General features: G+C 44.1%; 40 protein-coding genes, 4 tRNA genes and 1 rRNA gene (1 of these 45 running past the window's edge). 36 read left to right on the top strand and 9 right to left on the bottom strand.

The features are described from left to right. The 14 genes from D0T20_RS00235 to D0T20_RS00170 all read left to right on the top strand — a co-directional run. On the top strand, positions 1 to 687 hold the 3' end of the coding sequence (locus tag D0T20_RS00235) for a phosphoenolpyruvate carboxylase (protein ID WP_115761425.1). 2,070 nt of this gene lie to the left of the window's left edge; only the last 687 of its 2,757 coding nucleotides appear in the window; its start codon lies beyond the left edge, outside the window; it ends in the stop codon at positions 685 to 687. Between the two features lie 188 nt (positions 688 to 875). After that, positions 876 to 1,535, top strand: a complete 660-nt coding sequence (locus D0T20_RS00230; protein WP_116438071.1) for a carbonic anhydrase — start codon at positions 876 to 878, stop codon at positions 1,533 to 1,535. Further along, positions 1,529 to 2,662, top strand: a complete 1,134-nt coding sequence (locus tag D0T20_RS00225; RefSeq protein ID WP_116438070.1) for a permease — start codon at positions 1,529 to 1,531, stop codon at positions 2,660 to 2,662. The genes D0T20_RS00230 and D0T20_RS00225 overlap by 7 nt, the downstream gene beginning before the upstream one ends. Next, positions 2,659 to 3,474, top strand: a complete 816-nt coding sequence (locus D0T20_RS00220) for a TIGR03943 family putative permease subunit (RefSeq protein ID WP_016839030.1) — start codon at positions 2,659 to 2,661, stop codon at positions 3,472 to 3,474. The genes D0T20_RS00225 and D0T20_RS00220 overlap by 4 nt, the downstream gene beginning before the upstream one ends. 104 nt (positions 3,475 to 3,578) lie before the next feature. Then, positions 3,579 to 4,910 (top strand): hemolysin family protein, encoded by a 1,332-nt coding sequence (locus D0T20_RS00215; protein WP_032812866.1) that lies wholly within the window; start codon positions 3,579 to 3,581, stop codon positions 4,908 to 4,910. Between the two features lie 27 nt (positions 4,911 to 4,937). Further along, on the top strand, positions 4,938 to 5,417 hold the full coding sequence (locus D0T20_RS00210) for a Dps family protein (RefSeq protein WP_162862640.1): 480 nt from the start codon (positions 4,938 to 4,940) through the stop codon (positions 5,415 to 5,417). 97 nt (positions 5,418 to 5,514) lie between these two features. Next, a tRNA-Ile gene (locus tag D0T20_RS00205) sits at positions 5,515 to 5,588 on the top strand. Between the two features lie 28 nt (positions 5,589 to 5,616). Beyond that, a tRNA-Ala gene (locus D0T20_RS00200) sits at positions 5,617 to 5,689 on the top strand. A 279-nt stretch (positions 5,690 to 5,968) separates the two neighbouring features. Then, entirely contained in the window at positions 5,969 to 8,365 is a 2,397-nt protein-coding gene (locus tag D0T20_RS00195) for a heavy metal translocating P-type ATPase (protein WP_116438068.1), read from the top strand. Between the two features lie 192 nt (positions 8,366 to 8,557). After that, positions 8,558 to 10,066 carry an FAD-dependent oxidoreductase gene (locus tag D0T20_RS00190; RefSeq protein ID WP_116438067.1) on the top strand — a complete coding sequence of 503 codons (1,509 nt, stop codon included), beginning with the start codon at positions 8,558 to 8,560 and terminating at the stop codon, positions 10,064 to 10,066. Positions 10,067 to 10,251: 185 nt separating this feature from the next. Further along, positions 10,252 to 11,295, top strand: coding sequence for a M48 family metalloprotease (locus tag D0T20_RS00185; RefSeq protein ID WP_116438066.1), 1,044 nt, complete (start codon positions 10,252 to 10,254; stop codon positions 11,293 to 11,295). A 99-nt stretch (positions 11,296 to 11,394) separates the two neighbouring features. Further along, positions 11,395 to 11,468 (top strand) — tRNA-Gly (locus tag D0T20_RS00180). 185 nt (positions 11,469 to 11,653) lie between these two features. After that, positions 11,654 to 11,971, top strand: a complete 318-nt coding sequence (locus D0T20_RS00175; protein WP_102704865.1) for a peptidase A8 — start codon at positions 11,654 to 11,656, stop codon at positions 11,969 to 11,971. Between the two features lie 618 nt (positions 11,972 to 12,589). Continuing rightward, on the top strand, positions 12,590 to 15,322 hold the full coding sequence (locus D0T20_RS00170) for a sialidase family protein (RefSeq protein WP_162862639.1): 2,733 nt from the start codon (positions 12,590 to 12,592) through the stop codon (positions 15,320 to 15,322). A gap of 515 nt (positions 15,323 to 15,837) precedes the next feature. On the opposite strand, the gene D0T20_RS00165 is transcribed toward D0T20_RS00170, so the two are convergent. Further along, positions 15,838 to 16,728: a Fic family protein gene (locus D0T20_RS00165; RefSeq protein ID WP_116438064.1), complete on the bottom strand. Its 891-nt coding sequence runs from the start codon at positions 16,726 to 16,728 to the stop codon at positions 15,838 to 15,840. Positions 16,729 to 17,627: 899 nt separating this feature from the next. Between D0T20_RS00165 and D0T20_RS00160 the strand changes: the two genes are divergently transcribed. Beyond that, positions 17,628 to 18,824, top strand: coding sequence for a hypothetical protein (locus D0T20_RS00160; RefSeq protein ID WP_116438063.1), 1,197 nt, complete (start codon positions 17,628 to 17,630; stop codon positions 18,822 to 18,824). 479 nt (positions 18,825 to 19,303) lie between these two features. On the opposite strand, the gene D0T20_RS00150 is transcribed toward D0T20_RS00160, so the two are convergent. Next, on the bottom strand, positions 19,304 to 22,261 hold the full coding sequence (locus D0T20_RS00150; RefSeq protein WP_116438062.1) for a Rib/alpha-like domain-containing protein: 2,958 nt from the start codon (positions 22,259 to 22,261) through the stop codon (positions 19,304 to 19,306). A gap of 279 nt (positions 22,262 to 22,540) precedes the next feature. Here D0T20_RS00150 and D0T20_RS00145 point away from each other — a divergent pair, with 279 nt between their 5' ends. From D0T20_RS00145 to nagA, 10 genes are all read left to right on the top strand, one after another. Continuing rightward, on the top strand, positions 22,541 to 23,473 hold the full coding sequence (locus tag D0T20_RS00145; RefSeq protein ID WP_101889458.1) for a DUF4862 family protein: 933 nt from the start codon (positions 22,541 to 22,543) through the stop codon (positions 23,471 to 23,473). 73 nt (positions 23,474 to 23,546) lie between these two features. Then, on the top strand, positions 23,547 to 24,563 hold the full coding sequence (locus D0T20_RS00140) for an ROK family protein (protein WP_116438061.1): 1,017 nt from the start codon (positions 23,547 to 23,549) through the stop codon (positions 24,561 to 24,563). 72 nt (positions 24,564 to 24,635) lie between these two features. Then, entirely contained in the window at positions 24,636 to 25,304 is a 669-nt protein-coding gene (locus tag D0T20_RS00135; RefSeq protein WP_004131256.1) for an N-acetylmannosamine-6-phosphate 2-epimerase, read from the top strand. Positions 25,305 to 25,626: 322 nt separating this feature from the next. Then, the gene (locus D0T20_RS00130) at positions 25,627 to 27,192 is read left to right on the top strand and encodes an ABC transporter substrate-binding protein (RefSeq protein ID WP_116438060.1); all 1,566 of its coding nucleotides are present in this window, start codon (positions 25,627 to 25,629) and stop codon (positions 27,190 to 27,192) included. A 195-nt stretch (positions 27,193 to 27,387) separates the two neighbouring features. Beyond that, complete coding sequence (locus D0T20_RS00125; protein WP_162862702.1) at positions 27,388 to 28,293, top strand: ABC transporter permease; 906 nt, start codon at positions 27,388 to 27,390, stop codon at positions 28,291 to 28,293. Between the two features lies 1 nt (position 28,294). Further along, positions 28,295 to 30,319 carry a dipeptide/oligopeptide/nickel ABC transporter permease/ATP-binding protein gene (locus D0T20_RS00120; RefSeq protein WP_004131264.1) on the top strand — a complete coding sequence of 675 codons (2,025 nt, stop codon included), beginning with the start codon at positions 28,295 to 28,297 and terminating at the stop codon, positions 30,317 to 30,319. Beyond that, on the top strand, positions 30,316 to 31,176 hold the full coding sequence (locus tag D0T20_RS00115; RefSeq protein ID WP_016635891.1) for an ABC transporter ATP-binding protein: 861 nt from the start codon (positions 30,316 to 30,318) through the stop codon (positions 31,174 to 31,176). The genes D0T20_RS00120 and D0T20_RS00115 overlap by 4 nt, the downstream gene beginning before the upstream one ends. Before the next feature lie 178 nt (positions 31,177 to 31,354). After that, positions 31,355 to 32,314, top strand: a complete 960-nt coding sequence (locus D0T20_RS00110) for a dihydrodipicolinate synthase family protein (RefSeq protein WP_016635892.1) — start codon at positions 31,355 to 31,357, stop codon at positions 32,312 to 32,314. A gap of 203 nt (positions 32,315 to 32,517) precedes the next feature. Further along, complete coding sequence (nagB, locus tag D0T20_RS00105; RefSeq protein ID WP_004132426.1) at positions 32,518 to 33,330, top strand: glucosamine-6-phosphate deaminase; 813 nt, start codon at positions 32,518 to 32,520, stop codon at positions 33,328 to 33,330. 70 nt (positions 33,331 to 33,400) lie between these two features. Beyond that, complete coding sequence (nagA, locus tag D0T20_RS00100; RefSeq protein WP_116438058.1) at positions 33,401 to 34,660, top strand: N-acetylglucosamine-6-phosphate deacetylase; 1,260 nt, start codon at positions 33,401 to 33,403, stop codon at positions 34,658 to 34,660. A 107-nt stretch (positions 34,661 to 34,767) separates the two neighbouring features. Here the strand turns inward: nagA and D0T20_RS00095 are convergent, their stop codons facing one another. The 4 genes from D0T20_RS00095 to tgt form a co-directional block, all read right to left on the bottom strand. Next, positions 34,768 to 35,559 (bottom strand): FadR/GntR family transcriptional regulator, encoded by a 792-nt coding sequence (locus tag D0T20_RS00095; protein ID WP_016636256.1) that lies wholly within the window; start codon positions 35,557 to 35,559, stop codon positions 34,768 to 34,770. After that, positions 35,543 to 38,254, bottom strand: coding sequence for a sialidase family protein (locus tag D0T20_RS00090; protein ID WP_116438057.1), 2,712 nt, complete (start codon positions 38,252 to 38,254; stop codon positions 35,543 to 35,545). The genes D0T20_RS00095 and D0T20_RS00090 overlap by 17 nt, the downstream gene beginning before the upstream one ends. 179 nt (positions 38,255 to 38,433) lie before the next feature. Beyond that, positions 38,434 to 38,516 (bottom strand) — tRNA-Leu (locus D0T20_RS00085). 510 nt (positions 38,517 to 39,026) lie between these two features. Then, positions 39,027 to 40,328: a tRNA guanosine(34) transglycosylase Tgt gene (gene tgt / locus D0T20_RS00080; RefSeq protein WP_115757135.1), complete on the bottom strand. Its 1,302-nt coding sequence runs from the start codon at positions 40,326 to 40,328 to the stop codon at positions 39,027 to 39,029. 317 nt (positions 40,329 to 40,645) lie between these two features. On the opposite strand from tgt, the gene D0T20_RS00075 reads away from it, so the two are divergent. Further along, on the top strand, positions 40,646 to 42,511 hold the full coding sequence (locus tag D0T20_RS00075; RefSeq protein WP_116438056.1) for a S1C family serine protease: 1,866 nt from the start codon (positions 40,646 to 40,648) through the stop codon (positions 42,509 to 42,511). A gap of 9 nt (positions 42,512 to 42,520) precedes the next feature. Further along, entirely contained in the window at positions 42,521 to 43,231 is a 711-nt protein-coding gene (locus tag D0T20_RS00070; RefSeq protein WP_116438055.1) for a nitroreductase family protein, read from the top strand. Positions 43,232 to 43,310: 79 nt separating this feature from the next. Here the strand turns inward: D0T20_RS00070 and D0T20_RS00065 are convergent, their stop codons facing one another. Beyond that, positions 43,311 to 45,065, bottom strand: coding sequence for an ABC transporter ATP-binding protein (locus D0T20_RS00065; protein WP_116438692.1), 1,755 nt, complete (start codon positions 45,063 to 45,065; stop codon positions 43,311 to 43,313). A 36-nt stretch (positions 45,066 to 45,101) separates the two neighbouring features. Then, entirely contained in the window at positions 45,102 to 46,097 is a 996-nt protein-coding gene (rlmB, locus tag D0T20_RS00060; RefSeq protein ID WP_004132439.1) for a 23S rRNA (guanosine(2251)-2'-O)-methyltransferase RlmB, read from the bottom strand. A gap of 223 nt (positions 46,098 to 46,320) precedes the next feature. Between rlmB and D0T20_RS00050 the strand changes: the two genes are divergently transcribed. The 8 genes from D0T20_RS00050 to D0T20_RS00015 all read left to right on the top strand — a co-directional run bounded on the left by D0T20_RS00050 (position 46,321) and on the right by D0T20_RS00015 (position 55,688). Next, complete coding sequence (locus tag D0T20_RS00050; protein ID WP_116438054.1) at positions 46,321 to 49,278, top strand: cation-translocating P-type ATPase; 2,958 nt, start codon at positions 46,321 to 46,323, stop codon at positions 49,276 to 49,278. Between the two features lie 90 nt (positions 49,279 to 49,368). Continuing rightward, positions 49,369 to 49,950, top strand: coding sequence for a dCTP deaminase (gene dcd, locus D0T20_RS00045; protein WP_016635257.1), 582 nt, complete (start codon positions 49,369 to 49,371; stop codon positions 49,948 to 49,950). Between the two features lie 313 nt (positions 49,951 to 50,263). Beyond that, the gene (locus D0T20_RS00040) at positions 50,264 to 51,133 is read left to right on the top strand and encodes an alpha/beta hydrolase (RefSeq protein WP_116438053.1); all 870 of its coding nucleotides are present in this window, start codon (positions 50,264 to 50,266) and stop codon (positions 51,131 to 51,133) included. Continuing rightward, positions 51,130 to 51,594 (top strand): nucleoside deaminase, encoded by a 465-nt coding sequence (locus tag D0T20_RS00035; protein WP_116438052.1) that lies wholly within the window; start codon positions 51,130 to 51,132, stop codon positions 51,592 to 51,594. Before D0T20_RS00040 ends, D0T20_RS00035 begins: the two co-directional genes overlap by 4 nt. A 240-nt stretch (positions 51,595 to 51,834) precedes the next feature. Continuing rightward, positions 51,835 to 52,803: a ketopantoate reductase family protein gene (locus D0T20_RS00030; protein WP_032817083.1), complete on the top strand. Its 969-nt coding sequence runs from the start codon at positions 51,835 to 51,837 to the stop codon at positions 52,801 to 52,803. Positions 52,804 to 53,005: 202 nt separating this feature from the next. Beyond that, positions 53,006 to 53,317 carry a hypothetical protein gene (locus D0T20_RS00025; protein ID WP_032813200.1) on the top strand — a complete coding sequence of 104 codons (312 nt, stop codon included), beginning with the start codon at positions 53,006 to 53,008 and terminating at the stop codon, positions 53,315 to 53,317. Then, positions 53,307 to 53,687 (top strand): type II toxin-antitoxin system YafQ family toxin, encoded by a 381-nt coding sequence (locus tag D0T20_RS00020; RefSeq protein WP_016635873.1) that lies wholly within the window; start codon positions 53,307 to 53,309, stop codon positions 53,685 to 53,687. The genes D0T20_RS00025 and D0T20_RS00020 overlap by 11 nt, the downstream gene beginning before the upstream one ends. A 48-nt stretch (positions 53,688 to 53,735) precedes the next feature. After that, entirely contained in the window at positions 53,736 to 55,688 is a 1,953-nt protein-coding gene (locus D0T20_RS00015) for an alpha-glucosidase (protein WP_116438051.1), read from the top strand. Between the two features lie 63 nt (positions 55,689 to 55,751). On the opposite strand, the gene D0T20_RS00010 is transcribed toward D0T20_RS00015, so the two are convergent. Then, the gene (locus tag D0T20_RS00010) at positions 55,752 to 56,534 is read right to left on the bottom strand and encodes an SIR2 family NAD-dependent protein deacylase (RefSeq protein ID WP_116438050.1); all 783 of its coding nucleotides are present in this window, start codon (positions 56,532 to 56,534) and stop codon (positions 55,752 to 55,754) included. Positions 56,535 to 57,091: 557 nt separating this feature from the next. Here D0T20_RS00010 and D0T20_RS00005 point away from each other — a divergent pair. Then, positions 57,092 to 57,671 (top strand): 16S ribosomal RNA (locus D0T20_RS00005); the annotation flags it as partial.

The following is a 57,671-nucleotide window of genomic DNA, read 5'->3' as shown; positions in this document are numbered from 1 at the left end:
TATGCGGATATGGCTCAAAAGCTTGATGTTGCAGCGCATAATCGTTTTATTGATTTGCTTCAAACAGATGACTTTACGCCGTGGTTCTCAACTGTTACTCCGCTTAGTGAGATTGGTTTGCTCCCAATTGGTTCTCGCCCTGCAAAGCGTGGTCTTGGTGCAAAGTCTTTGGACGATTTGCGCACAATCCCGTGGGTGTTCTCTTGGGCGCAAGCTCGAATCAACTTGGCAGCGTGGTACGGCTTGGGTACAGCTTGTGAAAAGTTTGGCGACTTGGAAACTTTGCGCAGAGCTTACGAAGAGTGGCCGCTGTTTAGTACTTTTATTGACAACATTGAGATGTCTTTGGCTAAAACGGATGAGCGAATTGCTCGCATGTATCTAAGCCTTGGAGATCGCGAAGATTTGAGTAATAAAGTGCTTTCCGAGATGCAACTTACTCGCAAGTGGGTTTTGCAAATTGTTGGAGATAAATGGCCGTTGCAGCATCGCCATGTGCTTGGCCAGGCGATTCGCGTGCGCTCGCCTTATGTGGACGCGCTTTCTGTAATTCAGTCACTTGCATTGCATAAGCTGCGCAACAAGGTAGATAAAGAAGAGCTTAGCGAAAGTCAGCAAGCAGAGTTCATCTACCTGATTCTTTGCACAGTTTCTGGTGTTGCTGCAGGCCTGCAAAACACTGGATGATTTTAATAAATTACTGAATCAAGAAGGCTCTCGTATTTGCGAATTGCAATACGGGAGCTTTTTTGATAATAGGCTTATATTCTTAAACAAAATTCTTATTTACTGCGAAAGATACAATATATTTTAAGTCAAAAATTTTACACTTTAAGCAACTGAAAATATTGCCAATGCCAGTGTAGGAGGTAATAATGCAAGAAGAAGTCAGCGAAGATTTTGCTAATGAAGATTCAGTTTTAGCTACATCGGTATTAAACGCAATGCTCGCAGGGAATCGCAAATTTGCAGACGGCAATTCAGAGCATGCAGGCGTAAATTCAGAATCGCGCATGAAACTTATTGACGGTCAGCATCCTGGAGCTGTTGTGCTTTCTTGCGCAGATTCGCGAGTTGCTCCAGAATTTATATTCGATGCTGGTTTGGGCGATATTTTTTCTGTTCGCACAGCTGGAGAAGTGTTGGATGATGCCGTAATAGCTTCGCTAGAATACGCTGTAAGTGATTTGGGAGTAAAAGTGTTGGCTGTGCTTGGGCATGAGCATTGCGGCGCCGTACAGGCTGTTTTGCCGAATGTGCAAAAGCTGGTTTCTGAATACGGCGAAGATAAAACAAACGAAATAATTGAGTCGAGCGAGTCAATATTGCTGCGTTCTTTAGGTCCTGCTGCGCTCGCAGGTGTTGAGGAAAATTTAGATACAGATGATATTGAACGTATTCACGTGTCTAATATTTTGGCTGAAATTTGCGAAAAATCACAAATAATTCGCGAAGCTGTTTTCAAAGACGCTTTGATGCTTGTTGGAGCAAGGTATCGAATGAGTGACGGCTTGGTGGAAGTGTTGTCATGCTAAAAACAGAAATCGAAGCAAAAACAACTATCCAAGTAGAAAAAGCAAGTAAAGCAAAACAAGCAAATTCTGCAAACTATCTATATTTGATTGCAGGAGTGCCTTTTGCGGCTCTTATTATTGCCATGGCCCCAGCATTGCAAGCACGCAACCCGTGGCTGCCTGTAAACACTGTTATTAGGGGTGTTTCGGGGCTACTTTTGCAAGCCGTTCCCTTTACGTTAATTGGTGTTCTTGTTTCTGCTGCTGTAGAAACATGGGTTACGGAAGATTTTATTGAAAAACACGCTCCAAAGTCTATTGCAAACGGCTTTTTGGCTGCGATTCTTGCAGGTGTGTGCGTTCCTGTTTGCGATTGTGTTGTTGTGCCAACTTTTTCTCGTCTTGTTGCTAGAAAGCTGCCTTTGCCTTGTGCTGTAACGTTTTTGTGCGCTGTGCCAGTAGTAAATCCTGTTTCTATTTGGGCCACTTGGTATGCTTTTGCAGACGTTCCAGCAGTTGCTGTAACTCGAGTGGCTTTGGGTGTTGGTGTTGCTCTTTTAGTGGGTGTTAGTTTTGTGATTCTTCCCGTAAAGTCGCAAGTTTTAAGGCAGAATGTATTGGAAAAAGTTCGCGCGGATTGTGTTGATTGTGCAGCGTGCGCAGATTTCAATAAGTTGCAAAGTGGCAATTCTTCGTATAAAAATTCTTCCAGCTTTAAGTCTGATATTAAAAATAGTTTGAAAACTTACGCACATCACATTTATTCAGATTTTATGCGACTAATGCCAATAATTTTGTTTGGAACAATAGTAGCTTCGATTATTCGAGTTTGGCTTGGTGCAGATCCTGCGTCAAAAGTTAATACAACAACTGTTTTTGTTGCGATTCCAGCAATGATGCTAATAGCGTACGCAAGTTCACTTTGCTCCAGTTCCGACGCTGTAATCGCTCGCTCTTTGGCTTCTTCTCTTCCAATGAGTTCGGTAATTGTTTTTCTACTTTTTGGGCCAATGCTAGACATAAAAAACACGCTTATGCTTGTTGAAGATTGCAAAACTGGCTTTGTTTTGCGCTTAATTGCAACGATTGTTGTGTTCTGCTTGTTTGCTGCGCTTATTGTTCATTTTGCGTGGGGAGTAATGCTGTGAGTGATGCTGTGATTATAAATTCTGCAAATTCTGCAAAATTGTCTAAAAAAATAACATTTGCAAGTATTATTCAAGCGTTGTGCTTATTTTGTTTTTCTGCAACTTTAATGCACAGTGCGCTGAGCGGCTCTTACGCAATTTTAACTACTCCGCGTGCCTTTGCTTATCTTATTTTTGCTGCGATTTTGCTTTTTGTTTTGGGGATTTGCTCACTGTTTGGACTTTTTTCTGCACGTGTTAAAGATTGCAAAAAAATAATGGTTTCAATCGTAGCGCCAATGCTTATTATTTTAATCCCATTGCAAATGTCTCAATCTGCACTGGGTGGCGGTTCTTTAAAGTCTGCAGGTTTTGACGAATATGCGTCTGGTCGCGCAATAGCAATCGCGTCTAATCGTAAAAATAATAAAAAAAATTTAAGCGGATTAGATGTAGTTAATAAAAAAATTGTTGTTTCAGACGATGATTTTGGCAATTGGTACAACGAAATTGACCATAATTTTGATAAATACAAAGATTATACGATTGTTGTAAAAGGGTTTGTAAGCAAAGAATCTACGCTTTCTAAAGATCAGGTTCGCATATCTAGGCAGTTTATGTCTTGTTGCATTTTAGATATGAGCCCATTTGGTTTTGTTGCACAAATGCCCAAAAATTTGCAGTTTTCGCAGCATCAGTGGGTTGTTGTTAAAGCCAAAATAGCTCTTGGAAAAGTTGGGCTAAAAGGTTACTCGCAAGATGGAATTGTTCTTAAAGTTGAATCCGCTAGCGTTTTGAATAAAGCGCCTTCGGGGTATTTCTATAGAACTTGATTGCGTGTATTTGTTTATTATCCGCATATTATCAACATTATTAATATTAATATTGCTTTTATATGCACTTTTTATATGCGCTAAATTCAACTAAGATAGCAAGTATGTCGTTGGGTTTTAACATTGCACTCATTGTTGTGTTCCTTTTGTTTGGTTCCATATTTGCAGCAACCGAACTTGCGCTTGTTAACTTGCGATCGTCGCAGTTGGATCGCATGGAATCGCAGGATGCGAGAGGGGCGCGCGTAGCAAAAATCGCCCGCGATCCAAACACTTTTCTTTCCACTCTTCAAATTGGAGTTACGCTTTCTGGTTTTCTTTCGGCATCTTTTGGCGAATCTGCAATAGCGCCTCATGTTGTGCCATTAGTGGAGTCTTGGGGTGTTTCAAAACATGTAGCAGGCCCGCTTACGACTATTGTTTTAACGCTTATAATATCTTATTTTTCAATCGTAATTTCTGAGCTTGTTCCAAAAAGAATCGCAATGCAGCGATCGGAGCAAATCGCAAGGGCTGTTGTTCCTGCAGTAGACGTGTTTTCTAAAATATGCAAGCCTTTAATATGGCTGATTGCTAAGAATACCAACGGTTTTGTGCGCTTGCTTGGGTTTGATCCAAACGAAAAAGAAAGTGAAGTTTCCGACGAAGAGTTGCGCGTTTTGGTTAATTCCAATAAAAAACTTAGCCAAGATGAGCGCACTATTTTAGACGATGTTTTTGACGCTTCAGAGACGATTGTTGCAGAAGTCATGCGTCCTCGTGCGGACGTTGAGTTTTTGGATGGCTCACTAAGCTTAGAAGATGCTGCTGCAAAGATTCGCGAGCTTCCGTATTCTAGGTACCCAGTAACAGGCAAGGATTTTGATGATGTTATTGGATTTGTTCACGTTCGAGATTTGCTGGACGTTAAAGATCCAAACGCAAAAACAGTAGCAGACGTAACTAGAGAGGGAATAAGTCTTCCTGGAACGTCTAAGTTGCTTCCAAGTCTTGAGCTTCTTAGAAAGCGAGGGGTTCATCTTGCGGTTGTTATTGACGAATATGGTGGAACGGATGGCATTGTAACTCTTGAAGACATGACCGAGGAGCTTGTTGGAGATATTCGAGACGAGTACGACTTGCCAGATGAGTCTGATTTAACCCGCGATAGTAAGTCTACGGCGTTTGTAAACGGAGTGGCTACTGTTGACGGCGGAATGACGATTGAAGACTTTGCAGACGTTACTGGAATCGAATTGGAAGATGGCCCTTACGAAACGGTTGCAGGGTATTTTTTGGCTCGTACAGGCTCCATGGGCAAGGTTGGTGCTGTTTTGCACGATGCAGACGGCTACGATATGACTGTTGCAGAAGTGGATGGTCGTAGAATTGCTACGATTGAAGTTAGAAAAACAGAGCAAAATAAAGATTTGAACAAAATCAATAATAAAAATTAATAAAAAATAGCAAAAATGGAGGATACTATGGCTTTAATGCATATTGTGCCAGGTTTAGACGAAGTTTCTAGCGAGAAAGCTATTGCGGTTTTGCAAAATCGCTTAAGCCACGAGCAGGAAGCTGCTTTAGTCTTAAAGCATGCGCATTGGAATGTTACGGGCTCAGACTTTATTGCAGTTCACGAAATGCTTGACCCTCAAGTTGCAGAAGTTTTGGCTCAAGCAGATGAAACAGCTGAGCGAATTGCAACGCTTGGAGGCTCGCCATTGGGTCGTGCAGACGATGTTGTAGCTTCGCGCACTTGGAAGCGTTTTGCTCTTAGTGGTAGAAAGTCTACCAAAGAGTATTTGCAAGCATTAATTGAGTATTACAACGATATGATTGCGGACGATAGGAATGCCATTGCGCAGCTTGATGATCTTGATATTGTTAGCTCAAACATTATTCAAGACCATGTTCAGCAGCTTGAAAAGTTCCAGTGGTTTATGCGTAGCCATTTAGAATAATTTTGTAGAATAATTTTGCGACACGCTTAGATTTGCTATTTGACATTTTCTGTGTCTGTGCTAATCTAACTACTTGTATGTTTTCAACATACAAGTTGGGCCCGTAGCTCAGGTGGTTAGAGCGCATCCCTGATAAGGATGAGGTCGGAGGTTCAAGTCCTCCCGGGCCCACGATAGAATGAACATCATTCTTTCGAATGGGGCTATGGCGCAGCTGGTAGCGCATCTGCTTTGCAAGCAGAGGGTCAGGAGTTCGAGTCTCCTTAGCTCCACAAATAGGGTTTCTAGCAAATCGCTAGAAGCCCTTTTTTCATGCATGGGGTCCGTATTGTGTTTTGTGCGTGCTCCTTGTGTTTGCGCGCGTCTTGTTATATGAGAACGCTTCTCATCAATGGTTGTTGTTAATATATTCATTAACAAATAAACATAAGTATCTTTACGCCGTGTATTGAGTTTGCTGTTATAAATAGCTGCTCAATGGGTTAACAAGGCGTGAAATCGTGTGTTAGCAGCGTTTAGCGCAGTTAGCCTGATCAGCGTAAGGAAAGTGTATGCGTAAACTTTTATCGTATTGCCGTCGTGCTCCTCAATTAGTAATAGTTTTAGTTTTGTTCCCGTTTATTGCGGCGTTTTATTCTAGAAATCTGACTTTTATACTCGATTTTTGCAAAGCTATAAGCAAGACGTTAAATTACCTATTTTCATTGATAAATTTTGATTTTAATGTGCAAATAAGCCTTACAATCGGGCAAAGTATAATAACATGTTTAGTTTTATACACATGTGTTAAGTCGCTTTTAAGTATGATTGATGATTTAATGCATGGCACACTTGGAATTGACTTGCTTGCGTTTGTTGCATTGCTTGCAACGCTTTGTATAGGCGAATTTTGGGCAAGTTATTTGATTGTTGTAATGGTGTTTACAGGAGAGGCAATCGAAGACTTTGCGCAAGATGCAGCGCAGAAAAATCTATCTCTTTTAGTAAATGCGTCTCCTCAAACCGCGCATTTAATGACACTTCCTGGAATAGTGTGCGGTGAATCTTGTGAGCAATGTGCTCTGCTTGATCATAGTCATTTTAGAAAAGTCAGCGATGAATCTTCGATAGTGGTGTTGCAAGAACCTAAAGATTTTACTAGTTGTGAATCGTGTAAAAAATGTAACAATAACTCTAAAGAATGCCCAATATTGCAAGATGTAAAGTCTTCTAGCCAATTGCAAAGATACAAAACAGTTCCAGTGGAAGATCTAAAAATCGGCAATGTAATAGTTGTTCTTCCAGGAGAAACAGTTCCAGTAGACGGCCAGCTTTTAAGCGGTTCTGCGGTTTTAGACACAAGCGCAATAAATGGCGAGTCGCTTCCGCGCGAAGTGTTTGCTGGCGCGCAAGTGTTGTCTGGATGCGTAAATGGCGGCGTTGTTTTGATTATGCGCGTAACTAAGTTATCGGAGAATTCGCAATATCAAAAAATCATGAAGTTGGTTGAATCTGCAAGAAGTTCCAAGGCTGCTGTGGTTCGATTTGCGGATATGCTTTCCGTTCCTTTTACGGTGATTTCTTTTGTGATTGCATTTAGCGCTTGGGCTGCATCTGGTCAGGCTTTAAGATTTGCGCAAGTGTTGGTGCTAGCTACGCCTTGCCCGCTATTAATCGCCGTGCCAGTGGCATTTATGGCAGGAACAGGAAGACTTGCAAAGCTTGGGATTGTTGTAAAAAGTCAGGATGTTTTAGAGCAATTAAGTTGTGTAAGTGATGTTTTCTTCGACAAAACAGGAACGCTTACTGTTAAGCAGCCTCAAGTTGTTAGAGTGGATTTAGCGAATCATAAAGATAGCGAAAATCAGGAAAATCAAGAAAATAGCGAGTTGCAAAATAGAATACTAATGTTTGCAGGCGTTTTGGAAACCTACTCGCAGCACATTCTTGCAGGAGGAATTGCAAAAGCTGGCGCGGATCTTTGGCAAAACACGCATCCATCCGCTGTTCCGCAACTTCCAAGCGTGCGCGAATATCCAGTTATAAGAGGTGTTAAAGAAACTGCTGGCCAAGGTATATGCGCAAGCGTGGATGGCGTAAACGTTAGAGTTGGGCGAAAAAGCTACGTTTTGAATGCGCCAGCTGGCTGCCTCGAGGAAAAGTCGCAAGCAACCGAAGATAAAGCCACACGCGCAAATGTAGAAAATATAAAAAATATAGAAAATGCAGAAGATGTAAAAAATGTAGAAAATGTATCAAAAATAGAAATCAATTTTGAAGAGCTTTCTGCCGACGAAATGGCAACATACGTTTCTTTTGATGGCAAACTTGTTGGGCGAATTGTTCTAAAAGATGTGCCTCGAGAAAATGCAAAATCAACGATCCAAAAGCTAAAGGAGCTTGGCGTTCGTTCAATAAGCATGCTCACAGGAGACGGCTTGCAGGCTGCTCAAACAATAGCAAAAAGCGTTGGTATTGAGCGAGTAAAGGCTAATTTGCTGCCACAAGATAAGCTTGAGTGCATAAAACAGCACTATAGCGGTTATAAAAGCGAAGAAGATTGCGGCAGATTTGGCAGTTTTGGCAGTTTTAGCAGCTTTATGCATAAGAAAAAAGATAAGCGCGTAACAATGATGGTTGGGGATGGCGTAAACGATGCTCCAGTTTTGGCTGCAGCAAACATTGGCGTGGCTTTAACAGATGGCACGGATACAGCGGCTTCTGAGTGCGCGCAAGTTGTTATTATGAACAACAACATTTATGCTGTAGCAAACGCTGTAAGCGTTGCAAAACACACGAAGAGAGTTATGATTCAAGCTGTTATGTTGGGAATTGGTTTGGCTGTTATAAGCATGATTGCGGCTGCTTTTGGGCTGATTCCTGCCGTTCTTGGAGCTATGATGCAAGAGATGATTGATGTTGTGTCTATTTTGTGGGCGCTAACAGCGTTGAAAGGGAAGCGCGCGTAAGTGACAATATTCACTTTGCTCTTTTCTTGAATGAACCAAGGCGCTAGTCTAAGTAGTGGAGCATAAAAGCCAGCGATTTTATTTAAATCTTCAAAAAGATTAGGCTTAAGAATGCTCGAAACACGCAAAATGTAATGTTTTAACATAACAAAAGTTGAATAACAAAATTTGAATAACAACATGGGAAAATTTATGGAAATGAATTATGATGCGGATTCGCACGAATTGCGAATCGCAGTTATTGGCGCGGGGCCTGCTGGAATCTACTCGTCAGATATTTTCCTTCGTCAGCTTAAAAAACTAGGCGAAGGAATGGGCTTGGGTACGGCAGCTAGAATCGATTTATTTGAAAAGCTGCCAGTGCCATTTGGGCTGGTTCGATATGGCGTTGCTCCAGACCATCCGAGTATAAAATTCATTGCAGATGCTTTGGCTAAAACGCTTGATAATCCGAATATTCACTTGTATGCGAATGTTGAATTTGGCAAAGATATTACACTAGAAGATTTGTTGCCGCGCTATGACGCAATTCTGTTTGCTACGGGCGCTGTAGAAGATAAGCCGCTTAACATTTCAGGCGCCTCGCTGCGTGGCGTGTATGGAGCTGCAAAGTTTGTGGAATGGTACGACGGATATCCTACCAGCGAGCGTACGTGGCCGCTTGATGCAAGCGAAGTGGCTGTTATCGGCGGCGGAAATGTTGCTATGGATGTTGCGCGCGAGCTTTTGCGAGATGCGGATTATCTTAGAGAGCACACGGATATTTCCGACGATGTTTACAATGGTTTGCTTAAAAATCAGGCTAAAACACTTCACTTGTTTATTCGACGAGGCGTTGCACAAGCTAAATTCTCTGTGCAAGAATTGCGCGAGATGGAAAAGCTTTCTGGTGTGCAAATAGTTGTAAACGAAAGCGATTTTGACCTGGACGACGAAACAATTGATGTTGCTGGAAAAGACAAATTGACTCGCCAAATGGTAGAAGAGCTTTTTGCTATACGCGATTTGAGTGAAGATATGCAAGACGGCGGAAACGTTGACTTTGAAGGCAATCCTGCAAATAAGCGCTACATTATTCACTTTAACGCAAATCCAGTTGAGATTCTAGGAGAAGATGGGCAGGTTGTTGCGATTCGTGTAGAGCGCACAGCTACAAGCGCGGATGGCAAAATGACTCGTACTGGAGAGTTTGAAGAATACCCTGTTCAAGCGGTTTATCATGCGATTGGATATAAACCTGCGCAGGTTAGTGGAGTTGCTTACGATTCTGCTCGCGCACTTCTTGCAAACAACGATGGCAGGATTTTAACTTCTGCGCAAAATGGGGTTGTTTGCCCACGCTTGTATGCAACTGGTTGGGCTAAGCGAGGGCCAGTCGGGTTGATTGGTTCTACAAAGTCGGATGCTTTGCAAGTCGTTGAAAATATGCTGGAAGACTTAGCAAAAAGTTCGACCGAAGAATGTGAAAGCGCGCTTCCTGCGCTTCCTGAGATTCCTGCGCTTCCTGGAAGATTGGCAACAGATAGAGACCCTAAGTCTATTGAAAATCTTCTTAAATCTAGAGGAGTCAAAGTGGTTGATTTTGAAGGGTGGAAGAGGATTGATGCTTTCGAGGTTGAATATGGATTAGCAGAAAATCGCGCTCGCAAAAAAGTCGTATCTAAACAAATGCTTATGGATATAGCGGAAATTAAACAATAGTTTATATTGAGTGTACGCATTGATTAGTAAACATTGATTAGTGGCCATTAAACTGTAGCCAAATTGCGCAGAAAGTGGCCACTTTTCAACATTTATTCACCTGTTTTAAGTGTGTTAAATCATAAACATTAAATACACAGTTTTCATTCAGCAAAATTACAGTTGCGATTATTAAAATCAAAATCATGTTTGGCAACATGGGTATGCGCTATTGCAACAATTTGAAAACAGTAGTGTTGTTTTCTCTAATATGGCTATTTGCTGCTTTGCTGTGGATTGTTGCTGGATTGCGTTTGTCGATGCTGGTTTGGTTTGCAATTATTGCAATAATTTTAAGCTTATGTGCTTATTGGCTTTCTGGAAAAGTTGCAACTCGCATTATGCGTGCTAGCGAAATTAGTGAGAGAGAAGAACCTGTTTTATACGGCATTGTTCGCGAGATTTCTGCGCAAATAGAAAAGCCTATGCCGCGCATTTATGTTGCTCCAACAGATAGTCCGAATATTTTTGCAATTGGTAGAAGCGAGCGTCACGCAACAATTTGCTGCACTCGTGGTCTTTTGAATATTCTAAACGAGCGCGAGTTGCGTGGCGTTGTAAGCCACGAGCTTATTCATGTTTATAATCACGATATTTTGAATTCAACGGTTGCATCTGCAATCGCAACAGTTATTACGTATTTTGGGTATGTGCTTATGTATTCGGGAAGTGAGTGTGCAAAATCTGCTAAAAGGCGTTGCCCTGTACTAAAAGTTATTGGCAAGGTTTTAAGTGCCATTTTTGTGCCGCTTGGTTCTCTATTCGTTAAGCTTGCGATTTCTAGAGCGCGCGAGCTGGATGCAGATCGAAGTGCAAGTATGCTTACTGGCGACCCTGCGGCTTTGGCATCTGCTCTAAACAAAATTTCCTACGGAGTTAAGATGCATAAGATGGATTTGCATTCGGGAGTGCAAGCTATTGCTTCACTGATGATTGTAAATCCGTTTGCAAACTATGATTCCAAGCTTTTAAAGCTGTTTTCTAGGCAGCCAGATGTTAACAAGCGAGTCGACTCTTTAATGCTTATGTCTAGTAAGATGGAAAGTCTTGTGCAAGAAGATGCGCATGGAGAAATCGATCATATTGAGCGTGATGGCGATAGCGTGTTTCGTTTTAAGAATGGCGCTAAATACAATGTTGAATACGGCAAAGGTGTTTCTGGCGGAGTTGTAGCAGTTAGCGGAGCGTGATATTCTTAGATGGTTTGCTTTTTAGATTGATTCTTGAGCGCTTATTTGCTTGTTTGTAGGCAGATTATCGGTAAGGATTAATCGCAAACAACCGAACATGCGGACATAGTTCATCGGTAGAATGGAAGCTTCCCAAGCTTCAGAGGCGGGTTCGATTCCCGTTGTCCGCTCCATGTAGAAAACGTTGATATATCAACGTTTGTGGCTTGTTCTTATGTCTTAGAAGTACGCTAAATGTGAAAATAATGTGCAAAATTCTATAATTTTTTTTTTAATATTGACACGAAAGTCTTAGTTAAATTAAAATCGTATTAAATCCGCTATGGTAGAGGATTTAATTGGGCAGGAGGTTTTTTTTATGTTAGATATGTTGTTTGCACTTGTTGCTGTTGCATCAATGTTAATAGGCTTGGTTTTGTCTGTAATGCTTTGGGTTAAAAGCAGCAAGTCAGTTAAAGAGTTGTATAAAAACGCATATGTATATGCGATTGTTGATGTTGTATTAGGCGTATTGTCTTGGGCAACTTATGCTGCGACTATCAATTCCGTAGATGTTGATGTGCGTGAATTCTACACAAATTACTTCACAGCGCCATTGATTGTTCTTGCTGTTCTTGTTGTAAGCATTGCAGCTATAACCATCTTTAAGAGTAAAAAAGATAGCTATGTAGCATAACTAGATTAAATAGTTTATTAAAAATAATAGCCTTCTGAGTTTAATTAAAATTCAGAAGGCTATGTTTGTTATATGTTGTGTTTGGTTTGATTGTGATTTGTTGATTTCAGTCTGAATTCTGTGTGTGATATTTAGACAAAAGATGTATAAATCGTAGTTTTTGTACATTGAATGTGCTGTGTATACAAGTTTTATAATCGCGCGCTTGCAGCGCATGCATTTGAATAAATATTGGATTATAGGCCAAGCAGAATCTGTGGCAAAGTCGGAGCTGCGCTAAATTTGGATATTTTTGTTTAGAATGATTTTGCAAGTAAAGAATAACACACATTTGATTGCTGCAATATGCTTGTATTGCAATAAGCTAGACATGATTTTTTACACAGTTTTGACCTATAACTTTCTTATCTGTTGGTATATTTTGTAAAAATATGCTATATTTCTATAAAAATGTGAATATTTTTGTGAAAATTTATTAAAAAAGCGTTAATATTGCGGATTAGTCCATCAGACATCATATCATCTGATGTAATGATTCCTACATTGGTGTAGGTATTGTTCATGATTTTTACAATGCTGTGGAATTCATGTAAAACAGTTACAAAAATAGGAGTGCGTATGCGTAGAAGTGTCATAGAAGATGCAAAGCGCGTTGTTGGTACTGTTGTTGGAATTACTCTTGCAATAGGCTTATGCTCTGGCGTAGCTAATGCTACTTCAGAAAAATCCAGTAAACCCAATAGTTCAGTTTTGCAAATATCACTTAAAAGAACTGATGGCCTTAAAGATAATGTCCAATTAAATAGTAGGCTAACATATACGGTTACATATACAAATAAGGGTTCACAACCAATAACTGCGTATCCGTATGAAAGTAATATTTCCGATATTAGAGTTGGGGATTCAAACAATTGCCGCTGGGCAAATCTTAAGCCAGGTGAAACTCAGCAGTGCGGCTTTGGGTACCATGTTGTAACCGAAGAGGATGCCAAAGCGGGTAAATTCACACCTAAAACAGTTTGGAAAGTTTCAAAAGATAGGGACGGTAACCAAGTAATCGAAAATAACATTGTTGTTGAAGACAAGCCTGTTACTGGTATAAAGAATACAGAATTTGACTCATCTTTGGGTCTTAAAACGGTAAAGCTTACAACTAGAACCAATAGCGTTTGCTACAGGATTCCAGCAATAACACAGACTGCAAATGGTTGGATTTTAGCAGCATACGATAAGAGGCCTGGTAATTGCTCCGATGCACCTATGCCAAACTCCATTGTTCAGCGAATTTCAAAAGATGGTGGTAAAACATTTGAAGCTGAAACTGTTGTTAAGCAAGGGCATTATGGCGATGAAAATACTAGATGGGGATATTCGGATCCGTCTTATGTGCTAGACCGTGAAACTAATGAAATTTTCCTGTTTTCTGTAAAGTCTTACAGAAACGGCTGGGGTGGGTCCAGCGCTGGAGTAGATCCAGAAAACAGGAACGTTTTACACGCTTCAGTTACTAGCTCCAAGGACAATGGTGTCACTTGGAGCACTCCAAAAATAATTACTAAAGATGTGACTGCAGATGTTGGGCATTGGAGCTCTAGGTTTGCGGCATCTGGTCACGGCATTCAGCTTCGCCATGGCAAGTATAAGGGTCGTTTGTTGCAGCAGTATACAATAAACAACTCGAGAAGGATTCAAGCAGTAACGGTTTACTCCGACGATCATGGTAAGACTTGGAAGGTTGGCAAGCCTGTTGGGTTTAGAAGTGAAAAATCACATATGGACGAAAACAAGGTTGTAGAACTTTCTGATGGACGAGTTATGTTGAATTCTAGGCCTCAGAATTTTAGGCATCGTCTTGTTGCAATATCAAATGATGGCGGCGAAACTTATGGCGAAGTAAAAGAAGAGATGCAGCTTCCAGACCCTGCAAACAATGCTCAGATAACTAGGGCATACCCAGATGCGCCTATGGGGTCTCCAGAAGCCAAGGTTCTTGTGTATTCTTCTTCTTCGGCGTATGGGCGTAGTGACGGCTTAATTCGCGTATCGTTTGATGATGGTGCAACTTGGGATACGGGCAAATTGTTTAAGTCTGGTCCTATGGCTTATTCTTGCATTGAAGTTTTGAACAAGCAGCATGGTGGCGGATTTGGACTTTTATATGAGGGCGATAATAGCAATATTATTTACACTCATATATCTGAAGATTGGCTTGGTTATACTCCTGTAACCGCAGATAATAGCGTTATTGACGTTCCGAAAAATGCCAAAAATATTGAAGTTAAGATTAAGAATCTTGGAAGCCATGATTATTCCGACTTAAAGCTTTCTATGAAGGATTTAGGTAAACAATCTGAATTAAATAAAGATTGGAAGATTCAAGATAAGACTGGTATTTCTGTAAAGCCTTTTGCTAACGCAAACATAAAGTTAGATATTGCAATGCCTAAGGATGTTAAAGAAGGAACGACCGTTTCGATTCCAGTGCGATTTGCGTCTGCAAAATATGCAGTGGGAGATTCTTTGCCAGGAATTCAGTCTGTGATTAATATTCGCGTTGTAAAGGCGGTGGAAAGCCATAGTGTTGTGCCTTCTGTTCCTTCCGTTGATGTAAAGCCTTCTGTGGATACTCCATCTGCAGAAAAGCCTTCGCAAAATCCGCCATCGGAAACAATTACACCTACCGAGCCTTCGCAAAATCCAGCGCCTGCAAGAGAACAGGCGCCACAGGTTAGCAATCAATCTAGGAATGAAGCTAATACTCAGAAAGCTGATGAGCAAAAGTCTGAGCAAAAGAAAGAGGATTCTAAAGCAAAAGACGATGTTGTTCCAGCTCCTCCAGCCAGCGTTGATCAGTTGGATAAATCCCTAAAGGGAGCTATTACTGTTGGTAATAATAATCAGATTGTTGCTGGTGAGCCTGTAAAGATTTCTGGAAAGATTTCCAACAAGGAGTTTGCGCAACAGTTGCAAAAGAATGGTTCAGCAAAGGCCTATGCGTTTATATATTCTACGCCTAAAGCCTTAAAGGACTCTGATGGCAATTCGTTTATAACGGTTCGTGGATCTGCAGACAATGCACAATTTTCTGTTGATATTCCAGACGGATATTCTGGAAAGCATACAATCGTGCTTGTAAACGAGAAGGGCGAACAGCTTGCCTGGAATGAGGTAACAGTTAGCGCAAATCCAGTTGCGGACAAGAAGGATAGTAGTAGTGAAAAATCGGATTTGAACCGTAATGCATTTAGTAAAGTTTCAACGGGAAGTTCAATGTTGATTGTTCTTGCGGTTGTAATGCTTCTTGGTACTGCTGGATTCTTTGCAAAGGCAATGCGCAATAAGATTGCATAACCAATATTGCTAACTCTAGATTTTTGTAGTTAGTTGTATACGTAAAGCGCTGATTCGTTTAGATTATTATTAACAAGTTTTGTTAAATTAGATTCTATTGAATTAGCGCTTTACTGTTTTGTTTTTTTATGTGCGGAAAACACATTCGATTGTGGCAAAACGCTTGTATTGCAATACGCTAGACATGATTTTTTGCACAGTTTTGGGCTTCGGACCCTTGGTTTCAGTCTGAAGTGTGTGTGATATTTAGACAAAAGATGTATAAATCGTAGTTTTTGTACATTGGATGTATAAAAAATTGTACATTGAATGTACAAAAAATACGTTTTTTGTGTATACAAGTTTTATAATCGCGAGCTTGCAACGCAATGCATTTGAATAAATATTGGATTATAGGCCAATCAGAATCTGTGGCCAAGTCGGAGATTTGACCACAGTGCTGTTAATAGTTCAGTCAACTATCTGAGAGAATAACAGTAAAGACGATTGCGCGTAGCTTTAATTAAAAATGACCATTACTCTAAAATAGACAAATACAAATCAAGTCTTTGATTTAAATATCTTGCAAACAAGTTTGCCATGGCAGACACGTTATGTTTTGAGTGATACTCATCAAAAGCTTCATAATATTTCAAGCGATCAGTAAATTTTATATCTATTGGTGGGTAACCTGCTTTCATCAATTCCAAATTGACCAGCAGTCTTCCTGTTCTTCCATTTCCATCAATAAAAGGATGAATGCTTTCGAATTCTATATGAAAACGAGCAAGTTTAGTAACAATATCTTCATCGCTATTTTTGTATTTTTTCAATAATTCTTCCATTTTTGAAGCGATTAAATATGGTTGTGGTGGCTCATGTGTAGATCCCATAATTCGAACGGGAACTCTTCTATAAACGCCTCTATCTTCTTTCTTATTGGCTAAAACTAAATAGTGTATGTCTTTTATAACTTTTTCATTTATTTGCTTATTTTTGCTAACAAGATGTTTTACGTAATCAAAGGCTTCTTTGTGTCCAATAACTTCTAGGTGCTCTTTTAATGATTTTTGATCAACAGTAAGCCCTCTAAGAACCATGTCTGTTTCGCGCAGTGTTAAAGTGTTTCCTTCAATTGCGTTTGAGTTATATGTATATTCTATTAGAAATTCTTCATTAAGTCTTTCTAATTCTCCTTCAGTTAGGGGTCTTCTTGTTTTAAGGGTTTCTAATTTAGTTTTTATGATTGGAATTAGCGATTCGCTAATTTTATATCTTCCGTCGGTTGGCTTTGCTGTGTCATGCGGTATTTTCCAGGATCTTCCTTCTCGATATACTCCTGGAATTTTCCCTTCGGAGCATAGAATTCTTACTCGTCTATCTGATATGCCCCATTTTTCAGCAGCTTGCTTTACTGTTATGTACATAAAATACCCTTAATCATTGTTGCATTTTATTATATTTTAACGTTTTATCGGAATAACATAAACAGTAGCGGAATAACATATTTAATTTATCGGAACAATAGTGATTGATAAAACTAGTAACGTGAATCTGTGTTAAATATTGGGATATCTTTGTTTAGAATGATTTTGCAAGTAAAGAATAGCCCAGATTCGATTGTGGCAAAACGCTTGTATTGCAATACGCTAGACATGATTTTTTGCACAGTTTTGGGCTTCGGACCCTTGGTTTCAGTCTGAAGTGTGTGTGATATTTAGACAAAAGATGTATAAATCGTAGTTTTTGTACATTGGATGTACAAAAAATACGTTTTTTGTGTATACAAGTTCTTATAAGCGCGCTGTAAGTAACGCGCGATCGATATGATCTTCTATTCCGCTTTTTGTACGTGTTTTGGGTCAAATTTGGTACAAAATGCGTCAATTGGTTCCGCTTTTTGTTGCTCAACACGCTGATTATAACTACAAAAAGCGGAAAGTTTTCCCGAGTTTGTTTCTCTACGCACTTAAATCAGCTACAAAGTGCGGAATCAAGCGGCGCGACACGCGCGAAAAGTCTTTCCTTAAAAAAACCTGGGAAAATTCTTCAAAAACCTTGAAATGCGTATTTTTACGGTTTAAGCGTTGTTTATCCACAAATTTTACGGCGAGTGTGGCTTAATTGTGGATTAGTTTGTGTATAACATCATTTTTTTCGGTTTAGCACGTATGGCTGGGGCTTGACTTTTTCAAACGGGGGGGGGGTATGTTAATAGCAAACATGGCCGCACCTAGTTTGGCCGTGTGCCGCAGTCCGCTTTTGGATTGTGGAGCAAATTTTTCTATGCGCCCCTAACGCATAGGAGAAGAAGAAAGGAAATAAAATGATGAATAAGAAGGCTATCGCCGCTTTCGCTGCTGGCGCAACTTTGCTTGCCGGCTTTGCAATGGCAACTCCAGCATTTGCTGAGACTCCAACCGCTCCTAAGATTACTAAGTCTGTGGCTGCTAAGGCTGTTAAGACTGCTAAGGACAATTTGGATAAGGCTAAGGGTGAGCTTAAGGCTTTAGAAGCAGGTAAAGAAGAGGCAAAAGCACCAGCTACCTCTGATATAGCTGCTGACGCTTTGAAGAAATGCTACAAAGAGGAAGCGAATGGTAAGCTTACTCCTGTTGATACAGAAATTGCTAAGCTCACTATGGCAGTCGGTCCTAAGGTGACTGCTTATATTAATCAATTCAATGCTCACTTGGATTACACTAAGAAGGCTGAAGAGGTTAATAATCTTGAGGCTGCTTACAACAAGGCTCTTCGTGACCAAGCTGATGCTGCTGATGATCCTGTAGAGGAGTCTGAAGAACAGCAGAAGGATAAGGCTATTGCTAAGGTTCGTTCCACTGCGGCTGATCTTCAGACTGCGATTGAGAAGAAGCAGAAGACTTATGCTGAGTATCTCAAGAAGAAGTCTGCTTACAATGAAGCTAAGGAAAAGGTTTCTGCCTGCAAGGAAGCTGTTAAGGCTGCTCAGGATGCTTTGGATAACTATTTAATGAGCGGTGATAAGGATTCTAAGCGTGAAGAACGTCTTAATAAGGTTCTTAATCGTGCTAATGCCAAGCTTACTGCTGCTAAAACCAAGAGGGATAAGGCTAAGGAAGAGTATAAGGAAGCTAAGCAGAAGGCTACGGATGCAAAGGCTGCTTGGCAGCTTGCTGTAGATGAGTATGATGCTGCTTTCGAGGATGCTAAGTCTCTTGGTATAGACCCAACTGCGCTTCCAGTTGTTTCTACTGCTGCAGATCCATTGGATAATGACTTCCTTGATCTTCCAAGCACTTCCAATGGTGCTGCTCCAGCTGGTAAGAATGGTGCTCAGCCAGGTCAGGCAGGCAAGGCTGGCCAGGCTGGCGCAAACGGTGCTGCTGGTAAGGCTGGTGCTAAGACTGAGGTTGAGAACAAGAAGGACAAGGACAAGCGCGGTAACACCCACACTGGTACTGGTGTTGGCGTAACTTTGACCGCTTTGGCTGCCACCATGCTTGCTGGCATGGGTGCTGCTGTTCGCAAGGCTCGTCACTAAGCATTGCGCGCGCACTTATGCCAAGTGTGTGAGTGCGCGCTTGAAAATTGGCTTGCGTTAGGCGGCGGCGCGTGTTTTGTGCTGCAGCTTGCACACGGGGTTTAGAGTTTGCTCGGTTTGCCGAAATTTCCTTTTCTTACCGTGTAGGTTCTTTATTCTGCTTGCAGGTGCTTAATGCTTGTTGCTAGAGATGGTTTTCCGCTAGGGACGGGATTCTGTTCTTTAGTTTTAAAGGCTTGTTAGGTTTCTAACAAGCCTTTTTCTTTTACGTGTTTTGTTGTTCAATGCGCTAAGTATTTGTATATTTTTGTTTTAGAGTGATTCTACGAATGAAGAATAATCACATTTTATATGCTATGAGTCTTGCTGCAACAAGGGCTATGAGCTGATTTGCGCACTTTTTAGCATATAGCCCACCATCTTGGTTGTTTGCAAGCTGGTGGGCTATATAGTATTTAGTATCTAGTTTTTTACATTAGCTATTTAGTTAGATGTGATTTTCTTGCAGCTGTAATGATTGCGCAAACAAACAGCATTAATGCAGTGCTAAAAACAGCTGGAATCACTTGTATTCCAGTATTAGGAAGCTTGTTGTTTACACTAGCGCTATGTGTTTGCGATGAAACAATTCCACTTGAAGAATTATTTTGCAAAGATTCGTTTTTCTTTACCAACACATTAGTCCATGCAACTTGCTTGCCATTTTCGTCGATAAGAACAATAGTGTGATTGCCGCTATATTCTTGTGGAATAATCGCATCAAATATTGCTTTGCCCTGTTTGTTGATGCGAACTGTTACATGCTTTGTTCCATTTACGCTATAAAGAAGCTTAGGGCTTGAATAAATGTATGCGTATGCTTTTACTGCTTTGTTTAGTTGCAATTTACGCATGAATTCTGCCGTTGTGTTTAGAGAAACAGTAATCTGATTGTTCTTTCCTGCATAAGCAATGTTATTGTTTCCAACAGTTAGAGTGTTGGTTAATTCTGGCAGCAAATCAGCAATGCTCTTTGGTGCTTCTGGCACTTCTGTTGATTCTGGTGCCTGCTTCTGATTTGTGAGCGATTCTGTATTGTTGTTAATTTCCACAAAGCTTTTGCTTGGTGAGTTATTGTTAGCATTAGGAGCTTGTGGACTATTAGTCTCGCTAGGCTGCTTATGAGATTCCGCATTTGGGGTTGACTGATGAGTTTGATGAGTCTGATGAGTCTGCGGTGTTGTATTGTTTGTAGGGTTTGCAGGCTCTGGATTTGGGTTCGGTGTAGGTGGAACTGGAGTCTGTGGGTGCTCTGGTTGTGGATGTGGCTGTGGTTGAGGTTGAGGCTGAGGCTGAGGTGGTGTAGGAATATTAGGCTCTGGTTGTGGTGCTGGTGTTGGTGTTGCTTTTCTTGCTGGCGTTAGTGGCGTTGCAGGAATTATTTTTACAACGTGAGCTTTAAGAGCTACTTTCCGCTTTGCTCCACTTGCAAATTTCACTTCTACAACAAGTGTAGTATCGCCAATTTTTGTAGTGTTTGGCTGCGCAATAATTTTAACGGTGCTATTTTTCGGTAAACCTTGCAAGTATGGCTTAAAGTCGAAATCTGCATTAATCGTAGTATCTTTTTTGACTTCTACTTTCTTACCTTCTACTGCTGTAACGTTTGGTATTGGTGTAATAGTTTTACCTGGAGTTACTTCTTTTGCTGGCGTTAGCTCCGCCCACGGAATGCTCTCTTGTGCTGGAGTCAAATCTGCCCAAGGCGTTGCTTCATAGATTTTTACGGGAATCTTTACCGTTCGCTTAGTGCCGTTAACAAAGCTTACTTTTACGGTAATGTCTTGTACGCCCTTAGTGTTCATATTTGGCGTATTGAGCAAAGAAACTTTAGCGTTACTAGGTACTCCATCAAGATATTTCTTAGCGTCAAAATCGTTAGGGAATGTAGAATTTAGCTCAAAACGAAGGTTGGTATCGCTTTTAACGGTGACTTCTGGCATATTTACTACGCGTATAGTAAATCCTTTTTCAATCGTTTTAGTGCCATTTATTTTTATCTTAAGCTTGCCTGTATAGTCTCCAGCTTTAGAGATGTTAATTAAATCGCGATTTGTAACATCTTCAAAAGTTGCTCCTTGGGGAAGATCCTTAGCGTTTGCTAAAGCATCCTTAAAATCGCTTGGTGAAGGCTCGTTGTTTGCAAGAAGAATTTCTTTAACTTCTGGCTTGTAAGTTTCTTCGTAAGGCTTTACTTCTGCAGGCTTTGGAGTTTCTTTAACTTTTGTAACTCCTGGGTTTACAGTTCCAGTGCCATCAATCTGTTTTCTGTTTCCAACGGTAAATCCTAGCTGATTGTCCATCTTTTTATCTAGGAAGTTGCGTGAGCTGTGACCATTGTTTCCAGTGTCTATAATTTTTGCACCATCAACATGACCAATAAAGCTTATAAGCGTATCTTTCTTTGTGGCATAATGCTCAGCGTAACCTTTTTTAGTAAGTTCGTTTAGTTCTTCGGCTCGTTTCTTCATTGATGGCCTAAAAACGCTTCCCTTAATTTTTGGAGCATTAAATGTATAAGCTTTGGTAAACCAATCGTAATTTTTCCGCTTAGCATAAACAAGCGCACGTTCTGTTAAATATCCGCCTAAAGAATGGCCAGTAACGTACAGATTGCTCACTAGATGATTATTGTTTAATTCATCCATAAGTTTTTCTGTAGTGGTTGCTTGGCTAATTTCGCCGCCAAAGAATAGCTTTAAGTCCAGACTTGCATCTTTTGCTCCTTGGGTTCCGCGGATTCCAAGAACTTGCACGCCGTTTTGCTCAATAAATGGGTATTCAGGATTAACATTTTCAAAAAGAACAGCGTCAAAGCCATCGGACTCGTGGTATGTTTTCTTTACTTTCCAATATGGCGCAAGCTCGTTATGCATAAGCTTATATTCGTTGCGATCTTTGTAAATCTCTGTAAGCTCATGCTTGTCGTCAAGCACTTTATTTACGTAATTATCCTCCCTATACGCAAGTTCCATAAACAGAGCCATATCGCGAGGGCTAATATCCCACCTGCGAGGATTTTTATCGTCTTTGTCGTCTAATCCGTCGCCATCAGTGTCTTTAATCAAAGGATGTGACTTGTATCCGTAGTATGTTCGTCCATCTTTTGTGTACGTGTAAAGCTCTTCGCTGTTCTTAAGTCCATCGCCATCGCTGTCTTCATTTGGATCTAGAGCTGGCTTTCCATACAACAATTGGTCAATTTGGCCATTTTCTAGGCGAATTCTGCCAGTTGAAATGTCGTGAGCGGTTTGTGCGGTAAGAGGTGTGGTAGATGGCAATGTCTCACTTGCAATTGCTGTTGACGTCAACGCGGGAATTCCAAGCAGTGACGAAAAAACCAATCCAAAAGTTAATACAATTCCACTAATTGTGCGAATAGTACTTACCTTTCTCATACCACAATCCTTACTTTATACAGTTTTATTTTGACGATTTGGAAAGTCTTATTGAGAGCAATTCAATAAATTTGACTCAACCTTACAAATTTATCAAATTTAATGTTTTTACAAAAGCTGCTTTAGTTTGAAAACAATTTAGTCGCAAGCACAAAGATTTATCAGACGTCTGACGAATTGTAGTGATATTGGTGTAATCTACGAATCAAAAGACAAATCGAAAGATAAGTCGAAAGACAAATCAGAATACAAATCAGCTACGATTTCAAGGAGGATATCATGCTGAAAGCTAAATTTGTTGTAGGCGCATATGCATCGTTGCCAAAAACTCGCGAAGATCAAGAAAAATACTACGATTTGTTGGGTAAGCAAAGCTGGATTGACGGAACGGAGATTCCATACCCAGGAGATTTGGCAGATCCAAAAAATCGCGCGTGGCTAGCATCTGCAATACCATCGCATTGGCATGCAAACACGATTACGGCAATTCCTGGAACAATGCGTCACATAAACTTTGATCCAGATCCAGAATTTGGACTTGCAAGCCCAAGCGAAGAAGGCAGGCATCGCGCGCTCGCATTCTTTAAGGATATTCGCGAAGCAATCGCAAACGTTGTAGACATTAGAGATAGCTGCGATATATCTCATGTAGAAATACACACGGCTCCGACTCGCTTAGCGCAAGCGGATGCAATGAAAAAGTCGCTAGAAGAACTCGCGCAACTCGATTGGTGCGGAGCAAAGTTGGTGATTGAGCATTGCGATAGATATATTGAAGGCCAAAATCCAGAAAAAGGATTCCTGCCGCTAGAAGAAGAGATTCAAATTGCAAAAGATGCTGGAGTTGGAATCACAGTCAACTGGGGAAGAAGCGTTGTAGAAGAGCGAAATGCTCAAGCGGCAGTGGAGCACGTGCGAGCTGCAAGGCAGGCTGGCGTTCTGCAAGGATTAATGTTCTCGGGAGCTGGTCCAGATGCAACACAATACGGATACGAGTGGATTGATGGCCACTTGCCAATGAACCCAGATGAGCCGACTTCGTTAATGACGTCTAAAGAAATTCAAGAAACCACTCGTGAGGCGCTAAAAGACGATTATGCAATCGACTATTTGGGCGCAAAAGTGTGCGTTCCGCAAGACGCGAGCGTGGAGGAGCGCTTGGGATATTTGGCGCGCATTCACGATGCTGTAAGCGCGGCGCAGGGTGAGTGAATAGGCTTAGTAAATAGTCTTAGTAGATAGTAAAAATAAGGTCGCAAACGCAAGAAAGAAAACGGAAATTGTTATGAACGAAGTAAAAAATTCTCGCTCTACGTATCTTGCTTTTGATATAGGCGGAACAAAAATCGCGTACGGATTGGTGACTTTACCAGGGCCTACAGGGTCCGCAGAGTCTAACTTTGGCAAAGAAAGCGCAGATTGTGCGTCTCCAACAGTAGAAGACTATGGCTCTATGCCAACCGAAGCTGCAAAAGGCGGAGAAGATATAAAGAATCGCCTAGTAGCGCGCGCAAAGCAAATATTGGAAGATGCGGCGAAAAGTGGCAAAAAAATCAGCGGAATTGGAATAGCGGCTGCAGGAGTGCCAAATAGTAAAACTGGCGAAATCGTAGCAGCTACCGACATTTTGCCAGGTTGGAGAGGTCAGCGAATTTACGACGCATTTAAGCGCGTAACCGATTTGCCAGTTTATATGATTGGCGACGTTGGTGGTCACGGCCTTGGAGAAGCGATTTACGGAGCAGGCAGCGGAAAGTCGATTGTGTTTTCTGTTGGCATAGGCACTGGAATTGGTGGCGCGATTATTGTAAACGGCAAGCTGTTTACGGGCGCGCACGGAGTTGCAGGCCACGCTGGCCACGTTGTTAGTGATTTGGGAGTTGGCTTTGACTGCTCTTGCGGAGCGCATGCGGGCCACATTGAGCCAGTGGCATCGGGAACGGGGCTGGCGACTCTTTACAACAGCAATCTTCCACAAGGAACCGAGCTTGCGCAAAACGGCTACGAGGTTTGTGTGCGCGCAAATTCTGGGCAGGATGAGCACGCTAAAGAAACGCTGGCTAGAAGCGGCAGGGCCTTGGGGCAGTGCGTTGCAGGAATGGCGAATCTTATAGATCCAGATGTGATTGTGCTTTCGGGGTCTGTTGTAGAAGCTGGCGATATTTGGTGGAATGCTATGCGCGCTGGGTTTGAAGACTCTGCTTTAACGTTGATTAAAAGTACGCCGATTGTTAAGGGCAAGCTTGGTGGGTCTGCTCCTTTGATTGGCGCAGCTTGGGCTGTTCACTCAAATCGCGTTTAATCGCGTTTGATTGCGCCTAGATATGTTTAATTTTGTTTAGTTTAGTCATATTTGAAAAAAGGAGGAATCTATATGAATCCTGTGATTGAAAAAATCAAGGGCGGCCTAGTTGTTAGCTGCCAGGCGTACCCAGGGGAGCCGCTTAGGCACCCAGAAACAATGGCACAAATGGCAATGGCGGCTGTAGAAGGCGGAGCTGTTGGCATTAGGTGCCAAGGATTGTCGGATATTTCTGCGATTAAAGGACAAGTTGATGTTCCTGTAATCGGCATTTGGAAAGATGGTCACGAAGGCGTTTACATAACTCCGACTTTGCGTCATGCGCGTTGCTGCGCTGCTGCTGGAGCGGATATTATTGCGATTGACGCTACAGATAGGCCGCGCCCAGATGGGCTCACTTACGAGCAAACTGTTCGCGCTTTGCACGACGAAGGCATAGTGGTTATGGCAGATTGCGGAAACTTCGATGATGCCAAGCGCGCGGCGGATTGTGGAACAGATATTATATCTACCACTTTGGCTGGCACTTCTCCTGGAAGGCCAAAAACGGACGGCCCAGATTTTGAGCTTTTAGGCCAGATTTTGCAAGCTTTCCCAGATTATCCAATTATTTGCGAAGGGCGTATTCATACTCCAGATCAGTTGCACAAGGTTATGCAAATGGGCGCTTGGGCTGCTGTTGTTGGAACTGCGATTACGCACCCAACATCGATTACGCGCTGGTTTGCAGCAAAGTTGTAAGCGGCGAGTTGGCAGGCGGATGCGGTTGAGTGCGTTAAGGAAAAGTCGCAAGCAGCCGCAGATTCGCCTAGCGCGCGTAAGTAACAAATAAAGAAAAATAGTGGTTATATGTGTGTCGATTATGTGCGGTTTTGTTCTAATTTTTTGTACAGTAAAAAATAATCAAAATTTTCACAAATTCGACACACGCATAACTTGACATCAGACATCAGACCTCTTATGTTTGAAGTAACGTGAAAATAACGCACGCGCTATAATTTAATATGTTTTCGCATTCGAAGACGAAATGCAAAAAACCCAAACTCAATGGTGAGGAGAAAATATGGCACGAATTAACTCGAAGCTAACCGTGGCAATCGCCGCTGGTGTGGCCGCATTAATGATGCTTTCTGGCTGCGGTGGAGCTAAATCCCACAAGGCAGCAAAAGCAAAGACTGCTGTTAAAGACACGATTACCGCACAGGTTGCATACGCAAGCCGTGATTTTGCGCCGTCTACAACCTCTGGCGCGTTGCCAATGGCAGCAAACTGGCACGTTACAGAGCCACTTTACGCTCTTGATTACAGCAACTTTAAGGTTTTCAACGCTCTTGCAAAAGGTGAGCCAAAGAAGATTTCCGATACTGAATACGAAGTAACAATTCGCGATGCTGCTAAGTTCTCGGACGGAACGGAAGTAACAGCGGCAGACGTAGTGTCTTCCTTTAAGCGCACAACCGCAAAGGGCAGCCTTTACATCTCTATGCTCGACTTTATTGACTCTGTAGAAGCAAAAGACAATCGTCACGTAATCTTTAAGCTAAAGAAGGCGTTCCCACTGTTCAAGCAGCGCCTTGCTTTGATTCAGATTGTTCCATCTGCAAAGTCTGATGCAGATCTTAAGAATATGCCAATCGGATCTGGCCCATGGAAGTACGTATCGATTACAGATAACCAAGTAAAGTTTGAGCGCAACGATCTTTACAACGGCAAGTACAAGGCACAGACCAAGAAGATGGTTTGGAATGTAACCGTTGACGATACTGCTCGCGTAACCGCAATGCAAGGTGGAAAGACAGACGTAATGGAAATGGTTCCAGCACAGGCATTCAACACTTTGAAGGCATCTGGATCCGAGCTTAAGACCGCACAGGGCTTCACTCTTCCATTCCTTATGTTCAACACAAAGCAGAAGCCATTCGACGACAAGCGAGTTCGCCAAGCTGCTCTCTACGCAATTGACGTAAACAAGCTTATTACCAACCAGATGAGCGGCCAGGGCGAGGCAGCAACAAGCTTCTTGCCAAAGAACTACGCAAATTACCACAAGGCAAAGAACGTTTACACCAAGAATGTTGTTAAGGCAAAGAGCTTGCTTAAGGAAGCTGGCGTAAGTGGCCCACTAAAGTTCACTCTTTACACAACAGACCACACTTGGATTACTCAGCTCGCTCCACAAATCAAGAATGATCTTGCTGAGATTGGTATGGATGTAGAAATCAAGTCTATGAAGTCTTCTGCACTTTACCCACAGATTACCGACCGCGACGACGCAAACTACTCCATGGTTCTTGCCCCAGGCGATCCATCCGTGTTTGGCAACGACCCAGACTTGCTTATGAGCTGGTGGTACGGTGACAACGCTTGGACCCGTCAGCGTACATTCTGGAAGAACTCCGAAGGATACGCAAAGCTCCACAAGCTTATGGACGAAGCTCTTGAAGCATCCAAGCCAGCAGATCGCCAGAAGTATTGGAACCAGTGCTTCGACTTGATTAGCGACGAAGTGCCTCTGTACCCACTCTTCCATCGTAAGACTACGACCGCTGTAAAGAAGGGCGCATTGGCTGAGTGGAATGCAATCGGCTCCACTGGCATCAACCTTGTAAAAGCAAAGCTAACAAAGTAGGTGCAAGTCAAAGTAACAAACTTCATTTTCCCTAACCTCTAACCGCAAAACCGACCCAACTGTTTACCTTTCTCGCCTTTGTGCAGATGGGTCGGTTTTGTTATGCAAAATAATAATTTTCTTCAATGGATGTGTGGATGTCTTATGAGTAATTTTCTTAGACTTTTAGGTAGGCGACTAATCGCCCTGCCGTTCATGGCATTCGGTGTTACGTTCCTCGTATTCTTCCTTATGTCATTTTCTAAATACGATCCAGCAGTTGCAGCATTAGGCGAAAACTCGTCTCCAGCAGCTCTGGCAGCCTTCCGACACGAAATGGGCTACGATAGGCCATGGTGGGAGCAGTTTGGGTCCTATATAGTTGGACTCTTCCAAGGAGACATGGGTGTTTATGGTGTAAACAAGGATTCTGTAGCTCAACGAGTAGCGGACGCCTTCCCAATTACCTTGCAACTAACTTTCATCGGTTTGTTAATCGCAATAATCTTTGCAGTAATCTTTGGCGTTTTTGCAGCGCTTTACCGCGATACTTGGGTTGACCAAACGGTTCGCGTGCTTTCGATTATTGCAATCGCAACTCCATCCTTCTGGCTCGGCGTTCTTTTGATTTACGTCTTGCAAATCAAGCTCGCATGGCTCCCAGGTTCTGGCGATTTTGTACCGTTCTTTGAAGATCCAGAAGCGTACATTGCAAGAATGGCAATGCCTTGCTTCGCACTAGGCCTTCCAGTAGCAGGTCAGCTTACGCGAATCATACGAACCTCTATGGTAGAGGAATTGGATAAGGATTATGTGCGAACCGCAATCGGCGCAGGTATTCCAAAGAGCGTGGTTGTTGCTAGAAACGTGTTCCGCAACGCTTTGATTACACCAATCACAACTCTTGGCATGAAGATTGGTTACCTTATGGGTGGTGCAATCGTTATCGAAGTTATTTTTGCACTACCAGGAATGGGTACCGCAATGTTCGACGGCATTAATGGCAACCAGCCAATGCTTGTGCAAGGCGTTGTTTTGGTTGTTGCAATCGCATTCATCTTTATAAACATTATTGTTGATTTGCTTTACGTGCTAATCAACCCAAGAATTAGGACGGTGTGACATGCTATTTGGAAAAAGTCAGGTAGTAGATGCCGCATCTAAGCCAGGCATCAAATTTAACAGATTTAAGAGCATGAGCTTAGGCTCTAAGATCTCGCTTATTGTGATTGCAATATTGGCGTTCTGCGCAGTATTCGCGCGATTCCTAGCGCCATGCGACCCAGTAAAGATTACGCAAAATTATCAGCCGCCAACAGGCGCGCACTGGTTTGGCACTGATAACCTTGGTAGAGACGTGTTCTCGCGCGTTATGTACGGCGCTCGCTACTCGCTGGTAATCGGCTTGTCGTCTGTGCTCTTTGCGTTGGTGATGGGCGCAATAATCGGCGCAATTGCAGCTGTGAGCCGCACTTGGATATCTGAGCTTATAATGCGATTGATTGATATAGTAATGTCTATCCCAGGAATCGCATTAGCAGCTGTGTGCCTTGCAATTCTTGGACAATCTATGATTGGTATCATCATTTCCATTGGTGTGCTTTACGTTCCACAAATCGCAAGAATTGTGCGCGCAAACATAATAAGCGAATATGGAAAAGACTACGTGCGTGCAGTAATCGTTTCTGGCGCTCGCGCACCTTGGATTTTGCTCAAGCATGTAACGCGTAATATTGCAGCTCCAGTTATGGTGTTCACAACGCTTTCTGTTGCAGACGCAATCGTGTTCGAGGCTTCTCTTAGCTTTATCAACGCTGGTATTCCAGAGCCAACTCCAACATGGGGCAACATTTTGTCTTCTGCTAAAGCGGGCGTTATCTTTGGATACTGGTGGCAGGCATTGTTCCCAGGCTTAGCAATCATGATTACCGTTTTGTGCCTTAACATTCTTTCTGAGGGCATTACGGACGCAATGGTTGCAGCTCCAACCGCTCCAGTGGCTAAGAGCGCTGCAGATGCGGATGCGGCTCGCAAGGAAGACAGGATTCTCACCGACCCAGTGGCAGCTTACAAGGAGCAGCACGACGCTTTGGTTGAGTCTTTGGCAAAGCTTCGCGAGGCCGAGTTAAAGCGCACGGATCGCTTGCAGCCAACGTCTACGGAGCCTCCAGTTATTGAGGTTAAAGACTTGTGCATTCAGTTCCCACGCTACGGCAGCGTAAATGTTGTAGACCACTTGAGCTTCTCTGTTCGTCCAGGCGAAACAATGGGCTTGGTTGGTGAATCTGGTTGCGGTAAGTCAATCACTTCGCTTGCAATTATGGGCTTGCTTGATCCAAAAGCTAAGATTAGCGGACAAATCCTCTTTAATGGCAAGGATCTTGTAAAGCTTAGCCCAAAGGAGCACAATGCTTTGCGTGGCCACGAGATTGCAATGGTTTACCAAGACGCGTTGTCTTCCTTAAACCCATCAATGCTTATTAAAGCGCAGATGAAGCAGCTAACTTCTAGAGGTGGTACTCGTAGCGCCGAAGAGTTGCTGGAGCTTGTAGGCTTGGATCCAAAGCGTACGCTTGAATCCTACCCGCACGAGCTTTCTGGCGGTCAGCGTCAGCGCGTGTTGATTGCAATGGCACTTACGCGAGATCCAAAGTTGATAATCGCAGATGAGCCAACAACCGCTTTGGACGTTACTGTTCAAAAGCAGGTAATTGACCTTCTTAACGAATTGCGCGAAAAGCTTGGATTCGCAATGGTGTTTGTAAGCCACGATTTGGCTCTTGTTGCAAAGGTTGCGCACTCGATTACCGTAATGTACGCAGGCCAGGTTGTTGAGCAAGGCTCCACTAAGGAAATCCTCACCGATCCGCATCATGAGTACACGCGCGGCTTGCTTGGCTCCGTAACTTCCATTGAGGCTGGTGCTCCAAGATTGCATCAGGTTCCAGGAACGGTTCCAAGCCCATCCGACTTCCCTAAGGGAGATCGATTCGCTCCGCGTTCTTCTCACCCAGATCAAGGACTTGACGTGCGCCCAGTAATGAAGCGCATTCCAGGAACGTGGCACTTCTACGCTGCGCCTCCAGAGCCAGAATCGGATGTACCTTCCGCAATTTTGACCAACTCCGATAAAGGAGATGTGCGATGAACATGAATGTTAACGAAACAAACAAAACTCAAAGCGAAAATGGCGATGTTCCAATCATCGAGCTGCGCGACGCCGAAGTGGTGTTCACTACTCGAGCAGGATCTGGCTTATTCCATAAGAACAAGATTACGGCCGTAAACAAGGTAAATCTTAAGCTTATGCCAGGCAAGACAATTGGTATTGTTGGCGAATCTGGTTGCGGAAAGTCTACCACTGCAAACATTATGTGCGGTCTTCAGCAAGTAACAAGCGGCAAGGTTTTGTTCAAAGGTCAAGACGTTACGCATAGAACTGCAAAAGAGCGCATGGATATTGGACGCGTGGTTTCCGTTGTGTTCCAGGATCCAGCAATGGCTTTGAATGCGCGCATGAGTGTGATTGATCAGTTGATTGACCCGCTTGTTGTGCACAAGATTGGAAGCAAAGCTGAGCGCGATGCTAGAGCCAAAGAGCTAATCCGAATGGTTGGTTTGCCTCATTCTGTTCTTGGCGCTTTGCCAGGTCAGCTTTCTGGCGGCCAGCGTCAGCGCGTGGCAATCGCTCGTGCGCTTTCGCTTAATCCAGATGCAATAATCGCAGATGAGCCAACTTCCGCTTTGGATGTTTCTGTGCGTGCTCAGATTTTGAATCTTCTTTCCGACTTAAAGAAGAAACTGAATCTTTCAATGGTGTTTATTAGCCACGATATTCAAACAATTAGATACATATCCGACGAAGTTGTTGTTATGAATCACGGAACGATTGTTGAGCGCGGCGAAACTCACCAGGTGATTAACAATCCGCAGGATGCGTACACAAAGATTTTGATGGGCGCGGCTCCTTCGCTTTTGCACCCAACGGAAGAAGAGTGCAAGTAGTGTGAGCAGTGCGAGCAAGCGCTAGTCGTTAGTCGCTAGTCGCTAGCTTGAATGCGCGGGCGGTCTGTTAAGACCTTGCAGTAAATCCATGCAGGCCGCCCATTAATTGCAAAATCTAAAGTCATAAATCATAAATCAATAAGTCATAAATAATAAAAAATACGAAAGAAGTTTAATCATGGCAGAAAAATTCCACGGCGTTATTCCACCAGTAGTTACGCCATTAACGGCAGACGGCGAAGTAGACGTTGTTAGCTTTGAGCGCTCTCTTAACCGAATGATTGAAGCGGGCGTAGACGGCCTATTTACGCTTGGATCTTCTGGCGAAGTTGCGTTTAGCACAGATAAGCGCCGCCGCGAAATCATTGAAACCGTAATGCGCATTGTTGACGGCCGCGTGCCAGTGTTGGTTGGGTGCATCGATACGGAAACAAACCGCGTTATTGAGCATGCAAAGGAAGCTAAGGAGCTTGGGGCTTCTGCGATTGTTGCAACAGCGCCATTCTACGCACTTGGCGGCATGGCAGAAGTTGAGCGCCACTTCCGTCTTATTCACGAAGCTGTTCCAGATTTGCCTCTGTTTGCTTACGATATTCCAGTTTGCGTGCACACAAAGCTTCCAGGCGGTTTGCTTGTAAAGCTTGGTAAAGATGGCGTTCTTGCAGGCGTTAAGGATTCTTCCAACGACGACGTGTCGTTTAGGTTCCTTGTAGACGACAACAATAAGGCTGGTCACCCATTGACTTTGCTTACGGGTCAAGAGGTTGTTGTTGACGGCGCATACATGGCTGGCGCAGACGGTTCTGTTCCAGGACTTGCAAACGTTGAGGCCACTGGTTACGTGCGCATGTGGAAGGCTGCTCAGGCTGGCGATTGGGCAACGGTTAAGAAGGAGCAGGATTGGCTTGCTGCTTTGATGCGAATTGTTACTGTTCCTAGCGGAGTGGCTGGCTTTGGCGCTGGCGTTGGAGCGTTTAAGACTGCAATGGCGTTGCTCGGCGTGTTTGACACAAATCAGATGCCAGACCCAGTTTGCCCACTTAAGGGAGAAAACGTTGAAGCCGTGGCTGGCGTTCTTAAGGAAGTTGGCTTGACTTTGGCAAAGACTCCGCAAGAAGTGAGCGATTCCACAAAGTAACGTCTTAAGCGTGTGTCTTAAGTAAATAATCAAATAATCTAATAGCCTTTTACCGATGGTGCATAGTAAGTAAATAGCGTTGCGGTGTGCGTTAATTCGTATGCCGCAATGCTAATAAATACTAATAAATGCTTACAATTACTGATTAATGTTGCTTAAAAATTGCTAATTATGCTAATTAAAGCTTTAAAGGAGAAGCAAAGATGGCAGAAGTTATTATTGTAAAAGATCAAGATGAAGCTGGCGAGCTCTACGCAAAAGCAGTTGTAGATTTGATTAGTCGCAAGCCAGATGCAGTACTTGGCTTAGCTACGGGATCTAGCCCATTAAAGGCCTACGAGCATCTTGCAAAGCTTGTTAAAGAAAATAATGTTGACGTAAGTCGCGTGCGCGGATTTGCGCTTGACGAATACATTGGATTGCCATTAGAGCACGAGCAGTCCTACCACAGCACAATCCGCAGAACTGTAACAGACTTAATCGGCCTAAACCCAGATTTAGTGCATGTTCCAGGAGATGTTCTTAACGGAGCGCCATTAAGCGAAGGCAGCAAGATCGCGCACGCTGGAGCAGACTACGATGCTGCTATTGCTGCTGCTGGCGGAATTGACGTGCAAATCTTGGGAATTGGCTCCGATGGCCACGTTGGATTCAACGAGCCAGGCTCTTCGCTTGCGTCTGGTACGCGCGTTAAAACACTAACCGAGCAGACTCGCGTAGACAATCGCAGATTCTTCGACGGAGATATTAACCAAGTTCCAACTCATTGCATAACGCAAGGAATTGGAACGATTTTGCGCGCTAAGCATCTTGTTCTTCTTGCGTTTGGCTCAAATAAGGCAGACGCAGTGGCAGCAACGCTAGAAGGCGGAGTAAGCTCGCTATGCCCAGCTTCCGCGCTTCAAATGCATCCGCACGCAACTGTGATTGTAGACGAAGACGCAGCAAGCAAGCTTAAGTTGGCAGACTACTATCGTTGGGTGTATGCAAATAAGCCATCTTGGCAAGGAATCTGATACTCAAGTCTAAAATTAAGTAACGTATTCAAAAGCACAAACTTCAAAAGCACAATCGCAGGTGAGTGAAATGTCAAAAAATGCATATTTAGACGCCGTAAAGAAGATTGATGATTCACTAAAATCAAGTGAGGGGCGCAATTTTGTAGTGCGCAACGTGAGTGTTGTAGACGCGCGCGGAATTGTTCCTAACGCTTGGATTTTGGTTAAAGATGGCGTGATTCTAGAAACTGGCATTTTAGACGAAGACCTTGCGCTTGCGATTAATGCTTGCGGATTGCGCGCATCTGACTTAAGCGTTGTAGACGGGCGTGGCTGTTTTGCTGCGCCAGGCTACATTGATTTGCACGCTCATGGGGCATGGGAGCATTCGTTTGACGACGGTGCCGAAGGGATTGCCATTGCGCGCGCGTATCACATGCTTCATGGAACAACTAGGCAAGTTCTTAGCTTGATTACAAACCCTCTTGACGTAATGCAAGAGAATTTGCGTACTGTTAAGCGCGTTATGCAAACGCGACCAGATGTGCTTGGATCTCACTTAGAGGGGCCGTTCTTGGCGCTTTCTAGAAAAGGAGCGCACGATCCTAATTGCCTAGTGGACCCTACTCCCGAGCGCGTTGAGGCGTTGCTTGAGGCGGCGGATGGCACTTTGCGCCAGATTACTTTGGCTCCAGAGCGAGAACACGGCATGGAGGCGATTAAGCGTTTTGTAGAAGCTGGCGTGATCCCAGCAGTTGGGCATTGCGACGCGGATTATAAAACAGCGCGCGCGGCTTTTAACGCTGGCTCTACGCTTATGACTCACATGTTTAACGCTATGAACGGCATTCATCACCGCAAGCCAGGTCCAATCCCTGCAGCCTTGGAGGATTCGCGTGTAACGATTGAGCTAATTAACGACGGTTTCCACGTTGAAAACCCAGTTTTGCGAATGGCGTTTAAGGCAGCGGCTGGAAGGATTGCGTTTGTAACGGATGCTATGGCTGCAACAGGATGCGCAGATGGCGCTTATAAGCTTGGCGCTTTAGACGTTACTGTTACAGGCGGCCACGCAAGGCTTGTTTCTAATGGCGCTATTGCGGGATCTACTTTGATTCTAGAAGTTGCTATTAATCGCGCCGTTAAAGAGCTTGGAATCGGATTGCCAGAGGCGATTGCTGCTGCGACTATTGTTCCTGCTCGCGCGCTTGGAGTAGATAAGCCGAATGCTATAACTAGTGCTCCTTTGGGCTTAGTTGAAAAGGGGTACGCAGCCGATTTGCTTTTGCTTAATCCAGGAACTTTGGCAGTTGAGCACGTTTGGTGCGACGGCCATAAAATTTCGTAACGTAAATCGTATCGTTGCGATTAATCGTGATGCTGTAGTACTCAGGCATCACCATTGAAGATGAAAGAACCGCTCTCGTTTAGTTAGGGAGCGGTTCTTCCATTTATTTAGTGCTTTTGCAGTCTATTAAGCAAAATCGACTGAATAGGCTCGTAGTGGTCGTTTACGGCTTGTCTATATCCGTCTGCGTCTCCCGCAATAGCCGTTTTAAGCATAAGTTCGTGCGCTCTAGCGGTTTTTTCAAGTTCGTCCGAAACTTCCAGCCCCAATTGTGGCAAAACAGCCATATGCACAAGCCACAAGCATCGCACGAATTGCTCTGCAATCGTATTGTTTACCGCGCGCAAAATGCCTGTGTGGAAAGCAATGTCTTGTTCCAAGAACGTTTTTCCAGCATGCGCTTCTTTAGTCATTATTTCCGAAAGTGCTTCCAGCTCTGGATGCTGCGTTCCCTTAAGTGACTCAACCACCTTATCCGCGCATCCAAGGTCTAGGAATTTTCGCATTTCTACAACGTTATTCAAGTCTTCAAAATTCTTATTAATGGAGATTAAGGATCGAAAAGCGAGTGTTTCCACCATTGGGTCCAAAGATAGCGAGCCAACAAACATGCCTTTTCCTTGCTTAACTTCCACAATGTTAAGTGCTTCCAGCTTGCGAATCGCCTCGCGCACCGATGATCTTGATGCGCCAATCAAATTGCATAGCATTGGCTCAGTTGGCAGCATGTCTTTTGGTTGCAAGCGTTCTCTTAAAATAAGCGATCTGATTGCGTCCATTGTTTCATCGCAGCGCTTTCTTGCTGCGATTGGAGCGGAGTTAGAGCTTGCTTGCAATAACGATAAGCGGTCTAGTGTTGTCATCTCATCGTCTTCGCGGCTGCTAAATGTCTCTTCCATTTTGGCTCCTTTCAGTTCGCTTGAGTCTTCTCTCTTTTATATCTTCCATTTTTTCGTTTGTGTGTACTTTGTTTGTGTGTACTTTGTTTTTGAAACCTGCGTGCAAACTATCTTGCTGCCAAAGCGAGGAATCTATTGTTGTTATATAAATTCCAGTAGTCTCTCTTTCCCACAGTAGTTGCAAAGTTCGTTTATTGCTAGAGCTAAGGCATTGATAAACGTGGTGGAATGGGTTTATACACACGCTTTTTGCCCACGTTTGCCCGCCGTCGTAGCTAAATCGCACAACTCCGCGACCGCGGTATGGCATCATTTGGCTTGCGTTTGCAAACGCTATGCAGTCGGCGGTTTCTGCGTTTTCTGCATTTTCATTGCTAAAGCAGGTTGCGCTCGGCTGGCTGAATATCTCTGGCAAACTTGTGTCAAAAATCAGCTCGCTCCAAGTTTCTCCGCAATCGTGACTAATGGCTTTGCCTACACATCCTGAGCGATTTTGATTGCGGAAGAAAGCTAGAATATCGCCATTTTTGCGTTCAACAAACACAGTTTCGGAGCTTGTTGCATCGTCATCTTGCATTGTTGCAGGATCTACGATTTTTCCGTTGATTAATCGCCCTTCGTTAATCATTTTGCCTCGGCTCCACGTTTTGCCGTCGTCGTCCGAAATAAGCGCTCCCGAAGAATAGTGGGATTTGCTTTGGCCGCTGCAATAGAATGGCACGAGTATTCTGCCGTAATGTTTTTCGCTGTGCCTAATAACAATTCCGTTCCCGGGGCACACTCCCGCAAAGCTCATCCACGGCTCCTTAACCATGTGGTCGATTAAGCGTGGCGCACTCCATGTTTTGCCGTCGTCGTCCGAATAGATTTGCGCTATATAACACGTTTTTTCGGCAAATAATGGCTGACTTTCGCTTGCAATTTCTGGCGATTTCCATATGTTCCACGTGGAACAGTCGCAAGTTTGATTACTGTGCGAGTTGATTTTTGAATCGTCATGCGAATCGCAATTTTTTATACTTCCGTCTGGGAAAACTAGCCACTTTGTTGCGCATTCTTTTTCGCTAGAATCGCATGGCAATTTTACGGCCGCGCTTGCGTCCATTGCCGCCGCGTAGTTGCCTCCTAAGCGGTCTATTAGCTTGATTCTTCCGCATTCGTCTACGCCTACAGCGGTTTTGCAATTTGTTAGCCCAATTCCGCCAGGATTAATGTCGATTAATACGTTAATTCTTTCGCTTTTGCCTTCTGGGTCTAAAACAGGGCAGGAGTCGATTGCGCTAGCGCCTAGCTTTCCAAGGTTTTTGCCAGGCATGTTGATTACGGTTTGCAAAGGCCCCCACGTTTTGCCGCCGTCCGCGGATCTGCGAATCACAAAGTTTATGTGGTTTGGAGCGTCGTTTGAAACGCTTGTTCGCTGGTCTGCTCCTGCGATTAGCGTTCCCATGTGCGTTTTTACAAGCGAAGGTATTCTGTAGCTGCGCGAGTTTGCATATCCCGTGTCGAATAATGCAGTTGTTACAAGTGGCTTTACTTTTGATATTCTTTGGATTTGGCCTTCGGTTAGTGCGCTAAAGTAGATTCCGCCTGTTCTAGCTTCGCCCATTAATCGCACTCCGCGCAAGTCTTCGCCAATGCTTACGGCGTCTAATTCTGGTATGTTTGCAAACCAGAATTGCCCTATGTTGTGCGACTGGCTGTATCCGTCTACGTAAATGTCGGTTGCTCCGCGATTTGCGCGAATAATCAAGTCGTGCCATTCGCCGTCGTCAACGCTTGCGGCTGCTTCGATTACGCTTTTTATGCACGTTTCGTCGTCGATTAGCGTGATTTTTATGCCTTCTGGCCCTGCGTACACGCTTATTTTTTCGCTAGATTCTAGATTAGTTTTTGTTCCAACAGTTCCAGCAGTTCCAGCAGCAAAAAGCACTCCGTGTTGGCCAGGGCCTCGCAATCTAAATTGAATGTGCAAAGTTCCGCTCGACTTGCAAGATACGCGTTTTATGTCTCTTGCACAAATCGTAGGTCCTGCAAACCATATGTCTGGCTGTGCCTGTGTGGCCGAATTCGCGATTTCTTCTGGATTTGGCAAGTGGTTTGAGTAGTAAAAGTCGTAGATTTGCGAAGATTCTGCCTGCGCTGCACACACTTCGGCCGCTTTTTCGCTCACTCTTTGCGGTCCAAGATTCGTTGCGCTCGCAAAGCATTGGTATCCGTCTAAATAGAATCGGCTTCCAAAACTGCCGTACGTTACTGCAAAATCGTGTTCGCGCCCATCGCATGCGCCTAGCGCATCTTCCATGTGTAGCGCAATTTCTTTCGCACCGTTTGCGTCTGCGCTATCTTCTAAAAGATTTTGCGCAACAAGTAGTGGAGCATCTTCTTTAATACTTATTTTTATTATTGGAGTTGCGTGCTCTTGATGCGCGGAAGCTTGCGACTTTTGCGCGGGCTTAATATTTAATAAATCGCAATCCGTATTTGCTACAAATTTGAACCTTATTATTCCTTCGTTCTTATTTATTTCATCGTTTTTATCTTTACGATTGATGCTCGATGCGCTTTCGCTATATTTTTTGATTTCACTAGATGGTGTAATTTTTATTACGGCATGATTGAATCGCGTGTGTGCCGAACCCCCGATATTGGCAATTTCTTCACCCAGGTTCGTCGTCTTCGTTGAACGACGTTCCATTTTAGTCCTCCATGACCGTAAAAATTAAAACACCAATGTTTTAACACGTATGACGTCTTATGACGTTCACTATTCAGTCTATCACACATTTTTAAGCAAATGCACAATTGTTGCACATGATGTTGCAGTCGTTGCCACAAAATAAAAAAGAACGTTGAAAAATCAACGTTCTTAAAGAGTGCGAACGGCGGGACTTGAACCCGCACGAGTATACACTCACTGCCACCTGAAGACAGCGCGTCTACCATTCCGCCACGTTCGCATACAGACCACAAAGCTACCATATTTGCGCGCTTTTAGCAAATACTACCCTTGTGTGTTGCGCTCCGAAGTGCATTCGACTTAGAGCGCGCTCACGTCTTTGCTTGGTATTGCGCGAGGTTTGAGTATTTCTCTCCTCGCAAGTGACGCGCACTTTTGCGGATAGTTTATGAACGTTAATATTCTAAGGTTTTAGGTTTTGGGATGGCGCTATTTATTGCTCGTAGAGAAATACATCAAACCTTCTGAATATCTAGAACTTTTGCGTGGTTTTCATCGCCGAGATTCTCGATTTTTCTTCTTCATTCGATGAATCACCATTTCATGCTGAGGTTCATCTCATTCAGTGCGAAAAATCTCGAATCTCTACTTCACTTGACGTAACCTATGTAATCTTGTAACGCGTGAACAGATGTGACGCACTTTGTACCATATTTGGCCTAAATCACGTACAAAACGCGGAAAAGCAGATCATGTTGCTGCGCGGTCAAAGCGCGCAGCAACAAGCAAACTATCCACGCGAGCCATTTTCGTAGTAGTGCGCAAGCGATTCATCGCGGAACTCTTCAAAATATCCGCCGTCAATCGACGCACGAATGTCGTCTAGAAGTTTAACAAAGAATCGCTCGTTGTGAATCGTAGCAAGCGTGTATCCGTTCATCTCTTTAGCGCGCAGCAAATGGCTAACATACATGCGCGAATAATGCGTGCAAGTGTAGCAATCGCATCCAGCTTCAAGTGGTCCCTGGTCGTGCTTAAATTCTGCGCGCTTTACGTTGTAGCGTCCGTGGCGAGTAAAAATCGCGCCGTTTCGCCCGCATCGCGCAGGGGCAACGCAATCAAACGTATCTCCGCCGTTTTCTACGCAAGCAAAAATGTCGTCTACTGCAGCAATTCCAAGCACGTGGCGAGGGCGATTTTCTGGCATAGCATCGCAAATCCAAGCGCAAGTGTCTCCAATAATGCGCTTTTCAATCGCTCCGCCAATTCCAACGCCGTCAAAGTCGAGCAAAGCAATCTGCTGCGCCGCGCGCCTACGCAAATCCTCGTAATTCGCGCCTTGAACAACTCCATACAACGCCTGATATGGCTTTCCTAATCGTGCCTCGGTCAATCGCTTGTGTTCTTCAACGCAACGCTTAGCCCATCGGAAAGTGCGCTCAACAGACTCCTCCTGGTAGCGGCGAGTGTTCATAAGCGTTGTAAGCTCGTCGAAAGCAAACATAATATCCGCTCCAAGCTTGTGCTGAATCCCCATTGAGATTTCTGCGCTGAATCGGTGAATTGAGCCGTTTAGAGGAGACTTAAAAGTAACGCCATCTTCGTCAACGAATGCCATGCGCTCTTTGCCAGCTGCGATTACGTCGTCGGACTTCATGCCAGTAACGTCCATTGCAAGCGTCTTTTTGAATCCCGCTCCAAGCGAAAGCACCTGGAATCCGCCAGAATCCGTAAAAGTTGGACCATCCCAGTTCATAAACTTTGCAAGACCGCCAGCTTCGTCTAAAATGTCTTCACCAGGGCGCTCATATAAGTGGAATGCGTTAGAAAGCATGCATTGGCCGCCCAAGTCTTTGATTGATTCTGGTAGCACGGCCTTCATTGCGCCTTGTGTTGCAACTGGCACAAATGCAGGCGTGCAAATATCTCCATGAGGCGTGCGAATCACGCCAGTGCGGCCGTATCTGGCTCCATCTTTTCCCTTGCCGTCTGCCGCATTTTCTAAACGCGTTTTTGTTGTAAACGAGAATTCGCTACGATCTCCTGGCTTACCAGGCTCTGCTCCGCGTGGGTGTTCAATAAGATTAGTCATACCTTTTACTCTATTAGAAGGTATGACGATACGCGCATAAGTTGCGGCATTGCGCGCGGGAAAGTCGCAAGCAGACGTTCGTTAAATTTTACGTGTTTTTATAATTTTTATAAAAATAGTTAGCTAATTTATGGGTTATATGTGGTATTTATACGGCATTTATACTACTAAATATTCAGGTAATTTTAAGAGCGGCACGTTTAACTCGTATTGTAAACGCAAAATTTTGTAAAAATTGCATATTAATTGCATATTAACTTGTATGAATTTGTGTAATCAGATTAGAGTATTCTTTGTAAAAGATTTAAGGAGGATTAATGGCTGACGATATTTACGATTCTAAGGCCTACGATTCTAGTGAAGAGCATAATGGCAATGCTTCACAAAGCCAATCGGAGCCAACGAGCGCGCAGGAAAATCATGTGAATCCAGAGCAGATTTATAGACCAGCTCCCGAATACGGAGCGTATGGTCCTGTAGATGCTGGCGATGCTAATAGTGATGCAAATAAAAATAACGGTGATTCTAATAATTCTGGCGAATCGTTGCAAAATCAAGAGCAAATTGGCGCGAGTGGTGCAAGTGTAGCAAATAGCGCAAATAGACGTGATTATGAGAATTCAGAATATGGCAACGATTTAGATACCCCATTTTTGCCATATGGCGACCCATATAATGCAAATGGAGAGCAAAAGCGAACTAGATTCGGCAATCCTTACGATTTAGGCGATGACAATAGCGCGGATAATAGCGCGGAAAGTCAGCCTGCTGAAGCTTCAAATCAAGCTCCAAATCAAGCGTCAAGCCAAATGCCAAGCCAATCGCCAAGCCAAAATCCAAATGTGGTTTATAAAAAGCGCGGGTTTAAGGCGGAATCTAAAGAAAACTCAACAATAATGGTGGCAATTGTGTCGTCCATTATTTCTGCAATTGTGTGCGTTGTTGTAATGGCGTTTGTTCTTACTCAAGGCTTGATTCCTATTCCAGGCGCGGGAACACTTGCAGATGTGGGTGCGCAAAGTCCTTCAAAAGGAACAGCCGTAGTAAAAGGCGGTCAGTCTCCCGATTGGCGCTCGGTTGCTAAAAACGTTTCTGGCGGCGTTGTGTCTATTCAAGCGCGCAACAGCAAAAACATGAGCAAAGGCTCGGGCGCAATAATCGACAAGCAGGGTCACGTTGTTACAAACAACCACGTTATTGCTGGCATGCAACAGCTTCAAGTAACGCTTTCTAACGGTCAGATTTACAAGGCTAAGCTCGTTGGAACAGATAAAACTACTGATTTGGCTGTGCTTAAAGTAGACGGTTTGCCTAGCAGCATAAAGCCAGTTGATTTTGCGGATTCGGACGCGCTCGCAGTTGGCCAGCCAATAATGGCAATCGGAAATCCGCTTGGATACGATGATACTGCTACAACAGGCATTGTTTCTGCGCTTAATCGCCCAGTTTCTGTTATGGACGATCAAAGTCGTTCGGAAATCGTTACAAATGCTGTACAAATTGATGCAGCAATTAATCCAGGTAATTCTGGCGGCCCAACTTTCGACGCTTCTGGGAAAGTGATTGGCATTAACTCGTCTATTGCAGCAACTTCTGCAAGAGGTGGCACAGCAGGCTCTATTGGAATCGGCTTTGCTATTCCATCTAACCTTGTTAAGCGCGTAGTAAACGAGATCATTAAGCATGGTTCTGTAAAGCACGTTGCTCTTGGAATTATGGTTAAAAGCGTAAATGTAACGCAAAATAACATTACGCGTGGCGGCGCTCAAGTGGCGTCTGTAACGCCTGGTGCTCCTGCTGCAAAGGCGGGAATGCGTGCTGGAGATACAATCGTAGCGTTTAATGGCAAGTCGGTTACAAGCAACTACTCGCTGCTTGGATTTGTGCGCGCTACCGCTTTGGGAGATAAAGCAACAATAACGGTTGTTCGTGGAAACGGAACCGTCAATTTAACTGTTAAGTTTAACCAAGAAGAAGCTGCGGTTAATGGTGCAACTCGCCAAGACCCTCGCTCGCTAAGAAAGCGCGGCAACAAGAAGCCTGATTCTTCCCAGAATAAGAGCCAGAAGGGTGACGGCGGCGATTCTTCGGATGACGACGACGATCCTTTGGATCAGCTTCCTAGAGGCGGAGACGACGATTCCGACGACGGCGGCATTTTTGACCCATTCGGTTTTTGGTAAACTGATAGCATGACTTACAAAGATTTTGGCAAACTTGCATCGGAGCGGTTTTCTGCACGCGACTTTTTAAACAAGCCGATTGAGCAAAACGTTTTAGAGTCAATATTGCACACCGCTTCGCTTGCGCCAAGCTGGAGTAACACAAGGGCTTATGCGCTTGCGATTGCGCAAGGCAGCAAAAAAGACAACATTGTAAAAGCTTATTTAGATAAGTGCAATGCAATGCTTAAAGCCAAAGATAAGAGTTTGAGTGAATCTGAGCGCGCTCAGTTTGCTCAAGAGTCAGCGCCTAATGGCGACGTTCCTGTTGCAAATCCGTACCCTAGCGACTTAAAGCAGCGAAGCGCTAAACTCGGTCTAGCGTTATATTCGCATTTAGGAATCGAAAGGCATGATTTTGCAGCCAGGAACGCCCATACGCGCAGAAATTTCGAGGCTTTTGGAGCGCCTGTTATTGGCTTTGTTTTAGCTAGGCGTGATTTTATGCCGTTTGCTGCAATGGACGCTGGCCTTATGTTGCAAACGCTGTTTCTTGCTGCTAAAGATTTAGGCGTTGACTCTTGCCCTCTTGGCGTTTTGGCAACTTGGCGAGATCCGCTAGACGCGGAGTTTGATGTTCCAGAAAACATGGAGCTTTTAACTGGATTTGCGCTTGGGTATGCTAGCGATTCGCACACAAACGAGTTTAGAGCCGAGCATCCAAAGATTGAGCTGCTGTAGCGATTGTTTAGCGATTGCTTAGCGGTTATTTAGCGGTTGTTTATCGATTGCTTAGCGATTGCTAAACAACCGCTTTTGCCTATTTTATGTGTGCTTTGCGCTCGTAAATAGTGGCAGTGCTTTCCCAAACAAGAGCTTTCCAAGATGTTTTAACGTTGGAAACAGCATGCGCTTTGTAATGCGAAATGTTGTAGTTTAACGCCAAGAAGTAGTACCACGGCTGGTTGGATTCGCTAACAAAAAACTCTGGCTCGCCTTTTGCCGCGCACGCTGCCAGCTCTTTTTCTTGCTGTTTTGCGCTAGAACTTTCGTTTGTTATAAAAGTCTTGTTTTTGTAGGCACAATCTATAAGATTCTTAGAAAAATAAGGGTTTGCGCCTATTAAAAGCCACGAATATTGGTGAGTGTCGGCTTCTTCGTGCGAAATAACGTTTCCACTATCGTCAACTTGCTCGTAATTATGTAGCCAAGATGCTACAAAACGCTTATTTTGCAAGTGATTACTAGATATGTATTGCGCTACAGCTCTAGAAGGCGAATAGTCAAACAGAATGTCGTTTACGCAAGCAAACGCGTTCCAAATTAGGCTTGGCGCAAGAATTATTGAAATCAGCACGTTGATTTTCAAAGCTTTGTTTTTTATAAATCTGAATTTAGTAGGGGCGATTTTAACAAAAATCGCAGGAATATCTTTGCTGCTAAGCGGCTCTTTTATGTGACTTATCCAAAGCACACTAAGCAAAAACACAAAGATTAGACCTGCGTGGTGAAGCGTAAAATAGCGAACAGCTACGATTGTAAGAACGATATAAGGGATTACAAGAACTGCAAGAAGTTTTCTGCGCTTGGCGATTCTAATTGCAAATGCCCAAATCGCAAGGCTAAACAGCGTGCATATTGCAATTGGCAAAAAGTCAAAAGGCATTCTTCGCATTGAAATATCGCCATAAAAGCTTGTAAACATGCTTTCGGAAGGCATTACAAATATAAAAGCGAAGCATTTTGCGATTGTTGAATTGCCATCAATCGTTGCGCGAGTGGCGAACGCATTTTTTGCGGGCCATGCAAGAGCAAGGTTTGCAACGCCAAAAATGGCGATTAATCCCCAAGATATAAGTTGCGCCAAATTTGATGAGATTGTTGCTTTAATCGCGTAAAAAATTGCGCTAAAATTAAGAGTTTTGCTACATGCTTTGCTACAGGCTTTGCTACAGGCTTCGCTGATATTTTTGCTAAAAACTCGCCAAATCCAAGCAATTGTAAATCCTGCAGCAAACGCGATTCCATACACGCTAAGCAGGCACATAAACATAAGACTAATCGCAAGTTTGCAAGCACTAGAAGTCTTAGAATCCGCACTATTCCAACAATGTGCCGCTACTAGCAAGCTTAAGCAAAGCAAAGCGTATGGTCTTGAAGTAACTCCGTACTGGAAGCAAACAAAATAAGTAAACGGAATAAGAAAAGTTGCGAGGCTGCTTGCGTGCTTAAAAGGCGACTTAAAAATAAGCCACGCGCCAAGTAAGCTTGCGCAAATCAGCTGAATTCCCTTAATTCCAAACTCGTACGGAACGCCACTTTTAGCTGCAATCGCAAGTAAAAGATTCCAAAAAGGAGGGTGACCCTCGTAATGCGGTCTAACGCTAAAAATGCTTGCGATTGGAGAATCGCGCGCAATCAGCCAGCTTTGAGCTTCGTCGAACCAAGGTTCGTGGAAACACATTACGATTGCAATAATCGCAATGTATAAAACAAAAGCCAAAAGCAGAGCCAATGTGCGCGCGTTATGTGAGCTTTGTAGATTGCGTAAATTGCGTGTCTTAAAAATCCGCATTCGCATTAGCGTTAACTCTTAATCGCAATACAATTGCTAATTTTGACTTAAAGCGGCAAGCCTACGCGCATTAGCCACAGCATACAAGCTGATTCCAGCAGCAACGGATGCGTTAAGCGATTCAACAGCGCTAGAGATTGGGATTCCAGCAATAGCATCGCAAGCTTCGCGCGTTAGGCGACTCATGCCTTTGCCTTCGCTTCCAAGAACTACAACAAGCGGATCGGTTTCAAAACCAGTTTCGCCAACAAGCTTGTCTCCGCCGCCATCCAGGCCAATTGCGTACCAGCCGCGCTCGCGCAAACCTTGAATCGCCTTGTTTAAGTTCACGACTCGAGCAACAGGCAAGTGCGCTGCGGCTCCTGCAGAAACCTTCCAAGCTGCAGCCGTAACAGATGCGCTTCTGCGCTCTGGCAAAATTACGCCATTTGCGCCAAAAGCGGCCGCGGATCGAATAACAGCACCAAGATTTTGCGGATCGGTAACGCCGTCTAGCGCTATAAACAATGGTCGCGCGTTAATGCGAGCGGATGCAGAATCCGCTGCCTCCATAGCGCGAGCCTTCTTTTCTGCGCGGTCAACAAGCTCTTGCAGCGAATAGTATTGATAAGGCTGAACTTTTAATATAATGCCTTGATGATTAGTGCTGTGAGCAATGCGATCCATCTCCAGGCGATCTGCCTCCAAAAGTCGCAAGCCTTGCATGCCAGCAAGCTTAACGATTTCGCGAGTGCGATCGTCATGCTCAATGCGATTTGCAACATAAAGCTGCGTGCTAGGAACGCCTACGCGCAAAGCTTCAAGAGCTGCATTTCGCCCAATAACCAACTCATCGCTATCTGTGCCCAACTTATCTACTCTGCGTCTAGCAGCCAAACGCGGATCTGCAAAAGTGCGCTTAATCGCAGCTTTTTTAGCGAAATAAGCCTTATGGTAAACGCGGTCTTCTGCCTTAGGAGTAGGACCCTTGCCGCGCAATGCGTTACGATGTTTTCCACCCGACCCCTTGGTCGGTCCTTTTTTCATAGCCATATTCTTATTTTCACATGCCCCCCAGGCATTGGCGATGCTTTGGTGCTGCATCAGCGAGGCATTAGTATTTGGCGCTTTATGTGGCATAATAGAACGGTACTTAATTATTGCAAATTATTGTTATTGCAATAATCCACAACCGCGCAATAATCAAGATTTTGAGTCAACTTTGCGTAAAAATTTTGATTATTGACTACTCCGCGGCGCTCCCAAGGGGGAAAATATGGTTGATCAAAGCGATCAATCCAAAGATCCGTCATTGCAAGACGCACAAAGTGTTGCAGATGCGCTTAATGTAAATGTTTCTACTGGTCTAAGTAGCGATGAGGCTTCTAGAAGGCTCGCGCAATTTGGCCCGAACGCTCTAGCTGGTGCTCCTAAAACGCCAGCGTGGAAAAGGTTCCTCGAACAGTTTAAAGATCCGCTTGTTTACTTGCTTATAGCGGCAACTATTATTTCCGCAATCGCATGGTTTGTTGAGCGCGCACAGCATGGTGGCGAAAGTGGCGGCGAAGTTTTGCCGTTTGACTCAATAGTTATAATCGTGATTCTTATAGCAAATGCAGTTTTGGGCTATATTCAAGAATCGCGCGCGCAAGAAGCGGTTGAGGCGCTGGCAAAAATGAGCGCTCCACAAACGTCTGTTCTTAGAGATGGGCGAGTTATGCGCATAGACACAGCGGATGTTGTGCCTGGAGATATTTTGGTTCTTGGCGAAGGCGATGCTGTTTCTGCAGATGCAAGGCTTATTGCAGCAGCTTCTTTGCGCGTTGCGGAAGCAAGCCTTACGGGAGAATCGGTTGCCGTTAGCAAGCGTCCAGAAACTCTAGCTTCGCCAAAGTCTTTGGCAGACCGCACAAACATGGTGTTTAATGGCACTGCCGTAACGCAAGGCACTGGCCGCGCAATCGTCACGTCTACGGGCATGAAAACTCAGGTTGGAAAAATCGCAGATATGCTTTCTAGCGCGCAAGAAGAAGCCACGCCTCTCGAGAAAGAGATGGTTCGCGTATCTAAGGTTCTTGGAATCGCAGTGTGTATTATTGCAGCCGTTGTGCTTGCGTCTATGTGGGCTCTTGAAGGCTTCCACACTATTGAAGACGTTATAGATTCTTTGCTTCTTTCTGTTTCTCTTGCTGTTGCTGCTGTTCCAGAAGGCTTAGCGGCTATTTTAACGGTTGTTCTTGCTTTGGGCGTTCAGCGCATGGTAAAGCATCATGCTGTTGTTAAAAAGCTTTCGTCTGTAGAAACTCTTGGCTCTGCATCTGTTATTTGCTCCGACAAAACGGGTACTTTAACTCGAAACGAGATGACTGTTGAGCGCGTTATAACGCCTAGCGGCCAAGTACAGCTTACGGGTAGTGGGTATAAGCCAGAGGGACGAATGGTTTTGCTGGATTCTTTAGATGCGGATTTGGCGGTTCCTCCAGCTCTAGCTACAGAGGTGATTGGTGCGCTCGGATCTGGGTATTTAGCAAACGATGGCGATTTGCACTACAATGAATCGTCTGGCGCATGGCAGCCAGTTGGCGACCCTACCGAGGTTTCGCTTATTGTTGCGGCTCGCAAAACTAAGGCAGACAAGCGTTACGCGCATCTTAGTCGCGTTGCGGAAGTGCCGTTTACTTCTGATCGCAAGCGCATGTCTGTTGTTGTTAAAGACGATTCGGATTCTGGAAATCTTATTGTTTGCGCAAAAGGCGCTCCAGATGTTTTGCTTTCTTATTGCACGCGAATCGCAGTAGCTGGCGCTGTTCGTCCGCTTACAGAAGGAGACCGCGAAGAAATTCTTGCAAACGTGGAAAAGCTCTCTGGCGAAGCTTATCGCACGCTTGCAATGGCATATAGGCCGCTTGGCGTAGATAGTTTAGCTAAAGTTAGCGGCATGGTTTCTAATGCTGCAGGTCAAATCGCAGATGTTGCCGAGCAAAGCGACGTTTTGGAATCTGATTTGATTTGGAACGGCATGGTTGCGATTATTGATCCTCCTAGAATCGAAGTTCGAGATAGCGTTGCTCAAGCGCATCGTGCTGGAATTCGAACTGTTATGATTACTGGCGACCATCCGCTTACGGCTGCTCGAATCGCTAGCGATCTTGGCATTATTGGAAAAGATGAGCATGCTCTTACTGGCGATGAGCTTGACGAGTTGCTTTCTAGGGATGATGACAATATTGCTTTCGACGATGCGATTAGCAAAGTGAGCGTGTATGCGCGAGTAGCTCCAGAACACAAGCTTGCGATTGTTTCCTCGCTTCAAAGGCAAGGCAATATTGTTGCTATGACTGGCGACGGCGTAAACGATGCTCCTGCCGTAAAGTCGGCAGATATTGGCGTTGCAATGGGCATTACGGGTACGGAAGTCACTAAAGAATCTGCAAAGATGATTTTGGCAGACGATAACTTCTCTACAATCGTTGCAGCAGTGCGCGAAGGTCGCGGAATTTTCGACAATATTCGTAAATTCTTGAGATATTTGCTTAGCTCCAATGTTGGCGAAGTGTTCACCGTGTTTGGTGGCGTAGTGTTTGCTGGCGCTTTGGGAATTACGCAGCCAAACTCTGTAGGCGTGACTTTGCCTTTGCTCGCAACGCAGCTTTTGTGGATTAATTTGCTTACGGACGCGGCTCCTGCGCTCGCAATGGGTGTTGATCCGCAAACGGATGACGTTATGAATAGGCGTCCGCGAAGACTTACAGATAGCGTTATTGATAAGCCAATGTGGGGAGACATTGTGTTTATTGGCGTGATTATGGCAGCTATAACGTTGATTGGCATGGATATGCATTTGGCTGGCGGATTGTTTACAGACCGCTCCACAACTGTTTTAACTCATGCTGCTCAAATGACTCACGCGCGCACAATGGGCTTCACTATTCTTGTGTTCGCTCAAATGCTTAATGCTCTTGCGTCTCGCTCGCATTTGCAAAGCGTGTTTGTTGGCTTGTTTGCAAATCGTTGGCTTTGGGGTGCAATCGCAGTTTCCGTAGTGTTGCAGCTTGCTGTAATTTATATACCATTCCTTAATGGTCCGTTTGGCACAGTTCCGCTCGACTTTATGGAGTGGGTGGAGTGCCTTGGGCTTTCAATGGTTGTGCTTATTGCTTCGGAGTTAAGAAAGTGCGTTTTGCGTTTTATTGCTAAGCGCAAAGCTGCATCTTCTGTTGCAATGTATGCCTAATATTTTCGACCGCGGCACGCGCTACACTTGGCATATAAGTGTGTTTAAGTGTTTGTTTTACGAAGTTTTATCGCAAGGAGATTTGACGTTATGCTGTTGTCTGATCGCGACATTCTCAAAGCTCATGACGAGGGTCATATTGATTTGACTCCATGGACCCCACAAATGGTGCAGCCTGCGTCGATTGATGTGCGGCTCGACCGATTCTTCCGCTTGTTCAATAATCACGCTTACACGTACGTGGATCCTGCGGAAAACCAGGGGGAGTTGACTGAGCAGTTTGCGGTTGCACCAAATGAGCCTTGGATTTTGCATCCTGGCGAGTTTGCGCTTGGCTCCACTTGGGAGTATGTGAAGTTGGATTCTACGATTGCTGCGCGCTTAGAGGGCAAAAGCTCGCTTGGCCGTCTTGGAATTTTGACTCATTCCACGGCTGGCTTTATTGACCCAGGTTTCGAAGGTCACATTACTTTGGAGCTTTCAAACGTTAGTACGCTGCCAGTTAAATTGTGGCCAGGGATGAAGATTGGGCAAATGTGCTTCTTTAAGCTGAGTTCTCCATGTGAGAATCCTTACGGTTCTTCTGTTAACGGATCTCACTATCAAGGTCAGCGCGGTCCAACTCCGTCTAGGTCTTACGAGAACTTCTATCGCGCAAATTTGGAAGATTAGTATTAATTAAGATTTGATTAGTCTTGATTAGTCTCGATTAGTCTCGATTAGTCTCGATTAGTCTCGATTAGTCTCGATTTTTAAGAAAAATCAGGGGAAAAGTAGAAAACTTTCAGCAAGTTATCAGCTAGTTCACTAGCAGCGCTAAGGATTATGTGTTTTCATAATATTAGTGAAAAACTTAAAAGGTAATTCACGAAAGCTTATTCATATTTTTCCTTAAATTTAAACCCCAGTCCAAGCGGCTGGGGTTAAATTTTTATATAGTCTTCGCGCGTTTATAAATGCCAAAGCTGTGCCGTATGCTGTAATTATGACTAATCATAACGGTGTGATCTCTAGTGAGTTCGACAACGGCGAATTTAACAATAATGATTTTGGCGGCGGCGATTTTGGCGGCGGAAATAACGGCAACAGCAACGCCAATAATGGCGATTTTGGCAGCGAAGACAATGCTTCTGGTGCTTCAAATGGCCTTCATGCTGGCCGCGAATCTAGTGTTGTTCCAGGCAGATTCGGCGAAGATTTGCATGTAAGCGTTGCTAAGTATTCTCGAGGCGAAGCAGCTGCATACGCCACAAGGCCTCTTCTTTTGCTGTTGCACGGATGGGGTTCAAACGAGGATGATTTGCTTGACTTAATGCGCGTTGTGGCGCCTTATAACGATGCGATTTCTTTACGTGCTCCACTTCGCTTGGCTCAAGGCGCTTACAGTTGGTTCCATGATGCTGTGCCTAATGGAGATGACTTAGACCGAGATATGTATGCTGCGGCTGCTGCGATTGATGAGTGGGTTGCGGCGAATGTTCCCGAAGATCGCGCTGTTGTGCCATTTGGTTTTTCGCAAGGTGCGGCTCTTGCGATTCATGTTCTTAGGCTTAATCCAGATCGCTATCGCGCATCCGTTGCGCTTTCTGGCTTCGTGGCTCCTAATATTGCTAAAGATATTTCTCTTAACGACGACGTTCTTGCGGATCTTAATACGCCTGTTTTCTTTGGCTACGGCTTGGATGATGCTGTTATTGCTCCTTACGAATTTTCGGCGGCTGCAGCATGGCTTGAGGAGCATACGTGGCTGGAAGAGAAGCGTTACCGCGGCCTTGACCACGCAGTTCACATGGAAGAACTTGGCGATATTCGCTCTTGGTTTGCTTTGCACAATATTTCTTCGGGGTTAATGTGACTTTGCGCGCGCGCGAATATGTTTCGCTAATGCAAGAGGCGCTGCGACTTGCGCAAGTTGCTGCCGATTGTGGAGAAGTTCCAGTTGGCGCTGTTGTTGTAGATGGTTCTGGGGTGATTATTGGCCGTGGCTCTAATCTTCGCGAGAAAGACGCGGATCCTCTTTCTCATGCAGAAATTCTTGCGATTAGGCAGGCAGCAGAGGTGCGCAAGTCTTGGAATCTTAGCGATTGCACGCTTGTTGTTACTTTGGAGCCTTGCCCAATGTGCGCTGGCGCAATTTTACAAACGCATATTAGTAGCGTTGTTTTTGGCGCATGGGATTCAAAACTTGGCGCATGCGGATCTGTTTGGGATATTTTGCGAGACCCTCATATTGGCTCCCATCCGCAAATTTTTGGCTCCGTTTGCGAATCGCAGTGTGTGCAGTTATTGCGTAATTTTTTCGAAAATCATCGATAAAACTGAATAATTTTTTAATTAGAAACGCTGTAAAGATGTAATTAGAAAAATTTTGACATTCTCAAAAAACTGTGTAATATGCTATAAAAACCAAAGAGCAGTTGACTGATTGTTTTTCACTCATTCAGTCTTCTGCTTTTTGTTATATTCGTGGTTGCTTCCGCGTAATCCATGTAAACGAAAATTTATGGATTTATGCCTGGTGCCACTTTACTTACAAGCCTACATGGAGGTGTCATTATGAGTGACATGAAATATGCAATGATCGGTTCTGGAGCTATGGGGTATCGCTATGGCGTTTTGTTGCAGGAAACGGCTGGTATTCATGTTGATTTCATTGATGCCTGGGATGAAAATGTGAATAAGGTTCGCCAGCAAGGCGGTGTAATGGTTAGCCGAGATCACGAAAATCGCCATCTTGTGCCAATCAATATGTATACTCCAGAAGATTATGACGGCGATCCAGATGTGTGGATTGTGTTTATGAAGCAAATGCAGCTTGCGGAGATGTTGGAGCGTTGCAAGCATTTGTTTAAGGATCATCAGGTTGTGTTCGCTGCAATGAACGGTTGGGGTCATTTTGAAAAGCTTCAGCAATATTTCTCGGACGATCGCATTTACGGCGGTACCGCAATGATTGCAACCGTGCTGAATGGTCCTGGAGACGTTGATTTTATTGGTAAAGTTGGCGTTGGCACAATGAATATGTGTGCGTTGAACGAGCAAGTGAGCGATGTTGAGCTTGCTATGCGAGATGATTTTAAAGCTGCTGGCTTGAATCCTACTATTACGGAAGATTTCAAGGGTACGTGCATGGCAAAGGTAGTTTTTAATTCCGTAGTTAACACTTTGTGCACAATGTATCAGATTCAAATGGGTCAGTTTATTTCGTACCCAGGGGCTATGGATATGGCTCGTCAACTTATTAACGAAGCGTACGATGTGTGCGATCGTGCAGGAATTCGTATGGTTAATACGCGTCAACAGGAGTTGGAGGCTATTGACTACGTAAGTCGCGTGGCAAATCCTTTGCACTATCCTTCAATGTATCAAGATATGAGTCGTGGTCGAAAGACAGAAGTTGATTATATAAACGGATATATTGCAAAGCTTGGTCGCGAAAATGACTACGTTTGCCGCACTCACGAGTTCTTGACTCACGGAGTTCATTTGGCGGAGCTTGCATTCAAATTGCATAATCAGCAGTGATTTGGAGAGTATTCTGCAATTCGTACAATGAATGAGAAGGAGGCACGGCTCGTAGTTTTTACTGCGGGCCGCTTTTTATACTCTTTTAGCTATAATATTTACAAGTATAACAACTTTTATATATACTTGTAAAAAGCATGATAAATATACATGTATTAAGCATGTGCGTGGATTGTTTGTAAGAAAAGTTAGGTTAATGCATATGGTTACGGTAGCTCCAATAAGCACTATGGTTCCTATTAGTGCTTTTAGTAATGGTAAATCTGCACAGGCTTTTGCCAAGGTAAGTTCTGGTATGCCAGTTACAGTGTTAAAAAATAATCAACCAATGTACTTCATTATTAATCGTGAAGATTTTGAGCATTACCAATCACTCGAGGAACAACTTCAAAAGTATGTTGAAGAAGCTATCGAAAATAAAAACGAGGAAGCCCGTAGGCAAGTTCAAAATCGCGAATTTACTCATGAATCACATACTGCTTCCAACATGATGGATTATCTAAATGGACTGTGAAAAGCGACGCCTTCTTACAATTAAGTCATTTGATAATGACTACAAAAAGATTCGTAAAAAGCATATTAACACTGAAAATTTTCTTGCTGTATTTCAGGCTCTTATAGATAATGATCAACAACTATTAAAAAGTAAATACCGTGATCATGCTCTTACTGGTAGTTGGAAGGGGTACCGTGAGCTGCATGTACAGCCAGATTTACTGCTTATTTATTGGGTTGATGGATTGTCTGTTTCTTTAGTATTAGTGAGATCTGGTAGTCATGATGAATTATTCTCTAATACTCGAACTGACTCTAAAATTATTCGCAAGTATTCTGAGATGGTAAGTAGTGCTTTAGAGTTGCTTGCAAAATCCAAAGATAGCTAAAATATAGAATAGTAAATATAGGTAATAAAAATAATTAATGGGGAATGTATGACTACTTTTAACAGAGCGAACTTGCCGCAATCCGTGCGCACAAATGGTGCTACGCCAAACCCTTGGTGGGCAAATGCAGTTGTGTATCAGATTTATCCGCGAAGCTTTCAAGACACTAACGGCGATGGCATTGGCGATTTGAAGGGCATTACTTCGCGTCTTGACTATTTGGCTGATTTAGGCGTTGACGTGCTTTGGCTTAGCCCCGTTTACAAATCTCCACAAGACGATAACGGCTACGATATTTCCGATTATCAAGATATTGATCCACTTTTTGGCACTCTAGAAGATATGGACGATCTTTTGGCACAAGCGCACAAGCGCGGCCTTAAAGTTGTTATGGATTTGGTAGTAAATCACACTTCCGACGAGCATGCTTGGTTCCAGGCTTCAAGAGATCCTTCTAGCGACTACGCAGACTGGTATTGGTGGAGGCCAACGCGCAAAGGGCATGTGCCTGGAGAGCCAGGTGCGGAGCCAAATAAGTGGGGTTCGTATTTTGGCGGTTCGGCGTGGACGTATGATCCAAAGCGCGGCGAATATTACTTCCATCAGTATTCGCCAAAGCAGCCAGATTTGAATTGGGAAAATCCTGCCGTTCGCGCTGCAGTGTACAAGATGATGAATTGGTGGATGGATCGCGGAATTGACGGCTTCCGCATGGATGTTATTACGCAAATTTCTAAGCGCGTAGATAGCGAAGGGCGTTTGCCAGGTGAGTACGGTTCGCAGATTGAAGATGCGCCAGCAGGCGACGACGGCTACTCTTCTCCGTATTTCTTCTGCTCCGACGGCCCTCGTTTAGACGAGTTTTTGCGCGAGATGCGCGAAGCGGTTTTCAAGGGTCGCGAAGGTTTCTTAACTGTTGGCGAGGCTCCTGGAATTTCCGCGCATCGAAACACTTATATTACAAATCCTTCTAATGGCGAGCTAGACATGCTCTTCTTGTTCGATCAAGTTAATGTTGATTGCGCAAATGGAACTAAGTGGAATCCTACTCCTCTTAAGTTGACTACATTAAAGCGCACAATGGCAGATCAGCAGCAAGCAGTTAGCGAGGCTGGTTGGGCGAGCCTGTTCTTTAATAATCACGATCAGCCGCGTGCGCTTTCTCGCTGGGGTAGCGAGGCTAGTGATGAGATGCGCGTGCTTTCTGCTAAGGCGATTGCAATGCTTCTTCACATGCATCGCGGCACTCCGTACGTGTATCAGGGTGAAGAAATTGGCATGACAAACGCGCACTTTACGCGTCTTGAGCAGTATCGCGATTTGGAAGCGTTGAATATGTTTAAGCAGCGCGTAGAAGAAGCGCATATTCAGTCTGCGGAGTCTATGATGGATGCGCTCGCAAAGCGCGGTCGCGATAATTCTCGAACTCCAATGCAGTGGAATGCGTCTAAATATGCGGGATTCATGCCTTTTAATGTTCCGTCGCAAAATAATGCGCAGCCTTGGATTAGCGTGAATCCTAATTATGTAGATATTAATGCGGCGGAGCAAATGGAAGATTCGGATTCCGTTTACTCGTTCTACAAGCGTTTGATTGAGTTGCGCCATTCGCAGCCTGTTGTTTCGGCTGGTTCTTGGAATTTGGTTGATGCGGATGACGAGTGCGTTTACGCGTTTATTAGGCAGGTTGAGCAGACTTGTGATAATGCTAAGGCAGATGTGGCAGATGAGGCAGGTCTTGAGCATGGTGTGAGTTCTTCAAGCGCGGTTGCTTGCGATTTGCCTTGCGCTTCTGTAAAGAAGTTGCTCGTAATGGTAAATATGACGGATTCATCTGTAGCAATACCTGCTCAAAGTGCCGAATTGTTGCGTAATATCGCCGCTAACGGCGTATCGTATGATGATGTGATGATTTCTACCTACAGCGCAGATCATGCTCTTAAATCGCTTAAAAATGGCACGCTTGCGCCTTGGGAGGGAATCGCTGTTAGCTTGCAGTAATTATTTTGCAATAGTCACTTTTCAATGTTTACTTTGTAATAGTGAATAGTCACTTTGTAATAGTCACTTTGCAATAGTTTCGTCTACTAACTTTGGCAGAGCTTTCGCAATATCTTCTCGTATTACGCGCTCTGCCAAATAATCGTATTGCGTAGCGCCCAGGTTCATTATTGTAATCGGCACTCCTGCGCGAGCGGCTAGCGGCACAAGACTTGCAGCTGGAAACACTTCTAGCGTAGAGCCAATAACCCACAGCTCGCTTGCGTGCATAATCGCCTGTGCGCTGCGTTCCATTGCGCCTTCTGGCAGAGCTTCTCCAAAATATATAACGTCTGTTTTTATAAGACCGTTGCAAGGCATGTTTCCGCGGTATGGCAGCGCGCGCCTGCAATGTGGGTCTGGGTGTGCGTCTAAGTCGCGCATAATATCCGCAGTTTTATAGCTCGCGTGGCAGCTCATGCAGTGTGATGTTCCAATGCTTCCGTGCAAGTTCACTACAATGTCTGGGCTGTTTCCAGCTTTTTCGTGAAGCGCATCAAAGTTTTGAGTGGCGATTAAGTCCAGCATCCCAGCTTTCTCAAGTTTTACTAGCGATTTATGTGCTGTTCCTGGCTGAGCGTTCCAAACTGGCGACTCTTTTTGCCAGCGCCAAGAGTACATGCGTTCTTCTTCGCTGCTTAAAAACGCGTCTATATCGTAAACGCTCATTTGTTCTGGGTGTTTAGTCCAAACTCCATCTGGGCCTCGAAAGTCTGGAATGCCCGCGCTTGTAGATATTCCTGCGCCTGTTAACGCAACAATATGATGGTGTGCACCGTTCTTGCTGTTTTTCTCGCTATTTCTCATATACCTATATATAGCACGCGCACATGTTGTGTGCATATATGCTGTTTGTTTTGATTATTTTGTGTATTTGGCTTGTGTGATTTTGCGCGACACTCCCGTGTTTTGGGTTTTTTATGGTTTTTTCTTGTTTTTTTGGATTATTTTTGTTGTGTTTTTGTTGGTGTTTGGTTGCGTGGCGTTTTTTATCGTGTTTTGATCGTGTTTTCAACACGCCGATGTTTTGGCTTTGTTTCAATGGTTTTTGCTTGTTGGCTTGTGTGTGATTTGCTTTTGGGCTTGCTTTGGTGTAAGTTTATCTCTTGCTGCTCAGCGCGGCTGGTTCTCCTCGGTTGAGGTTGATGAGCCGGCTGGTGTGGTGGTGGTTTGAGAACTCAAGAGCGTGTCTGTACTACTTATTAGTTAATTATTGCCAGTTCATTGTCAGCCTCACAGATTGTGGGGTGCCTGAGAGATGGTTAAATGATGGTGAGGTTTTTTGTTGGGATGTTCTTTCCTTAAAGAATGTCTCGTCTTTTTCTTTTATATTGGAGCCTTATGTTGGCTCTTCATTGAAGTTTTTCGTGGAGGGTTCGATTCTGGCTCAGGATGAACGCTGGCGGCGTGCTTAACACATGCAAGTCGAACGGGATCCGACCAGCTTGCTGGTTGGTGAGAGTGGCGAACGGGTGAGTAATGCGTGACCAACCTGCCCCATGCTCCAGAATAGCTCTTGGAAACGGGTGGTAATGCTGGATGCTCCAACTTGACGCATGTCTTGTTGGGAAAGTGTTTAGTGGCATGGGATGGGGTCGCGTCCTATCAGCTTGTAGGCGGGGTAATGGCCCACCTAGGCTTCGACGGGTAGCCGGCCTGAGAGGGCGGACGGCCACATTGGGACTGAGATACGGCCCAGACTCCTACGGGAGGCAGCAGTGGGGAATATTGCGCAATGGGGGAAACCCTGACGCAGCGACGCCGCGTGCGGGATGAAGGCCTTCGGGTTGTAAACCGCTTTTGATTGGGAGCAAGCTTTCGGGTGAGTGTACCTTTCGAATAAGCGCCGGCTAACTACGTGCCAGCAGCCGCGGTAATACGTAGGGCGCAAGCGTTATCCGGAATTATTGGGCGTAAAGAGCTTGTAGGCGGTTCGTCGCGTCT

This window comes from Gardnerella piotii, from assembly GCF_003397585.1.
Taxonomy (GTDB): Bacteria; Actinomycetota; Actinomycetes; order Actinomycetales; family Bifidobacteriaceae; genus Bifidobacterium; species Bifidobacterium piotii.
Note: the sequence above shows the minus strand (reverse complement) of the source record. Positions and strands in the feature narration are given on the sequence as shown.

What these genes read in the sequence shown, in the direction of transcription:
- D0T20_RS00115 (WP_016635891.1), top strand. Translation starts at nt 30,316, where the DNA reads ATGAACATGAATGTTAACGAAACAAACAAAACTCAAAGCGAAAATGGC.
- D0T20_RS00025 (WP_032813200.1), top strand. Translation starts at nt 53,006, where the DNA reads ATGGTTACGGTAGCTCCAATAAGCACTATGGTTCCTATTAGTGCTTTT.
- D0T20_RS00150 (WP_116438062.1), bottom strand. Translation starts at nt 22,261, where the DNA reads ATGAGAAAGGTAAGTACTATTCGCACAATTAGTGGAATTGTATTAACT.
- D0T20_RS00195 (WP_116438068.1), top strand. Translation starts at nt 5,969, where the DNA reads ATGCGTAAACTTTTATCGTATTGCCGTCGTGCTCCTCAATTAGTAATA.
- D0T20_RS00185 (WP_116438066.1), top strand. Translation starts at nt 10,252, where the DNA reads ATGTTTGGCAACATGGGTATGCGCTATTGCAACAATTTGAAAACAGTA.
- D0T20_RS00225 (WP_116438070.1), top strand. Translation starts at nt 1,529, where the DNA reads ATGCTAAAAACAGAAATCGAAGCAAAAACAACTATCCAAGTAGAAAAA.
- D0T20_RS00125 (WP_162862702.1), top strand. Translation starts at nt 27,388, where the DNA reads ATGGCATTCGGTGTTACGTTCCTCGTATTCTTCCTTATGTCATTTTCT.
- D0T20_RS00070 (WP_116438055.1), top strand. Translation starts at nt 42,521, where the DNA reads ATGACTTACAAAGATTTTGGCAAACTTGCATCGGAGCGGTTTTCTGCA.
- D0T20_RS00050 (WP_116438054.1), top strand. Translation starts at nt 46,321, where the DNA reads ATGGTTGATCAAAGCGATCAATCCAAAGATCCGTCATTGCAAGACGCA.
- D0T20_RS00140 (WP_116438061.1), top strand. Translation starts at nt 23,547, where the DNA reads ATGAACGAAGTAAAAAATTCTCGCTCTACGTATCTTGCTTTTGATATA.
- D0T20_RS00215 (WP_032812866.1), top strand. Translation starts at nt 3,579, where the DNA reads ATGTCGTTGGGTTTTAACATTGCACTCATTGTTGTGTTCCTTTTGTTT.
- nagB (WP_004132426.1), top strand. Translation starts at nt 32,518, where the DNA reads ATGGCAGAAGTTATTATTGTAAAAGATCAAGATGAAGCTGGCGAGCTC.
- D0T20_RS00160 (WP_116438063.1), top strand. Translation starts at nt 17,628, where the DNA reads ATGATGAATAAGAAGGCTATCGCCGCTTTCGCTGCTGGCGCAACTTTG.
- D0T20_RS00010 (WP_116438050.1), bottom strand. Translation starts at nt 56,534, where the DNA reads ATGAGAAATAGCGAGAAAAACAGCAAGAACGGTGCACACCATCATATT.
- D0T20_RS00040 (WP_116438053.1), top strand. Translation starts at nt 50,264, where the DNA reads ATGACTAATCATAACGGTGTGATCTCTAGTGAGTTCGACAACGGCGAA.
- D0T20_RS00165 (WP_116438064.1), bottom strand. Translation starts at nt 16,728, where the DNA reads ATGTACATAACAGTAAAGCAAGCTGCTGAAAAATGGGGCATATCAGAT.
- nagA (WP_116438058.1), top strand. Translation starts at nt 33,401, where the DNA reads ATGTCAAAAAATGCATATTTAGACGCCGTAAAGAAGATTGATGATTCA.
- D0T20_RS00190 (WP_116438067.1), top strand. Translation starts at nt 8,558, where the DNA reads ATGGAAATGAATTATGATGCGGATTCGCACGAATTGCGAATCGCAGTT.
- rlmB (WP_004132439.1), bottom strand. Translation starts at nt 46,097, where the DNA reads ATGGCTATGAAAAAAGGACCGACCAAGGGGTCGGGTGGAAAACATCGT.
- D0T20_RS00030 (WP_032817083.1), top strand. Translation starts at nt 51,835, where the DNA reads ATGAGTGACATGAAATATGCAATGATCGGTTCTGGAGCTATGGGGTAT.
- D0T20_RS00135 (WP_004131256.1), top strand. Translation starts at nt 24,636, where the DNA reads ATGAATCCTGTGATTGAAAAAATCAAGGGCGGCCTAGTTGTTAGCTGC.
- D0T20_RS00110 (WP_016635892.1), top strand. Translation starts at nt 31,355, where the DNA reads ATGGCAGAAAAATTCCACGGCGTTATTCCACCAGTAGTTACGCCATTA.
- D0T20_RS00095 (WP_016636256.1), bottom strand. Translation starts at nt 35,559, where the DNA reads ATGGAAGAGACATTTAGCAGCCGCGAAGACGATGAGATGACAACACTA.
- D0T20_RS00075 (WP_116438056.1), top strand. Translation starts at nt 40,646, where the DNA reads ATGGCTGACGATATTTACGATTCTAAGGCCTACGATTCTAGTGAAGAG.
- D0T20_RS00065 (WP_116438692.1), bottom strand. Translation starts at nt 45,065, where the DNA reads ATGCGGATTTTTAAGACACGCAATTTACGCAATCTACAAAGCTCACAT.
- D0T20_RS00120 (WP_004131264.1), top strand. Translation starts at nt 28,295, where the DNA reads ATGCTATTTGGAAAAAGTCAGGTAGTAGATGCCGCATCTAAGCCAGGC.
- D0T20_RS00145 (WP_101889458.1), top strand. Translation starts at nt 22,541, where the DNA reads ATGCTGAAAGCTAAATTTGTTGTAGGCGCATATGCATCGTTGCCAAAA.
- tgt (WP_115757135.1), bottom strand. Translation starts at nt 40,328, where the DNA reads ATGACTAATCTTATTGAACACCCACGCGGAGCAGAGCCTGGTAAGCCA.
- D0T20_RS00175 (WP_102704865.1), top strand. Translation starts at nt 11,654, where the DNA reads ATGTTAGATATGTTGTTTGCACTTGTTGCTGTTGCATCAATGTTAATA.
- D0T20_RS00170 (WP_162862639.1), top strand. Translation starts at nt 12,590, where the DNA reads ATGCGTAGAAGTGTCATAGAAGATGCAAAGCGCGTTGTTGGTACTGTT.
- D0T20_RS00015 (WP_116438051.1), top strand. Translation starts at nt 53,736, where the DNA reads ATGACTACTTTTAACAGAGCGAACTTGCCGCAATCCGTGCGCACAAAT.
- D0T20_RS00230 (WP_116438071.1), top strand. Translation starts at nt 876, where the DNA reads ATGCAAGAAGAAGTCAGCGAAGATTTTGCTAATGAAGATTCAGTTTTA.
- D0T20_RS00210 (WP_162862640.1), top strand. Translation starts at nt 4,938, where the DNA reads ATGGCTTTAATGCATATTGTGCCAGGTTTAGACGAAGTTTCTAGCGAG.
- D0T20_RS00090 (WP_116438057.1), bottom strand. Translation starts at nt 38,254, where the DNA reads ATGGAACGTCGTTCAACGAAGACGACGAACCTGGGTGAAGAAATTGCC.
- dcd (WP_016635257.1), top strand. Translation starts at nt 49,369, where the DNA reads ATGCTGTTGTCTGATCGCGACATTCTCAAAGCTCATGACGAGGGTCAT.
- D0T20_RS00130 (WP_116438060.1), top strand. Translation starts at nt 25,627, where the DNA reads ATGGCACGAATTAACTCGAAGCTAACCGTGGCAATCGCCGCTGGTGTG.
- D0T20_RS00020 (WP_016635873.1), top strand. Translation starts at nt 53,307, where the DNA reads ATGGACTGTGAAAAGCGACGCCTTCTTACAATTAAGTCATTTGATAAT.